The sequence below is a fragment of the Marinomonas arctica genome, assembly GCF_003259225.1.
GTDB lineage: Bacteria > Pseudomonadota > Gammaproteobacteria > Pseudomonadales > Marinomonadaceae > Marinomonas > Marinomonas arctica.
In genome coordinates, this window is the sequence record NZ_QHJF01000039.1 from 1 (window position 1) to 41,045 (window position 41,045).

Here is a 41,045-nt window from a genome sequence, read left to right on the forward strand (position 1 = left end):
GATGGTAGTGTGGGAGATCCCATGTGAGAGTAGGTCGTCGTCAAGCTTTATATTAAGAGAAACCCCACCCTACTCAGTAGGGTGGGGTTTTTTCGTTTCAGGGACGTAACAGGATCCTTGCCACGTGCGTGTGGGGCTCTTTATTGCAGACAAGCATGTGATAATCCCGCAAGGGGATAAGCATCCCGCAAGGGGATAAGCATAGGTCGTCATCAAGCTTTATATTTAAGAAGCCCTGATAGCTAACGCTGTCGGGGCTTTTTTTCGTCTCAAGGAAAGGGGCCGAGGTGCATCACCATCACCTTGGTATTCGCTTCGCTTGCGTCTGTTTCGTAGACTCAAGGCATCAGTGTGAATGAATGGTTGGTGTTCGTCAGACAAGGTAGGATGTATCGTGTGGAGCTTTTGTTGGTGTGCTTTTTTAATAAAAATCGATTTTTTTTCGATTTATACTTGCATGCGACGCCTTACGACGTTAAGGTTATTAACAGACAGAGGGCGATGGACTTGCCTAAAGCCTTCAGGACGAAGGCTCTGTCTCCTTTCAAGGTAGGCTATTGCTGCAAGGATGCAGCGGAAAATCCCTTTTCTACACTCATTCTACTATTTTGTAACTCCCCCTTCTTAAATTCTGTGTTGTTAATTCAAATCGATTTAATCTTGTCTCAATAACTCATATGAAAAAATTTATGACTCCAGAAGTGTTTATTAAACGTCAATGCAAAGCCCATATAGTGCAACGTGAAGAGCGGATTCAGTCTTTGTGGAGTGGTTATGGTGAGTTGGCTCGTTATTCATTAACAGGGAACGAATGCATTTCTTTTGTTGTTGCGAAGCACTGTTTATTGCCTGTAGCGGTGAATCATCCTAGAGGTTGGCATTCGGATCACAGTCATCAACGTAAGGTTCGCTCCTATGAAGTGGAACAAAATTGGTATCGAAACTGGGCCTCTCGTTGCCATAGATCCGCTCGTATCGCGTTTTGTTATGGCGATTTTTATGATGAACATACAGGTCAACGATTGACCTTATTGGAAGATTTAGACGCTGCTGGTTATTCAGATCGATATGATGCCAACAATAGAGAGCATTTACTTTCTTGTATTAATTGGCTTGCAGCGTTTCATGCAGGCTTTGTTTATCAAACACCCCCTCTAGACTGGCCGCCTGATCTTTGGAGCAGAGGGACCTATTGGCATATTGAGACTCGTCATGAAGAGTGGTCTGCCATGGACGATGGTGATTTAAAATCGTCTGCTGCCGCTTTGGCAAATTGTCTTGATCAAGCGAGTTTTAAAACCCTAGTTCATGGGGATGCCAAGGTGGCTAATTTTTGTTTTTCTCCACTTGATAATCAAGTGGCTGCAGTGGATTTCCAATACGTTGGCGGTGGTGTGGGAGTGCAGGATTTAGCGTATCTTTTAGGCAGTGCTTTATCTGAGTTTGAGCTGGCCGAAAATATAGATTACCTATTGGAGTATTATTTTTCAGAGTTGGGACGAGAGTTGATAGCGCAAGGCGAGTCGCAGGCCTTTGCCCAAGCGGTAATTGAAGAATGGCAAAACTTATTTTCTATTGCGTGGGCAGACTTTCATCGCTTTATTATGGGCTGGTCGCCCACTCATCCGAAAAATACGCCCTTCAGTCAGCAATTGACTGAGCAGGCGTTAAGTCAATTAAGACGATCTTAATGCACGGTTGGTTTTTGCCGTAGCTTGAGCGGTCATAGGATCTTCTGGCCAAGGGTGTTTAGGGTATCTGCCGCGCATTTCCTTGCGTACTTCTGGGTACACTTCGCGCCAGAAAAACGCCAAATCTTGTGTTACTGCAAGAGGGCGTTGTCCAGGTGAAAGCAGTTCGATACGTATTATCTGATTCAGTACAGTGGGACTGCTGGTGTAGCCGAACATTTCTTGCAGCTTGACTCTTAGGGTTGGCTGTTGTTCTCCATAATCGATGGCATGACTGGATCCCGATGGCACAGTGATACGCGTGGGGACTTTTTGATTAAGTGATTGCTGTTGTTGCCAATCTAATCGATTGAGCAAAATATCGTTTAATACCAGCTTATTCATAGCTAGTTGATTGGTGACTGTGCCAAGGTAGGGTAATAGCCAATCCTCTAAATCTTTCAATAACGCATCGTCTGAGCAATCTGGCCAGAGGTTTTGTTTGTCATGTGTGAAGGCGAATTGTAGACGTGCTCGCAGTTGCTCGCTGGTATCGTTCCAAGGCAGGACACAAAGACCTTCTTGGCGAATGAAATGGCAAACCGCTTGGCCGATATCGGCTTCAGACGGTTTATTGAGCTTTTGTTTATGCACACACAATTTGCCAATCCAATGTTGTGACTCACTGAGTAGACGTTCCTCTTTTTTTGACCAAGCAAGATGATGTTTAACGGTGAATAAGTCGTCAAAATCTTGTGTCAGCATGGAAAGCTGAATGGGGTAAGCGAGAAAAATACGATCTTCTTCTTGCCCATGATGCCCACCGATATCTAATGCGATGAGCCAGTCACTTTGGGCGCAAGGATCGAGAGACGATAGACTGGCCATGCGACCATTGGCCAGTTTGTATCGTGTCTTGTCATGGTCTTGCCCTGCACGTTGCGCAATACGGTCCGTAAACGCTCGAATCAATAAAAAAGCGATCTCTTTTTGACCATTGTTTGAGGCAGGTTGCGTGCTGATTTGCTGACTGCGCTTTTGCCATTGTTGCTGGGCGTTTAAATAGTGTTGTCTTGGGCGTTTGCTCTGGATCTGACGTGACCCAGATAACCAATGGAGTCGATCCGATAAGTCGCTATGGTGGTTGGACAGAGGATCGCCCTCCGACAAAAGTGTACAGATGGCACTGGCTAAATCGCTTTGATTGTTTTGCTTGCCATCCAGCAGCAATCGGGCCAGTCTAGGTTCGATTCCAAGGCGACTCATTTGCTCACCGAGTTGGCTTAACGTTAAAGAAGGTGGTGATGTTTTAGGTTGCTCAAGTGCTTGCAGGTTGATTAGCAAGTCGATCGCCTGTTGCCAATGGCTGTTCGGTGGCGGTGTCATCCAATCCAATTCCAAACGTTCTTGCACGCCCCATTTTGCTAAATCCATCACCAGGCTACTCAAGTCGCTGATTTCTATTTGTGGTTGAGCCTGTGGAGCAAGCTGATGTTGTTGTGCTTCGCTCCACCAACGATAACAAACGCCTGCTTCGGTTCGCCCAGCTCGACCCATGCGTTGAGTGGTTTCCGCTTGTGTTGCGCGACGTGTATGTAATCGTGTGATCGCTGTATTGGCATCAAAGCGTGCTTCACGGCTAAGACCACTGTCAATGACTACGCGAATGCCATCAATGGTTAAGCTGGTTTGTGCAATGGCCGTCGCCAGTACAATTTTACGATGAGGGGCTGTCGTGGGTTCAATGACCGTTTCTTGTTCTTTTAAGCTGAGCTCGCCATACAAGGGCAAGATGCTTAAATAGGCTTCATGGCCTAAGTGCTGTTGCAATTGGCTGGCAGCTTGTCGGATTTCTTTTTGACCTGGTAGAAAGACTAAAATGCTGCCGGTTTCTTCATAAAAAGCTTGGCAAGTAAGGCGCACGACTTCGTCGGTGACCTGAAAGGTTTTAAGGGATTTATTGCCATAATGTGTCGTGATTGGAAAACTTCGGCCTTGACTGGTCAGGGTTGGGCAACCAAGTCGCGTTTCTAGTGCGTCGGTATCTAGCGTCGCAGACATAACCAAGAGCTTAAGCGGATCTTGGTCACGATACAATTCGCGTGCTTGTAGGCACAAAGCAAAGGCTAAATCCGAATGCAAATTGCGCTCGTGGAACTCGTCGAAAATCACCAAAGCAATGTCATCTAGGCTTGGGTCATCGTGCAACATGCGCGTTAATACACCTTCGGTGACCACCAAAACTTGTGTGAGTGGACTTTCTTTGCCTTCATGGCGAATTCGATAACCAATACGCTGTCCGAGAGCTTCTTGCAAACTGTCCGCAAGGCGTTTTGCGGCGGTTTTCGCTGCTAAACGTCTTGGTTCTAACATGATAATTTTGCGCCCTTTGAGCCAAGCCTCATTCATTAAAGCCAATGGAACCACCGTGGTTTTACCCGCACCGGGAGCGGCTTCTAATATCGCTTCGTGGTGATATTCGAGTTGGTGTTTTAGCTGAGGAATAAGGTGGTAAATAGGCAGTTCATTAGACATAAGATGGCTCGTTAATTTGCTATCAATATGATAACGCTTTTGGCCTGTTAACGCAGTCTCACTTTAGGTCTTCCGATAGCGATGTCAGTTTTGCAGGTGGCGATGCAAGGTAGGAAGTAGCCATTCTGCTTTTCTTTTTCGTTTAAGCCATGTGGTTGTCGATCCGCGTAATCTATTTCACCAGACAGTAACGGTGTTAGACAAACACCGCACACTCCATTGGTGCATGCTTGTTTGATTGGAATATTTGCACAGAGCAAAGCATCCAAGATAGATTCACCTTGATTAACCTGAATGGATTGCTCAGGATCTAAAAAATCGAGCTGTATCTTCTTCTGAGGTATAAGTTTGTGCTGCACGAGTCGCTTTCTCTTTTGTTAGTTTAGTAATAACTTTACCATGAGATGAATAGAGACGGTGCATGATAACGATGCTTGCCAATACTGTGTTAAAAAGGTGTCTAATAGTATGGCTATAATGGTTTTTTTCGCGTGATTAGCAAGGATAATGGATCCCCCAACAATGACAGAACAAAATAAAAAGACCTTATTGGTAGTAGATGATGATCAAGACATTCGTCAGTTACTGTGTGACGCCTTGTCACAAAAAGGTTATCGAGTATTAGAAGCAGAAAATGGCCGTCAGATGTGGTTGCATTTGGATGCGGAACCTGTGGACTTGGTATTGATGGATTTATACCTTAGGGAAGAGGATGGTTTGAATCTTGCCCGTGATATTCGCGAGCGCTTTGTTATGCCAATTATGATGCTAACCGGAAAGGGTGATGAAACCGATCGCATTTTGGGGTTAGAGTTAGCGGCGGATGATTACATGATGAAGCCGTTTAATTTGCGCGAGCTAACTGCGCGAATTCATGCGCTGTTACGCCGTGCCTATCAAGCTCCTCCGACCTTGGGCAGTGCTATTAATCAAGATCATGATTGTTTGATATTTGGGAGCTGGGTGTTGGATTTAACCGCCCGTCTTTTACAAGATAAAGATGGGAAGTTAGTGACTTTGACTCTGGGTGAATTTTCTTTGTTAGAGGTGTTGGCGCGTCATCCAGATCGTATTTTTTCTCGTGAGCAACTAATAGAGCAAAGCCGAGGTTTAGACACCGAGGTGTTTGACCGCACGGTAGACGTGCTGATTTTGCGTCTGCGTCGAAAAATAGAGGCCAATCCGAAAACCCCCGAATTCATCAAGACTCAACGGGGGCTTGGTTATTTTTTTCAAGGCCCAGTGCGGATTCAGTAAATGCGCTTTACGAGTATTCGCCAAAAAGCGTCTTTGTCTATATTTGCCATTAGTTTGGTGGCTTTTTTTATGGTGGGCATTGGCTGGCAATCCATGCGGGTCAGTGAAGCGTCTTTATCCGAGTTTGAGTCTGAAACTTTACCGGAAATTAGTACGTCCTTAACCTTAGCGGAAGGTGTTGCTCAATTGGCTGCTATTGCACCTTATACCGCGGGCTCTGGTCGACCTTTTCAATTGCAAACGGAGTCTGAGCGCATTCATCGGCGTATCTTAGAGTTACGTGGTGTGGCAGACAGTTTGACGGATTCTGTATTTCAGCGTGATATCGACGAGCGGTTAGACGATTTGCAAACCACCTTGGAAGAGCTGGTTGCTTTGGTGCGGGAAGAATTGTATTTACGTGAAGACAGTTTGGCGCAGCAGTTTCGAATTCGTCAGTTACCACTCAATGAAGATAACTCGGCTATGGTAAACAGCCAGCAGGGGTTGGTTTGGCTGCTGCAGTTATTAGAGTCGCCGAGTTTGGTGCCGGAAAGCATGCTGAAAAATTTAAAGCTCTCGGAGCAGAATGAGCAAGTTGCAAGCATCGCCGACGATCTATTAATGGCTCACCGGCGCTTGAACCAGATTCAGGAACGTAAAAATTATTTGTTGATTTCGATTCGCGCGAAATCGGAACAGCTCAGTAAGCAAGTCAGTGACTTTGTTGGTGGCTTGCAAAAGAAGGTAAGTCGTCAGCGACAAGACGTGTCTTCGTTTGTCGACAGAGGTCAAAATTGGATTATCGGTATTTCTGTCTTTCTGTTGTTAGGTTTGACGCGTTTGTATTGGTACAGCCAGCGTATGACCAAAGATTTAGGTGTTGTTACTAATGATATGGAACAGTTGTCATTAGGGCGTGTGGATTCAAAGCACACTGGGATACGTCGAAACGATGAAATTGGTACGTTAGCGGATACCTTTGAGGTCTTTCGTCGTGATGCGCTAAGGCGTTTAGAAGTCACCGCTGAGTTATCAGAGCAAAAACGTTTGCTTGAAACCATCTTTGATAACATGAACGATGGGTTGAGTGTGTTTTCAGCGAAAGGCACTTTGGTAGCTTGGAACTCGGGCTATCAGAAATTGTTTGATTTGTTGGACGATGATTTAAGTGTTGGTATGTCGATTGATGAAGTACAAACCTTGATCAACCGAGGTCAGCATAAAAACTTGAACTTAGAAAATCAACAAGTTCATATGGAAGAGGTAAATGTTTCTCGTCATTTACGTTTTCAACGTTTTGAACGCCACTTCGATTCGGGAAAAATTATCGAGTTTCGCTCTAAACCCATGCCTGAAGGGGGATTTGTTACCCTATATACCGATTTAACCGAACGCAAGAGCGTGGAGAGTCAGTTACGCCAAGCACAAAAAATGGAGATGTTGGGGCAGTTAACGGGGGGCGTGGCGCATGACTTCAACAATCTTCTTGCGGCGATTATGGGCAATTTGCAAATGTTGTCTGACTCTCGTCCGCAGACATCTGATCAAGCGCGATATATAGAGCGTGCGCTGGTCGTCTCTGAGAAAAGCAGCAACCTTGTGCAGCGGCTCTTAGCGTTTAGTCGTCGCCAACAACTGTTCCCCGTCCCCATTGCCATTGATGACTTAATCGAAGGGATGTTGGATTTGGTGGAATACAGTGTGGGTTCGCATATTATCGTTGAAAGTGAGTTGCAGTGTCCTGGTGTGGTGAGTCTGATTGACCCTTCGCAGTTGGAAAATGCCTTGTTAAATCTGTCTTTAAATAGTGCCAGCGCCATGCCTGACGGTGGCCGTTTGGCTTTTTCTACCAAACTTTGTACCTTGCCTGGCAGTGATGTTCCGGCCATACGTATCCGTGTTGAAGATTCCGGAGAAGGGATTTCTGAAGAGGTCATTGGGCGAATTTTCGAACCTTTTTTTACTACCAAGCCTGTCGGTAAGGGTAGTGGATTGGGGCTCAGTATGATCTATGGCTTTGTGAAACAAAGTGGTGGGGAAATAAAGGTGACGTCAGAAAAAGGCAAGTGGACACGAGTTTGTCTCTTTTTACCCCAGCAGATATCGCCGATCGACCTGGTAGAGCGCGACAATGACACCCAACAAGAAACTATTTTATTGCCTGAACACAGTCTTGTTTGGTTGGTAGAAGATGATGAAGAAGTATGTCGGGTCATGCGCGAACAGTTGGAAAAAATGGGCTTTATGGTGCAGAGCTTTGAGTGCGCGGAAGCTGTAATGAGAGGGCTGAATAAAGCGATGGTGCCTGACGCCATTGTATCCGACGTGAATTTATCAGGCGCTATGAGTGGCGTGGAGTTAGCGCATAACATTCGCCTGCAGTCCCATAGTTTTACGGGACCGATATTACTGATGTCTGGTTTGCCAAAAGACGAATTGAAACAAAAATATCAACTAAAAGACGAAGATTTATTTATATCAAAACCTTTTACTATCAAAGAGTTAAGTGGAATATTTCAAGTTAAACACGAGATTGTTACAAATATTACAAAAAAAGATTAAATAATGAAATTATCCATTAGTTTTTTATCTTCATAGTATTTTGTTAGAAGCAGAGTCGGGGCTTGTTCTGTTTCAACAGCGTTTTAATGGCATTGCTGCCAATAATAAAAACAAAAAACTGGAGTTATAAAATAATGAAATTCATTCCTTATAAAAAATTGGCGTGTCTTGTTGCTGCTGGCACTCTTTCAACTGTCGCAATGGCTGAAACCCCAATTATCGGCCTTATCACCAAAACCAACACCAACCCATTCTTCGTTAAAATGAAAGAAGGCGCTCAGCAAAAAGCGGATGAGCTTGGTGTTGAACTACGTACCTTTGCTGGTCGTTATGACGGTGATAATGAAACGCAAGTTCAAGCGGTTGAAAACTTAATTGCTGCCGGTGCAAAAGGCATTCTTATTACCCCAAGTGATACCGCAGGTATCGTTCCGACTATTCAAAAAGCACGCGATGCCGGTTTGCTGGTTATTGCGTTAGACACACCTCTTAGCCCTGCTAGTGCAGCCGACATGACTTTTGCGACAGATAACTTTAAAGCTGGCGAAATGATTGGTATGTGGGCAAAAGAAAAAATGGGTGATAAAGCCAAAGATGCGAAAATCGCCTTGCTTGACTTGAGTACTAGTCAGATCACAGTAGACGTTGCACGTGATCAAGGTTTCTTAAAAGGCTTCGGTATTGATATTAAAGATCCAAACCGTATGGGCGATGAAACCGATCCACGCATCGTGGGCAATGATGTTACACAAGGCTCAGAAGAAGGTGGTCGTCGTGCAATGGAAAACTTATTGCAAAAAGATCCAGGTGTTAATTTAGTTTACACCATCAACGAGCCTGCAGCAGCAGGGGCCTATGAGGCTCTGAAATCATTTGGTCTTGAAAAAGACGTTTTGATTGTTTCTGTTGATGGCGGTTGTCCAGGTGTTCGTAACATCAAAGATGGCGTGATTGGCGCTACTTCCATGCAATTCCCTCTTCAAATGGCTTCTGAAGGCGTAACGGCGATCGTTGAGTTTGCTAAATCAGGTTCGCGTCCTTCTGCCTCTAATGGTCTTGATTTCTTCGACACTGGTGTTCAGTTGATCACGGATGAACCTGTAAAAGGTGTGAAGTCTGTGACGTCTCAAACTGGCTTGAGCATGTGCTGGGGCTAATCAATCTCTTGTGATAGATGGGCGAGAAGGTGCCCTTATTTGCCGTTAGCCGAGTTGTTGGGCTAACGGCCCTTTTCTTGTCTGGAGTAATCTATGAGTTCTACTGACACAAAGCCGTCAACAGCGGTGCTTGATCACGATAAAGTTGCCGATCAAGCCAGTGCGTATGTTGCGCAGTTTGAGCGTAATGAAACACCATTGCAGCGCTTTAAAAAGTTTCTTCATCATTATCCAATCGCTGCACCTTTGATTGTGCTGCTGTTGGCCGTTATCAGTTTTAGCGTCATTGTTGGTGATCGCTTTTTACACCCATTTAACTTGTCTTTGATACTGCAACAAGTGACCATTATCGGTGTGATTGGTGTCGCGCAGACGTTGATTATTTTAACCGCGGGTATTGATCTATCCGTTGGTGCCATCATGGTGCTGACTTCCGTTGTCATGGGACGGATGGCGGTGAACCATGGTATCGATCCTAGTTTATCTATTTTGATTGGTATTGCTGTTGGTGCGTTAGCGGGCTTTATCAATGGTTTATTGATTACACGCTTAAAAATACCGCCTTTCATTGCGACTTTGGGTTCCTGGAACGTGTTCTTTGCCTTGAATCTTTGGTATTCAAAAAGTGAAACGATTCGCTCCCAAGACATCAGTAATATTGCACCGCTGTTGCAGTGGACTGGCCAAACGATTGACTTTTTTGGCGCAAGGCTCACTTACGGTTCTTTGTTAATGCTAGGCATCTTCTTTTTGATTTGGTATGCCTTAAATTGGACCGCGTGGGGACGCCATGTCTATGCGACAGGGGATGACCCTGAAGCGGCAAAACTCGCAGGTATTCGTACCAATCGTATTTTGATGTCTGTCTACGTGTTGGCTGGCGTGGTCTGTGCTATCGGTGCTTGGGTATTGATTGGTCGAATTGGTTCAGTGAGCCCACAAGCGGGCACCATGACTAACCTAGACAGTATTACCGCGGTGGTGATCGGTGGTTGTAGCTTATTTGGTGGACGAGGCTCTATTTACGGCACACTGATAGGTGCCTTGGTCGTCGGTGTATTTCGCAATGGTTTGGCACTGGCTGGTGTCGATGTGTTATGGCAAGAGTTTACGGTCGGTATATTGATTATTTCGGCCGTTGCCATTGATCAGTGGATTCGAAGAGGGACAGCATAATGGTAGCTCAATACGATAAAACACCCGTGTTACAAACAAAGGGTTTAGTGAAACGCTATGGTAGCGTGACAGCGATTGATCATGCTGACTTTGAATTGTATCCAGGCGAAATCTTAGCCGTCATCGGAGACAACGGTGCAGGGAAATCGTCATTAATCAAGGCACTATCTGGTGCTTTGGTTCCCGATGAAGGGGAAATTTTGTTAGATGGTAAGCCAGTTCACTTTGCCTCGCCAATGGAAGCTCGTGCGTTAGGCATCGAAACCGTGTATCAAAATTTAGCGGTATCACCGGCATTAAACATTGCGGACAATTTATACTTAGGCCGTGAACTGCGTAAGCCAGGTATTTTGGGCTCTGTGTTTCGTATGCTTGATAAAAAAGAAATGGAACGTCGTGCTCAAGCTAAAATGACAGAGCTAGGTTTGATGACAATACAAAACATCAGCCAAGCGGTTGAGTCACTGTCTGGTGGTCAACGTCAAGGTGTCGCGGTGGCACGTTCTGCCTTATTTGGCAGCAAAGTGGTGATCATGGATGAGCCAACGGCAGCACTTGGTGTGAAAGAGTCGCGTCGTGTATTGAACTTAATCAAAGAAGTACGCGATCGCGGATTGCCGATTATTTTGATTAGCCACAATATGCCACACGTATTCGAAGTGGCTGATCGCATCCATATCCATCGTTTGGGTAAGCGAGCTGCGATTGTGACGCCTCAATCCCATAGCATGTCGGATGCGGTGGCGATTATGACCGGTGCCATGAACGTGGGCAGCTCAGATCAAGCTGCTTAGATGCAAAATGAGCCGTTGCTTTGTTTCTTCCATTCGGTAGGGCAAAATAGCGGCTCTTTATGCTTTATTCGATGTACTTCATATGGGTATGTCATTATGAGCATGCGACACTGCTGAGGAAGTAAAATGAGCCCAATGAAATCAACCATCTCTAGTCTGAAAGGACGATCGTTTTTGAAGACGAATCGTCTTATCCCCAGCGTACTGGCTGTTTTTATTGTTCTCGTTTTGCTTTTTTCTCCGCTGTCTTCTCAATCCTCAGAACCTCAGCCACTTAAATCCATTGGCATTAGCGTGGCAGATTTAGGCAATCCTTATTTTGTGCAGCTGATTGAGTCTGTTGCCTCTAAAGCGGAAGCGTTAGCCGGTGAGCCCGTGAAAATGCTCATTCGTTCGGATGCTTATGATTGGCAGCGCCAAATCGGTCAAATTAATGAATTCATCGAACAGAAAGTCGATTTAATTGTGCTAACGGCTGCGGATGAATACAAGGTGGCAGCCGTTGTTGCGAAGGCTCAGCGAGCCGGCATTAAAGTGATCGCAGTGGATGTTAATGCCCAAGGGGCCGATGCGACCATTACCACCGATAATGTTCAGGCTGGCGCTATAGCGTGTGAGAAATTAGCTGAAAAAATCGGCTATCAAGGCAACTTTGTCATCATTAACGGGGTGTTAGTGTCGTCTGTTATAGAACGCGTGGCTGGCTGTAAATCGGCTTTGAACAAATACCCTACTATCACTTTGTTGAGTGATCGTATGAATGGCACCGGAAGTGTAGAGGGTGGTATGGAAGCCATGACCTATTTAATGGAAGAATATCCGCATATTGATGCGGTATTTACCATCAATGATCCGACGGCATTTGGTGCGCTTCGTGCGGCTCAGCAGGCCAATCGTAATGAGTTTTTATTGGCCTCCATCGACGGTGCGCCTTTTGCGGTGGATATTATTAAACAAGCGGGCAATCCTTGGATTGCAACGGCCATTCAGCGTCCTGTGCCAATGGCCGAAAAAGCCATTGAAATTGGTATGGATCTGCTAAAAGGTAAAGAGGTCCCCCAACGTTTTATTTTGATCCCTTCCGTATTGGTTGAAAAAAACGAATAGCGCCTTTAAATCAGCATCGAAACTTGGTCTTTTTGCGCAACAGAGTTAAGCTATCGGCCTTCGTGAAAGAGGCCATTAATGGACACATCAACGCTATTCTCGCAAATCTTTAATACCGTTTTCCCTCTGGCCAGTATCGTGCTGGTGGCGTTCTTTTACGCGCGTGTACGACCCACCGACATGACGGTGGCGAATCGTCTTAATATCAGTGTATTTTGTCCAGCGCTGATCTTTTCGGTAATGGCGTCAAAAGAGTTTCATATCGCTCAATATGTTGATTTGATTCTTGCCGCGACGGCCGTTGTGTTAGGGTCTGGGCTCCTTGTTTGGCCTCTTTGTCGGTGGCTAAAAATTTCGCCTCAAACCTTAGTGCCTCCGATGATGTTTAACAACAGCGGTAATTTAGGCATCCCTCTGATTGTTTTGGCTTTCGGTGAGTCAGCCTTACCTATTGCGGTTGTGCTGTTTTTAACGGAAAACCTACTGCATTTTACCGTTGGTATGTATTTGCTTAACCCGAAATCCAATCTTCTCAATGTGTTGAAAATGCCGATGATCATTGCGACGATACTAGGCTTGATCTGGAGCTTACAAGGATGGACTGTCATGCCTGCGGTAAAAGTGTCTGTGGATATGATGGGGCAAATAGCCATTCCTTTAATGCTGTTTGCTCTTGGTGTTCGCATGACGAATGTGGACTTCAGTGAATGGAAATTGGGTGTGCTTAGTGGTTTCTTATGCCCATTGAGTGGTCTGATTATTGCGGTTATTTGGTATTATCTTGTTGGTATGTCAGCGGAAAATTTCGCGTATTTATTGATATTTGCTTGTCTACCACCGGCTATTTTGAATTACATGGTTGCTGAACTTTATCAACAAGAACCTCATAAAGTGGCGTCGATCGTGTTGATCAGTAACTTGATGAGTGTGGGGATTGTTCCTTGCGTGTTGTTTTATGTTTTATAGTCCCGTTTTAGGAGAGAAAGCATGATGGTACAAATTGGCTTAATTGCTTTGTTAGTGGTGGCGTATGTTATTGTTTCTCGGATTTTAAAGTCCAGCGTCACCTTGCTGGGCCAGAAAAAATACGCCAATGAAGTTCGCATCACTTATGTGTCGAAAATGTTAAACCTTGGCTTTACCGCGATTTTTGTGTTGCTGGTTTGTTTGGTGCTTGGCATTGGTTATGGCCAACTGGCGATCTTTTTTTCGTCTGTGTTTGCTGTGGTCGGTGTTGCGTTATTCGCTCAATGGTCGATTTTAAGCAACATTACCGCCAGCTTGATTATCTTCTTTGGCTTTCCCTATCGAGTGGGGGATTGGGTTAAAGTGGTGGACAAAGACGATGAAATATTAGGACAAATTACAGAAATATCGTCCTTTCATGTCATCATTCATCGTTTGTCTGGTGACGTGGTGACTTACCCAAACAGTTTAATTTTACAAAAAGCTGTCGTGCGCTTTGAAAACAGAGAATCTGCTTTGGCAATGAGCCAATTTGTTGCACACGATACATTGCCCGATAAAGTGGAAGAGCAACGCACTACCTCATAGATTTGAGCGAAAAATAATCAATTTTTCTAGATTGCCGATATTTGTGTCATACTAGGAGGCTTTCATCTTTAAGAAAGGAAGTCTCTTGTGAAATCCGATCCTGAGTCTTTGTTAAAAAATAACGATAAACTGATTCATTCCGAAGCACTGAAAGTGAAATCTCACGCGCAACGGCCCCAAGAAGACTGGGTGCTTCACACCTTAATGATTGAAGGCTACGATGTGCCTTTTCGCTTTAAGCGCCAAGGTAAATATCGTACCTTGCGTGGTGCTCGCGTTAACCTAACCTATTACCCGACTCAAGAAATGGTGGCGGGAATTCCAGTGGAAATCATGAAGGTGGTAAGAGTGAAACGTACTTAACACGTGTGTTTTGTGCTCTTTATTCGCTTCTGCTTTTATTCTTGCTGATATGAACTTAATATGGCGGCGCCTGTCTTTGATTCAGGTATTTATTGTCGAGACTTTTGCATATTAGGTGTAGAAACGCATGGAAACGAGTCGTTCTGGAAGTTGGTTTTCTGTGATGAAGCGTGTTGAACGCAGCGCATGGTTCCAAGGTTTTATTATCAGCATCATAGTGGTGGCTGCCTTAACGGTGGGCGCAAAAACTTATTCTTTGCCTTATGGCATTGATACCGCCATTAATTATTTAGACAACTTCATTACTGTGTTCTTTTTGGTTGAGCTTTCCTTGCGTTTTATCGCTTGTGACGATAAACGACGCTTTTTTAGAGACCCTTGGAACGTATTTGATACGGTCATTGTACTGGGTAGTTTGGTGCCAATTTCCGATACAGAAATGATTCTTGTCGCACGTTTGTTACGCGTGTTTCGTGTATTACGTCTGGTATCGATCATTCCAGATCTGCGCTATTTGATTAACGCTTTACTCAAAGCCATTCCCAAAATGGGCTACATTGCCCTGTTGATGTTCATCATCTTTTACATTTTTGCGGCGGTGGGGTCGATCTTTTTTCACCATGTGAACGAAACGCTTTGGGGTGATATTGCGATCTCAATGCTGACATTATTTCGTGTTGCAACGTTCGAAGATTGGACGGATGTCATGTACGAGACAATGGAAGTGTATCCGTTTAGTTGGATCTTCTACATCATCTTCATCTTCTTAACCGCATTTGTGTTTTTAAACATGATGGTCGGTGTGGTACTGGACGTGATGACCCGTGAAACTGCGCAAGAAGAGCATGAAAACCAAGAAAACCATCATCAAGCTTTGGTCACTCAGATTTCAGAGCTACAAGCCCAAGTTGCGCGCCTTGCCGATAAGATAGACGCACAACAAGAGCGAAAAGATTAACCCAGCTCTGATCTCTCTAAACGCTACGCTGGCTAAGCCTTTTTAGCCAGCGACCGCCAAACGTATTGAGCATTAAGCCAAGCAATACGACTAAAATTCCTACCCATTGCATAGCGCTAACCGTTTCGGACAGAAAAATTTCCGCTGAAGTTAATCCCACAACAGGCACGCCCAAAGTGAGCGGAGCGACCGTTGCTGCTGGGTAGCGGGACAACAAATAGCTCCATAAACCGTATCCTGCTAGCGTTGCAAACAAAGATAGATAAGCTAATGTGCCCAAGGTTTTGAGGTTCAAATTGACGATATTGCTCCACATGACGTCTCCGCCATCAATAAAATAAGCGCACAAAAAGAAGGGCACAGGTGGCACCCAGCTAGACCAAACGATCAGGTTGAGGTTAGCGTCGTAGCCTTTTTTACTGATGATCTTGGTGAAAATATTGCCCAACGCCCAGCTTGAGCCCGCGGCTAACGTTAGACCAAACCCCAGTGCTGTCATGGTCGAGTTTTCATTGTCTAATCCAATGACCGCCAAGCCGCCAATGGCTATGCCAATAGCGAGCACTTGATAAGGGCGTACGGTTTCTTTTAATAACAAAATAGCAAAGAATAGTGTGAAAATGGCCTGAGATTGCAATACTAAAGAGGCGAGTCCTGCGGGCATGCCAAATGAGATGGCACTGAATAAAAATGCAAACTGTCCGAAGTTTAACGATAGGGCATAGCCAATACACCAAAGCAGCGGCGTATTCGGCCGAGAGAAAAAGAAGCAACCAATCATGCCAATGACGAGGAAGCGCAATCCACCTAACATCATTGGTGTGAGTTCGTCTAAGCCCCAACGCATGACGATAAAGTTAAAGCCCCACGCGACGATGATAATCAGCGCCAAAAACATATCTTTGCGAATCATGGTAAGTCCTTAACCGTACAATAGAGTGAGGCGAAAATAAGCTAATCACTTTACGTGTTTTGGCGGCCTTTGCCCATGGACAGATAACAAAAGAATCAAGGACACAGATAGCGTGAATTTGGTATAGCTTAAAAATGCGTGGTATTCGTTTTTCACTTTGTCTATTAATAGAAAACATAGCCCATTCTTTCGTACGCTAATATAGGCTAAATTGTTCTCCCAATTGACCATTTATCAATAACAATAAAGCAGACAATAAGAGTCTCAGTAGTATGCGTATTTTAGTCGTGGAAGATGATCGTATTTTAGGCGAAGCCATCAGCCAAAGAATCCGTCGTATGGGGCATGGTCTTGATCTTGCACAAACAGGGCTACAAGCTAATCAAATGTTGGCTTTGCAAGAATACGACTTGATGCTCTTGGATCTTAATTTACCCGATATGTCGGGCAGTCACATTTTACATACGTTGCGTAAAAAACATTCGAATACTCCCGTGATTGTCCTAACGGCGCGAAATGAAATAAAAGACCGCATAGCTTTATTGGACTTAGGCGCAGACGACTACATGACCAAGCCAGTGGACTTTGGTGAATTAGAAGCACGATGCCGAGCCTTGTTACGTCGTAGCCAAGGGCAAGCACAAAACAGCATAGAATACGGTAATGTTTGTTTAGACTTACAAGCTTGCACCGTCACCGTTGCTGGTCAGCTTATCGAGTTAAAGCAACGTGAGTTTCGTTTGCTAGAGGTATTTATTAGTCATACTGGAAGAGTGTTAAGTAAAGAAGTGCTGATTGAGCATATTTACAGCTTTAATGAAAACCCGAATCCAAGTGTGATTGAGATTTATGTGGCGCGTTTGCGCAAATCTTTGCAAGACAGCGATATCTCTATCCGGACTATTCGTGGTTTAGGGTATTTGCTGGAAAAGTATCATGACTAAATCGACTGCATCGATTCGTCGGCAATTGATCCTGATGGTGGCGACGGTATTGATCGTCATTAACGCGGTGGCTCTTTGGAGTGCGCATATTTATGCCAATCGAACCGCAAAAGAGTCCTATGATCGGCTGTTATATGGCTCGGCTTTGCAGATGGCTGAAAATATTACGATTTTGGACTCTCAGGTTTTTATTGATTTGCCCGTTTCTGCGTTTGAGACTTTGGCTTTGTCTACCGCTGATCGTGCGTTTTATGCCATCTTGAATGGGCAATATCAGGTGTTAACAGGCTATAAAGATCTCCCTAATATTCCGTTTACCCAACTCTTGCAGCAGTCCAGAGAAAAAGAAAAATTTCTTCCGATTTATTATGAAGCCATATATCGCGGTGAAAGGGTGCGCTTTGTAGCCTTGGGAAAACGTTTGTTAGAAGCAGACAGCGTGAACGATGTGTTTATTATTGTTGGGCAAACATTGGATGCTCGCCGTGTAAGCGCCACAGAAATCAGCCAAATGGCACTGCAATTTGTGACTTTGTTTTTCTTTATCACCTTGCTCTTATTGTTTTTTGTGATCTGGCGAGTATTGCAACCATTACAAGCAATTAAGCAGGCCATTACAGAGCGTTCACCTCAAGAGTTATCGCCATTAGAAACCAATGTGCCCAGTGAAATTGCGCCTTTGTTAAAAAGTATTAATTACTTTATGGCGCAATTAGACAACACACTCAGTCGTTTAAAGCGTTTTACGGCGGAAGCCGCGCATCAAATACGAACGCCTTTGGCGGGTTTAAATTCACAGGCGCAAAACGCTATAGATGAAACGGATGAGGTGTTACGTCAAAAGCAACTACAGCATATTTTAGAAAGCAGTAACGTGTTGGCTGATACGGTAAACCAGTTACTAAATCGAGCGACACTGACACATCGTTATCAAAGTCACCCCTTTAGTCCTGTGTCGCTGGATCATGTGATTAAAGAAACATGCCGTGAGCTGGTGGTTTGGGCGTTAGAGCGACAAGTTGAAATTGAATATGTGGGGGATATTCAAGTCACGATCAATGGTGATGAATTTGCCCTTAAACAAATGCTGCAAAATATTATTGAGAATGCCATTAAATACAGCCCTAAGGGTGGCACTGTTGAAGTCGCGTTGATGCTCACCAACGAACTGTCTGAAGCGTCCATCCTGTTGCAGATTCGTGATCAAGGTGTGGGGGTGCCGGATCAGGACAAAGAACATATTTTCGAGTATTTTTATCGCAGTCCAGATAACTTTGCTTCAGGTTCTGGGATTGGTTTATCCATTGCTAAGGACGTCGCAGAGCACCATGAAGCCAGGTTCCATTTAAAAGATAACCAGCCAACCGGATTGATTGTGGAAGTTATTTTCCCGCAACGAAAAGGACTTTCTTATGAGCACTAGGGGATGGTTGAGTGGCCTGTTGGCGGTGCTTTTGTGGTTGGTGAACAGCCTAGTGTTTGCGGATGGAACATCACAAAGCACGCATGTTATTTTTCCCAGTGCGAGCTTCCATACCAAACCGCAAGGCGCTGTCTTGTCGGTGTATGGTGCGTTGAATCGTCAGGCCATTACGCCTTTATTCAAAGCGTATCAAAATAAATATCCAGATGTGTCTATTCACTATACTGAAGCCAATACACGCTATCTTTACGAGCAATTTCTTTCTCAGCCAACGTCACGGCCAGATGTCATGCTGAGTCCAGCGATGGATTTGCAATTCAAATTGGCCAATGATGGTTATGCGCTGGCCTATGAATCGCCATCACTTGAAGGCTTGCCGCAGGACTCTCATTGGCGTCATGAATTGTTTGGTTTTACCTATGAACCTATTGTAACAGCGATTAATACCGATATTTTAGCTGCCGAGACGATGCCGCAAAGTCGTGAACAATTATTGAATTTGATTCGTAATAAAAATCATCTCCTAGACGATAAAATTGGTTTATTTGATATTCAGCGGTCGGGTCTAGGGTATCTGGCGTGGGCTTATGATGGACAGCAATCTCGTAGTTATGGACGTCTATTAGAGGCGTTTGGAACGCATCAAGCTCGGCTTTATACGGATACCTCTGCGATGCTCAATGCTTTGTTGAAAGGTCACATTTTTATTGCCTACAATCTTGTTGGCGCCTACTCCTACCAATGGAGTCAACAATATCCGTGGATCAAAACCCTCATGCCAACAGATTATACGACGATCATTAGGCGCACGGCATTTATCTCTCGTGACGCCCAACAGCCGATATTGGCGAAGCGTTTTATCGATCTTCTATTGTCCCCAGAAGGGCAGCATATTTTGGCAAATCAGTCCGGTATTACGCCAATCAGCACTCAGGTAAACGGCCCATACAGTCGTGATGAGCTGAGTAAGTTACCACATGGCATTTTCCGGCCGATTCCCCTTGGCCTTGAGCTATTAATCCAAACAGATGATGCTAAAAAGCGGCTTATTTATCATGAATGGGACAATGCTATGCTGTCTGCACCGAATCCTGTTCCATCCATGCCATAAACAAACATTTATTTAATGGCTTATTCAAGGCCCGTGAAAGGTTCATGAAAGGTTTCCTCGCTAGAGTGTTCTACGAACTTTAAAAAATAGTAATAAAACAAAAATAAAGTGGAGAATACTATGTTTAAAAAACTGCTTATAGCGAGCGCTCTATGCGCAACCCTAGTTAACAATCCTGTGCAAGCGTCAGAGCGTGTGTCTATTGGAACGGGCGGCACCGGAGGTTTGTTTTATGTGATTGGTGCGGGTATTTCTGAAACACTCAATAAACATATGGAAAATACCACGGCGCGAGCTGAAGTCACTGGGGCGTCTGTTGAGAACAATCACCGAGTTGCAGCAGGTCAGATGACACTTGGGCTTTCTTCTTCCTCTACCCTATTTGAAGCTAAAAACGGTGAGGGCCCATTTAAAGTAAGCGGCCCATTGGATGTCGCTGGTATTGCCTATCTATATCCGGCGGTACTGCAAGTTGCGACCATTTCTGGAACCGGAGTGGATTCATTTGAAGCGTTAAAAGGCAAACGTGTCAGCATGGGGCCTCCTGGCAGTAATGCAGCGGTATTAGCGACGCGCTTGTTGCAAGAGTACGGTGTGTTTGAAGACGTTACGCCACGATTCCTTTCTTACACTGAGGGGGTAAAAGCATTAGTGAACGGTCAAGTCGATGCCGCGGTGGTGTTAGCGGGTGCGCCGACCTCATCTTTGATTGATCTTGATTCTCAAACAGACATGACCTTGTTATCCGTCGAGGTTAATAAATTGGATAGTTTGATTCAGAAATACCCCTTCTACCAAGCCTACTCGCTGCCCGCTGGAACCTACCCAGATCAGACTGCGCAAGTGATGATGATTAATGATCCTGCTATTTTGTTTACGAGTGGTAAAGAAGATCAGAGCAAGGTGTACAACATCACCAAAACGATTTTTTCGCATCTCGAAGAGCTAGGGCAGATTCATCCTCAAGCGAAATCGATTTCATTAGAAACGGCTAAACACACGCCTATTGCTTTGCACCCTGGTGCGAAAAAATATTATGACGAAGTAAGCGGCAAATAGGAGTGTCACTATGTTGAACTCAGGTTCCAGCAATGGCTTTCAAAGCTTGCTCCTTGAATCAAAATTTGCGGGTGGCAAAGAACGTCTAGCAGTCTCTTTATTGTTCAGTGTGATCGCCGCTGGAATCGCCGGTCTTGTACTTTACGGCGCGTATTATGGTGGCATTACCGCGTTGCTATTGAGGTCGGCGTTTTTCTCTTTAGTTGCAGCGGCTGCCATGCTGTTTTATGCGCTGAGATACAAAAGTGTCGCGGGTCGTGGCGCGTTTTATCTATTGACTCTATTGGCGTTAATTCCGGGACCTTATTTGTGGCATAACTACATTGATATTGTCATGCGTGGCGCCATGTCGATTGGGCAAGACCGCTGGATCTTTATGGCGCTCATTGCTGTGGTGTTTGTTTTTGTTCGTATTGCAGTAGGTCGGGCGCTCATTATTTTAATGACGCTGGCATTTTTGTATGCGTATTTTGGTGATGCGATACCGGGAAAGTATGGACACAGTGGTTACGATCTTAGCCGTCTAACGTCTACTTTAATGCTTTCTACCGAAGGTGTTTTCGGGGTGCCGATGGGCGTTGCTGTTGAGTATATTTTTCTTTTCGGCTTGTTTGGTGCCATCTTAACCAAGATAGGCACAGGTGAGGTATTTGTTGATATTGCGCGGGGCGTTACAGGGCGTGTTCAAGGGGGACCTGGATTATCAGCGGCTTTATCTAGTGCTTTACTGGGCTCTCTTAATGGCAGCGCTGTCGCCAACGTTGTGACCACAGGAACCTTTACTATCCCATTGATGAAACGGGTCGGTTACAGTGCGAAACTGGCTGGAGCGATTGAAGCGGCGGCGTCATCTGCGGGGCAAATTATGCCGCCAGTTATGGGGGCTGCCGCCTTTTTAATGGCGGAAATGATCGGTATTCCTTATGCCGAAGTAGCGTTAGCGGCTTTGGTGCCCGCGCTTCTTTACATTTTTGCTTTGATGATCGCTGTGCGTCTTGAGGCTGGACGCCTTAATTTAGCAAGAGATACGGGGGCTGGTTTACAGCTGTTGCTGACCACTCTGAAAACAAAAAGTTATCTTTTGCTTCCGTTGGTGGTGTTGATTGGTTTGATGATCTCAGGTAAATCGCCGACACAAGCGGCTGTGATGGGGATTTTAGCGGGGTTAGCGGTTTGCCCATGGAAGAAAGAAACACGTATTAACATGTTTGATCTTATTTCTGCCTGCAAGGAAACCTTAACTTCGACTTTACCTATTGTCGCGGCAGTGGCGGCGGCGGGTGTGATCATTGGGGTTTTGAATCTCACTGGCATGGGCCTGATGCTGTCGGGTTTGATTATTGAACTGGGTGACGGCAATCTGTGGGCGGTACTATTGCTCACAGCACTGGCGTCTTTTGTTTTGGGAATGGGCTTGCCGACATCCGCTGCGTACCTTTTGTTGGCTGTATTGGTGGCTCCCGCCATGACACAGCTTGGTATGGAAGCGTTATCGGCACATATGTTTATTTTCTACTTCGGATTGGTGTCGGCCATAACGCCTCCTGTCGCCTTGGCAGCCTATGCGGCGGCCACGATCTCTGGCGCTGATGCGAATGAAACCGCGGTGGAGTCTATGCGTTTGGGGTTTGTAAAACTGCTCGTGCCATTTTTGTTTGTGACCATGCCGGGTGTGTTGCTGATTGGTACAACAACCAGTGTGATTGCCGCGATTACTTTTGCGACCTTGGCGACAGCGTCCATGAGCATTGGCTTTTCTGGTTGGTTACGTGAGCCTTTATCCTGGCTGACTCGTTTATTGTATGTGGTTGCAGCCGTGTTAATCGCTTGGCCTGCAGCAGCAACGGACACGTCTATCGCTGTATTGGGCGCTCGTATTATCGGTATTGTGCTGTTTGCTGGATTGCTGTTCAAAGCAAGCATTCAAACAAAGCCCAATACCATGAAAGCTGAAGTTTAATGGCTTAGAAAACGAAACAACGGGTACTAAAAAGCGCATATTCCTATAACTGAAATATGCGCTTTTTTAGTCACTATGGCTTGTTAAGGCAACCCCGTCATCAGCAGTTTAATGCCGTAAGACATGGTTAATATAGCAATGAAGCCGATGCCATAGAGGAGCAAAAACCATTGCCACGATTTAAGCTTGGCGGTCTTTTCTTTCAGGCTTTTTAGTGACATTAGTAACCCTCCTGATAATCTTCCACCTTGCCAGCAAAAACGCGATACCCCCACAAGGTATAAGCACAAATTAATGGCACGAAGATGCATATACCGGGAAGCAAGAAGAGCAAGCTGCTGTCTGGCGATGCCGCTTCCATATAGGTGAGTTGCCTTGGTATGAGGTACGGGAACAAACCGACCACAAGACCAGCAAAGCCCAATAAGAATAGCGTTGCAGCATACCAAAATGGTCGACCTTCATGATGAACGACGTCATTCGAATGCCTGTTTAAATCTCGCCATGCCAAAACCGCGACCACCAAGGTGATAATAGGTAAGGGCGATAACCACAGGAAATTCAAACCAGAAAACCAACGTTGACGAATGTCTATCTGGGTTGCCACGGTCCACAAACTCACTATTACCATGGCTAAAATAGTGATCAGCAAGAGTTGTTTACCTAATTTCGCCGCGTGTTCTTGAATGCGTCCGCGACTCTTCATAAACAAATAACAAGCGGCTAACAGCGCATAACCCGCCATGACAGAAAAGCCTGTTAGGATAGAAAAGGGCGTTAGCCAATGCAGACTAGATAAACTGTCGACACCGGCAGGTACGCCTTGAACGATGGAGCCTAGCAGCATGCCTTGGCAAAATGCTGCGATGGCCGATCCCGCGCTAAACGCAAGGTCCCAATAAGGTCGAGACGTGTCGGACTTAAAGCGATACTCGAATGCTACACCACGAAAAATCAAAGCAAACAGCATCAGCATGATGGGCAAATAAAAGGTTGAAGTAATCCCCGCATAAGCGGCAGGAAAAGCGGCAAACAACACTACGCCACCAAAGACCAACCAAGTTTCGTTACCATCCCAAACGTGTGATATAGAGCGCATTAAATGGTCGCGCTCGCCTTCTTGGTTAAACCAAGGGTAAAGAATGCCAATCCCGAGGTCGAAGCCATCAAGTAACACGTACATAAAGATGGCAAAGCCTAAAACAAGGAAGTAGAAAAGCGCCAAGTCCATCATTTATCTCCTTGTACTATGGTTGGTTGATTGTGTAAGTGTGACTCTTTCGATTGTAGTGTTTTTACCCAAGCCAAGGCATAGCCTGGCGCTTTCATACCAATGAGCTGTTGCTCTAAGGCTTCCATAGAGGGCGGTCCTTTTTTAATCAGCTTGCCCATGAAGTAGAGATAAACACCAATTAGTAAGGTGTAAATGATGACAAACATGGTCAAGGTAAAGAGCACGCGTTCTGCAGGCAGTGGCGATACAATCTCGGACGTTCTCACCAAGTTATAGACAATCCAAGGTTGACGACCAATTTCGACCACATACCAACCTGCCAGTACCGCAATGACACCCATAGGGGTAAATAATGTCACGAGAGACAAGAACGCTTTGTTTTCATATAAGCGGCCTTTACGACGTAACAAGAGTGCAAGCGCCGCAATCCCCATCATGCCAAAACCAATGCCAACCATGACACGGAAAGACCAAAACACTAACGGCACGTTGGGTCTGTCTTCAGGCGGTACCGCTTTTAGGCCTTGCACTGCGCCATCCCACGAGTGAGTTAGGATCAGGCTGCCAAGGTTTGGAATGCCGAGTTCATAATCGTTCGATTCCGTTTTCATATTGGGCATGGCAAACAACAGCAGTGGCACGTTTTCTTCTTGTGCTGGCCAAATGCCTTCCATCGCTGCTAATTTAGTTGGCTGATGTTCTTTTACGTTCAAGCCGTGCATATCGCCGATCCAGGCTTGCAGCGGCGTGAGCACCAAGGCGAACCACATACACATGGACAGGCCTTTTTTCGCGAACGGAATGTGTTTCTTTTTCAATAAGTAGTAGGCACAGATGCCGGCTACAACAAAAGTGGCGGTAATGAATGACGCGACCACCATGTGCGTGAAGCGATAGGGCATGGACGGATTGAAGATCACTGCCATCCAGCTTTCCACTTCAAACTTACCATCGACGATTTTGTGCCCTGTGGGGGTTTGCATCCAAGAGTTGGCAACGATGATCCAAAAGGCGGAAATCCACGTCCCTACCATGACGACGATGGTTGAGAAAAAGTGCAGCTTACGACCCACACGCTGCCAGCCAAACAACATGACACCAAGAAAACCCGCTTCCATGAAAAAAGCCGTCAGTACTTCATACGCCATCAATGGCCCAATCACAGCCCCGGTCATTTCGGAGAACTTGGAAAAGTTAGTACCAAACTCGTAGGACAAGACAATACCGGACACCACACCCATACCGAAGGTAATGGCGAAGGGTTTGATCCAAAACTTCGCCAATTGTAAGTAGTAGGGGTTGTGCGTTTTAAGCCACAAACCTTCCCAAATAGCAATCAGCGTCGCCAGACCAATGGTGATGCTGGGGAAAATGATATGAAAGCTCACCGTAAAGGCAAACTGTATGCGAGATAAGATGGCGACGTCGAGGTCCATAATGGCTCCCTTAGCAATAAATAAGCGTTAGGTAGTTAAATGTTGTTTTTAACGCTTAGCGTGCGTATTTGTTGTACAGCCAAAGGCAGTATTGCTAATCCTACAATGCTAAAAAGCGCAATGATTTCGGTCATTAAAAAGCCAGTGTTCATGGTGTTGGTCCTGTTAGTTGATAAATATTTGATGTAAATCAAAGGTTGTCTTAGTCATAGCAAAGGGCAGGCCAACTATTAGTGAAATTTATGCTATTGATTTTAAAGAGAATTTTTATTTTTTTGCTTGCGATGTCAAAAAGGTTTACGATTTTTCCATTTACAGGTGTAAACGAGGTTTACGATTTTGACGCTTTCCTTGATGTTTGAAGTCGCCATGCTGGTGAACAGTGTATGTGGTGTATTGGTCGCCGTTTGGTTATTGTGGCGGGCACGAAAGCAAAGTGACCTACAAGCGTTGGCAGGCTTTGCTATCATGATGGCTATTTGGTGTTTTGGGCATGTGGTTTTATTTCAAGGCTATGAGCAAATTGGTATTCATATCATTCTTGCTAACCCATTAATGCCGACCTTCTTCTTGCACTTTGCGATTCGTTTTGTGAACTCTGGCTCAGTGAAAGAACCGATGCTAGAGCGCTTATATCAAGTGGTGCCTTGGTTTTACCTGACCAGTTTCGTAGTGGTTTTACAGAGCTGGTGGATTGGTGCCGGCGATGCGATTAGCACCTTAGAGACACGTTCATTTTTCATTTTTACCGAAGCGGGGGCTTGGAATCTCGCCTACACCGTGTTGATTGGCATCTTGGCTCATGGTGTACTGCTGTTTGGTTGGTATCGGCATTCTGGTAACAAGAAACGCTCCATTTTGGCCATGTTCGGTGTTGGTGCTTGGGGCTTATTGTTGGCGACCAGTTTTGTGTTTCCCTCCTTTGGTATCAGTTGGTTTCCTTACCCTATGTTGCTGCTGCCAACTTATTTATTGTTGTTGGTTTACGCGGTGGTGCGCTACCAGATTTTATCGGTTAATGCGTTTGCCAATCGAGCCTTGCTTTGGGTGGCCATGATGCTGGTGATTCTCTGTGTCATCGCGGTGATCAGTGTGGTGTCTGGTCGCCTTGGTTTGCAGGCGTTAGCCAATGTGCCAGGTTGGCAGTTGTGGCTGTATTCCTTGTTGATCTTGGTTGTCGCCGCGGTCATTTATCAGCCGTTGAGTCGCTTGGTATCGCGGCTTATTTATCCCGGTGCGTCATTGAACGAAGCGGTATTGGATACCTGGTCAACGCAATTAAAAGAGGCGCATGATTGGCCGCAATTGACCACCATTGGTGAGCGTTTACTTTCTCTGCAGATAAGACGCAGTGTGGCGATTCAGTTGCAACGGACTGCTTACCCAATGAAAGAGCAAGATGATGTTTTAGCAATACGAGTGTCTCGATCCGAGTCGGATTGGCACTTTGTTTTGATCGGTTGGGAGGATGCCAGCCCTGGGATGCGTTTGACAGCGGAGGTGTTTGCCTCTTTATTTTCGACCAGCTGTGGCTTGCTTGAGCGGTCGTTGGCCTTAGCGGTGGCGGAACGAAAACGCATGGATGAACAGCACTTGGTCGAACTGGGCAGTTTATCTGCGGCCATGGCCCACGAGTTACGTAATCCTTTGAACATTATTTCCATGGCGGCCTATGACGCGCCAGCTGAAACGCGTCAGCATATTCAGACTCAGCTAAAACGCGCGGATCGGTTAGTGAGCGATATGTTGGTCTATTCCGGTGGCTTGACGTTGCAAGTCGTTGTCACGCCTTTACGCTCTTTAATAGCGAGTATTCTGGCGCAAGCTCAGCTAGAGGGTATGGCGTTTGAGCTTGATATCGATGAAGCGATTGAGTTGGATGCTGACCCGCAACGACTCCAACAGGTGTTTATTAATCTCATCGATAATGCCGTGTCTTTTTTGCGCAATATGCCAGAGGGCAAGTTATCCATTGAAGCCAAAGAAGAAGATCAGCAGATCGTTATCCAAGTGCATAATAATGGGCCAGCCATCGACCCAAGCCTGCAAGGTGAGGCCTTGTTCCAGCCCTTTGTCACCAAGCGAGCGGGTGGCAGTGGTCTTGGCTTAGCGATTGTGCGTCGTATTGTTGATGCCCATGGAGGAAAAATTAGACACCGTTCTGATTCGGCTTGGCCGGTGACCTTCGAGCTTATTTTGCCTCGCCACTTTTCTGGCGTTGCGATTTCAAACAGAGAATTCCATGACACAAAATAAAATATTACTGATTGACGATGAACCCGCGTTTCGTGAATTGGCGAGCCGTTGGTTGGCGAAGCAAGATTACCATGTTAAAACCGCGGGTAGCTTAGACGACGCCCGAGGTGCATTGGCATCGTTTGATGCGGATTTGGTGCTATTAGACTTGTCTATGCCACCGCATTTTGATCCGCAAGTGACTTTGGATGCGATGGACGATTTTGCGGGTCGTCCGGTGATTATTATTACCGGCCACGCGGATCGGGATTTGGCTCTAAAAGCCATTGAACTTGGCGCATGGGACTTTATTGCCAAGCCCATTGATCCTGATATGTTGGCGGTGGTGGTGCGTCGAGCGATCACCAAAACCACCTTAGAGCGAGAGCTGACTCAGCTCAAGCAAGCCAGTCATTCGCCTCAAGGCGCGTCGGCTTACATTGGCCATTCGGTCAGTTCACAAAAGGTCAGGGCGCTGGTGGAGCGCATTGCACCAACCGACGTGCGGGTGTTGGTCACGGGGCCATCGGGTACGGGGAAAGAAGTGATTTCACGCACCTTACATGACTTGAGTCATCGCGCGGACAAGCCGTTTGTTTCGGTGCATTGCGGCGCGATTCCGGCGGATTTATTAGAAAGCGAACTGTTCGGTTACGTGAAAGGCGCGTTTACTGGGGCGGAAAAAGACAAAATTGGCCTATTGAGTTTGGCTGATGGCGGTACCTTGTTCTTGGATGAAATTGGTGAAATGCCGTTGGCGATGCAAGTGAAATTACTACGAGTGCTGCAAGAAGGTACCTTCTTCCCTGTTGGCGGGCGAGAGCAGAAATACATCGATATTCGTGTGATTTCCGCGACCAACGCTGACTTACTTGAGAAAGTCCGAGAAGGCGGCTTCCGAGAGGACCTGTATTACCGAATCAAAGGCGTCAACATTGAAACTCAAGCGCTAGCGGAGCGGCTAGAAGATGTCCCCGTACTGCTACAGTCATTTTTACAGCGTTTGCAGAACCAGCAATTCAAGTCACTACAACTCAGTCCTGAAGCCGTGCAATGGTTTCGAGATCAGTCATGGCCAGGCAATGTTCGAGAGTTGAAAAACGCCCTAGAAAGCGTCGCGTCTATTTGCTCACAAAATCGCATCACCATGGAAGATATCCAGCTGTTATATCCAAGTAGTGAGTCTGTTCGTCAAACCATGGCAAGCTTACCAACGAGCGACGCCTCATTAGATGAACAAGTCCGCGACCTTGAGATTCGACTGATTAACCAAGCCTTAGAAAAAAGCCAAGGCAACCGCACCCAAGCCGCCAAACAACTGGGTATTTCACGACAAGGGCTGATTAAGAAAATAGAGCGATATGGGTTGTAGAACGAGCTTAATCGTTTTACATAGATTCTTTGATTAAGGTCAGTATTTTTTAATCATTTTGTTACTTTCAGTGTAAAAATTGTTTTGTTTTTGTCATTAACTGCGGTGTAGTATCTGACGATAACTTTACAATAAAAAACATAATAAGGATGTTATTATGAAGTGGCAAAGTCTATCCGTTAGAAGTCGCATGTTCTCTGTTCTTGCAGTGTTGCTGGTTGCCAGTACGGTGGTCTCAGTAAGTACTCAAGCACTTTCCACGCTAGATACAGAGTTAGAACAGTTAAAAAAAGAAGTATTACCCACCCATCTAAGTAATCTAGCCTCACAAATCAGTAATGAAATTACCCCCTTAATTACCGCCTCTCATCTCATGACAAACGACAATTTTGTTGAAGACTGGGTTCGCAAAGGCGCAGCGGATAATCAGATTTCATTTATAGAAGCTAAGCTGAAATCCGTGAAAGACATCGCGGGCAGTGACTCGACCTTTTATGTTTTAAATGGCCCAAATGGTTTGGAATATTTTGGCTATGAGAAAAACTTTTTTAGAACGCTGCTACCAGATTATCCTTATAAAGAGTTCTATCCGAATTTTTTGGCCACAGGCCATGATTATGAGTTGAATTTACAGTATGAAAATCAAATACTGTTTATTAACTATCGTAGCAATGCAGTGGATCTAAATACCAATAAACCCTATTCAGTCGCTGGGCTTGGAATTAAAGCGGACAAGCTGATTAATATGGTTCAGAAGCTCAAGGTAGGTCCGCAGGGACGCGCTATGTTGGTAACAAGCAATGGTGTGATTCAAGCAAAAGGTGATTCTTCCTTTATGGATAGGATCGAGAAAAGTCATATTTCTAGTTTGTTGAATAACAAAAGCGACCTAGTTATTGATGATGTGATGATTAACGAACAGGTTTATTATCTGGGGTCATTATGGGTACCAGTATTAGATAGGTTTATTATGCTCGTGGTGCCGAAACAGCAGATCATGGCACCGATTTATAAACAGCTCCAGAAGGCGTTTCTCTACTCTGTTGTCTTTATTTTGATTTCACTGCTCATTCTTCATTTTGTGATTGGCTCTTTGACTCGTCCTATTGTGGCGATTGGTAAGGACGTTCGTTATGTGTCTGATAATTTAGATCTTAATTATCAGATCAAGAGTTCTGATAAAGCGGAAATTGGTGCTTTGGCTGGCGCAGTTAACTCCTTGTTGCGGACTTTAAAGGGCTCATTAATGGCGGTGAACGATGCTGTTAAAACGACAGATGGTGCAATTGAAGGTTTGAACCAGCAAGTTGATGAGCTTTCTAAAGCGTCGGAAGCAGAGAAACAGTCTATAGGACAAATTGCTTCTGCGACTCAGGATATTACTGAGCAGAGCGCTCAGGTCAAAGATTTGGCAACAAGAGCGGGAGAGTTGTCTGATCAAAGTAATGCGGAGCTTCAGCAGGCTAACAAAGAAGTTCAGAGTAGCTTGGTGTTTTTGCAAGCTTTAGAAGTCGATATGACGCAAAGTAAAACCAGCCTGACTGAGCTGAATGAAAATATAGAAAAGATTGTTTCCGTGTTGAACGTTATTAGTTCTATTTCTGAGCAGACTAATTTGCTTGCTCTAAATGCGGCCATAGAAGCGGCTCGTGCTGGCGAACATGGTCGAGGATTCGCTGTTGTGTCGGATGAAGTTCGCATGCTGTCTCAACGCACGAGCGAATCGACCAATGAGATACAGAGTATTATTTCACAGTTGCGAGCCGCATCGACTCAAGTTACCTCACAAATGGACGTGGCGTGTGAAAAAAGCATTCAGACGCTGGGCAGTCAAAAGCTGGTCTCCGAAAAAGTTATGGCCCTTGATGCTTTCTTGCAGCAATTGTTTGAGATGAATGAACAGGTGGCTGAGCGGGCCGGCATCCAAAATGCGTCGGTTGCAGACATTAATCAGCATTTATCCATGTTGGCCGCGCAAAGTGAACAGACCGTCGAATTATTTCATCAAAGCCGAGCGGCAACCAATGCCATTGGCGAAGAGATGAGACACCTAAAAGACAAAGTCGAGCTGTTCAAAGTGACTTGATGCAAGCTAATGATCGGAATCAAGCCTAGTTGATTATTAGGCTTGATTTTATGGGCTTTAATAAGAGCAGATTAATATCAGTTGTCTGTTACCTCACACGAAATAATTCCATCCTGAACTCTTACCGAAATAGCGTCGCCTTTTTCAACGTCCTTAATGGAGCGAATCACTTGCTTGTCTTTGGAGGCAATGGCGTAGCCTCTAGCTAAGGTATTCAGTGGGCTGACGAGGTTTAACTTGTCGATGATACGAGCAAAGGCGGTTTGCTTGTTGGTCAAGGTGTTATTGAGCGCACGAGCAAGGCGAGCGTCGATGTCTTTGAGCTTTTGTCTGTCCTGATCGATACGGCGAGTCGGGCTGTTTCTTTCAAGTCGATGGGCCAAATTCGCGGTTTGGGCTTGTTTCTCCAACACCTTGCGCTGCATGCTTTGTTGCAAACGGCGTTTGAGTTGTTCAAGTTGATTCTGTTGTTGCTCTATTCGCTCTTTTGGGTGGCGAATACGTTTGGTCATGAAGTCGAGCTGTTGTTGGCATTGTTCGAGAATGCGTGACATACGTCGAACCAGTTGTTTCTCTTGTTGCTCTATTTGTCGAATTAATTGATGGCGATCGGGGCTTAATAATTCCGCTGCCGCCGTTGGTGTGGCAGCGCGGACATCAGCGACAAAATCCGCAATGGTGAAGTCTGTCTCATGACCCACAGCCGACACAATCGGCGTGTTGGCGGCAAAGATAGCACGCGCCAATGTTTCGTCATTGAAGCTCCATAAATCTTCCAATGAACCGCCACCGCGACCGAGAATAATGGCGTCAAAGTGGCCGCTGCCATCGGCTCGCTGTAATTGTCTTAGAATGTTTTTGGCGGCATCTTGGCCTTGTACTAAAGAGGGCAGGATGGTTAGCTCAGTTAACGGAAAACGACGACGAAAGGCGATAATCATATCGCGAACCGCAGCGCCAACCGGTGAGGTGATAATGGCAACACGCTCAGGCTTGGTGGGCAGTGGTTTTTTGTGTTCAGGTGCGAACAGGCCTTCGGCTTGTAAGCTGTTTTTTAATCGCTCAAACGCTTGTTGTAATGCGCCTTCACCCGCAGACTCCATGCCTTCAACACTGAGCTGACAGTCACCTCGTGGGCCATAAAAGGTGACGCGCGCGCGTAAGCGAACCATGTCGCCATCTTTGGGCTTGAAGCGTACCGCGGCATTTTTGCCTTTGAACATGGCGCAGCGAATTTGCGCTTTGTCATCCTTGAGGGAAAAGTACCAATGACCCGAGCTTGGTTTGGCGAGATTGGAAATTTCTCCTTCTACCAGAATCCACGGTAAGCTTGCTTCAAGTAACTGTTGTATCTGTCTATTTAGCTGTGAGACGGTAAAAGCCGTTTCTTGTGAAGCCGAAGTTGTAAAATTTTTCATCAATCTCTCGTGGTTTTGATTTACCGAGTGCAACTATTGGAGTAGAATTACTTGCCATCTTAACACCCTTGTTGGCATTGGAAACTCCCCATTATGTTACGAATCGTGCAAGAAGCTTTAACGTTTGACGACGTATTGCTCATCCCCGGCTATTCCGAAGTTCTTCCTAAGGATGTTAGCCTCAAAACGAAAATCACTAAAGACATTGAGCTGAATATTCCGCTTATTTCTTCGGCGATGGATACTGTTACTGAACATCGCATGGCGATTGCTCTGGCTCAAGAAGGTGGCATAGGCATTGTGCACAAAAACTTGACCATTGAAGAGCAAGCTCGTGAAGTGCGTCGTGTGAAAAAATTCGAAAGCGGCATCGTCCGTGATCTTGTTACCATCAATCCAGAAGCGAGCGTTAAAGAGCTAATGGAATTGACAGCAGCGAATAGCATCTCAAGTGTACCTGTTGTTCAAGGTTCAGACTTGGTTGGTATCGTAACGAGTCGTGATGTGCGCTTTGTCAAAGATTACGACAAAAAAGTCGCTGACATTATGACACCAAAAGATCGCCTTGTTACTGCGCTTGAAGGGGCATCTTCTGGCTCCATCCGCAAATTGTTGCATGAAAATCGCATTGAAAAAGTGTTGATTGTGAATGAGCAATTTGAATTACGTGGTATGGTAACGGTAACGGATTTCAACAAAGCCACCACCTTCCCGAACGCTTGTAAAGATGATCAAGGTCGTTTGCGTGTTGGTGCTGCTGTTGGTACGGGTGCGGATACTGCGGATCGCGTAAAAGCCTTGTCTGATGCGGGTGTCGACATTATCGTGGTTGATACAGCTCATGGTCATTCTAAAGGGGTTATTGATCGCGTTCGTTGGGTAAAAGAAAACTTCCCTCATATTCAAGTGATCGGTGGCAACATTGCGACAGCCGAAGCGGCAATCGCCCTTGCTGACGCTGGTGCGGATGGCGTGAAAGTCGGTATCGGTCCAGGCTCTATCTGTACCACTCGTATTGTTACAGGTGTGGGTGTTCCGCAAATTAGTGCGGTGGCGAATGTGGCTGAGGTGATGAACCCACGTGGTATTCCTGTTATCGCCGATGGCGGTGTGCGTTTTTCTGGCGACATTAGTAAAGCCATTGCAGCAGGCGCCAGTGTTATTATGGTTGGCGGTATTCTTGCTGGTACGGACGAGGCTCCAGGTGAGGTTGTTTTGTTCCAAGGTCGTTCTTTTAAGGCGTACCGTGGTATGGGCTCGCTTGGTGCGATGTCTCAATCTCAGGGTTCAAGCGATCGCTATTTCCAAGATTCAAGCAGCGTTGAGAAGCTTGTACCGGAAGGGATTGAAGGTCGCGTTCCTTCTAAAGGTCCGATGGCTGCGGTTGTTCATCAGTTGATGGGCGGAGTTCGCTCTTCAATGGGCTACACCGGCTCACCAGATATTGAGACAATGCGTACTAAAGCGCAGTTCTCAAAAATTACAGGCGCAGGTATTCGTGAAAGTCATGTTCATGATGTAACGATTACAAAAGAAGCGCCAAATTATCACGTGGGTTAATCGCGAGATAATTTGACACTGAGATGGGGCGTACAACACGCCCCATCTTTATTTATCGCTCCAATTACTTATTAATTACGTCTGTCGCGAAGTATTTGATTCTTTATTGGCAGAGTGAAAGGAATGGCTAACAATGTCGCAAGATATCCACGCTCATAAAATTCTTATTCTTGATTTCGGTTCTCAGTACACTCAGCTGATTGCGCGTCGCGTTCGTGAAATCGGTGTTTACTGTGAAGTTCGTGCTTTTGATATGGAAGATCAAGAGGTTATCGACTTCAACCCAAAAGGTATCATTCTTGCTGGTGGTCCTGAATCGGTTCCGGAACCGGGTTCTCCACGAGCTCCAGAAGCTGTGTTTACCATGGGCGTACCGGTATTTGGGATTTGTTACGGTATGCAAACCATGGCTGAGCAGTTGGGCGGTAAAGTTCAAGGTTCAGACATTCGTGAGTTTGGTTACGCGCAAATTCGTAAGCACGCAGGTCCAGCGTTGTTTGATGGCATTCAAGACCACATTGCCAATAACGGTGTGGCTTTGTTGGATGTTTGGATGAGCCATGGTGACAAAGTGGTCACTATGCCTAAAGATTTCTCTTTGATGGCATCGACTGATAGTTGTCCTATTGCCGCCATGGCGAACGAAGCGAAGAAATTTTACGGTGTACAATTTCACCCAGAAGTAACGCATACGTTACAAGGTGGCCGCATTTTGTCTCGCTTTATCGTAGATATTTGTGGTTGTGACACCTTGTGGACACCTGCCAACATTGCTCAAGACGCTATTGAGCGTATGCAAGAGCAAGTTGGTGATCGTAAAGTGTTATTGGCACTTTCTGGTGGCGTGGATTCGTCTGTGGTTGCTGCGCTGTTGCATAAAGCGATTGGCGATCAATTGACATGTGTATTTGTAGACAATGGCTTGCTTCGTCTGAACGAAGGCGATCAAGTGATGAAGATGTTCGCCGACAACATGGGTGTGAAAGTTATCCGTGTTGATGCGGAAGACTTGTTCCTTGGTAAGCTGGCTGGTGAGTCGGACCCAGAGAAGAAGCGTAAGATTATTGGTAATACCTTTATCGACGTCTTTGATACAGAAGCTACTAAATTAACGGATGTAGACTTCCTTGCACAAGGAACTATCTACCCAGACGTGATCGAATCTGCAGCGTCTAAAACAGGTAAAGCGCACGTTATCAAATCTCACCACAACGTGGGTGGTCTTCCTGAAGACATGCAATTTCAGTTGGTAGAGCCACTTCGCGAATTGTTTAAAGACGAAGTGCGTAAGCTAGGTCTAGAGCTAGGTCTTCCTTACGACATGGTTTACCGTCATCCGTTCCCAGGACCCGGTCTTGGTGTGCGTATCTTGGGTGAAGTGAAAAAAGAATACGCTGACATTCTTCGTCGTGCGGATGCTATCTTCATCGAAGAGTTGCGTAAATCTGGTTGGTATGACAAAACAAGCCAAGCTTTTGCCGTTTTCTTGCCGGTTAAATCGGTTGGCGTAGTGGGTGATGGCCGTCGTTACGAATACGTCGTTGCACTTCGTGCCGTTGAAACCATCGATTTCATGACAGCGCGTTGGGCTCACCTTCCTTACGAATTGCTAGAAACCGTATCTGGTCGCATCATCAACGAAATCGAACACATTTCTCGTGTGACTTACGATGTATCGTCTAAGCCACCGGCGACGATTGAGTGGGAATGATTCAGCTAATTACGCTTTAACTGGATAAATAGAAACACTTAAAAACCCGCTTCATTTGAAGCGGGTTTTTTGTTGTCTAACGGCCAAATCATTTGGCATTGTCTAGCCGCTTCAAGCACGGTTTGACCGTAGTATTTAGGTATGACAGTTAACGAGCCTGAGTAAAAGGTTTAGCTCTCATTAGAGCAGTGCGTTATGTCGCTGATTTGGTCAATAACGCCCATTTCTATCATAAAGAGCGTCTTTTCGTCTTAGGAATTACCAGTTAGTATGATTGGTCTAAGTAAATATCAAGGTTTTTAATATATTCTTCAGCTCTTCTGTGGCTGAAGTTGTGAGCAGGGAGTTCCGTAAGTCGCAATGAGTCAAATTACATTCAAAAACAAACAAACAGGGAAGAGTGTTACACTTGATTTTAACCTTAAAATACTGAAATCCGCTGGGCGCGAAGTGTTTATCCAGGATAGCGCAGTATATAGTCTCCTCCATCGGCTTTTCACGCTTCAAGCAACTTTGTTGAGCTATAGCGATATTGGATGTATTGTCAAAGATCAGAAATCATCTTTCCACATGGAAGACAGTCCAGACAGCATTATCGCTAACAAATACGTGTTCAAAGCACGGACAGTGTTGAAGAATGTCATGATCGAGGATTTTATCATGACAGTACGTGGACTGGGTTATAAAGTCTCCCCAAAATGGTTGTTTTTCGTCGAAGAACAAGTGGACGAAGAAAGTAAAAATGCTTTTATCGAGGAAATCACCGCTATAATTGAAGACTGCATTACCTATAGCGAGTCGGCAGATATCACGCAAGATAAAAGTGGGTTGTCGTTCATCAAACCAGATCAAGATGTAGTGATGAGGCATTTCCGAAGAATGAACGATTGCTATCACGCTTTTCTTAGTCGTTATTCCTCTCCGGGTAACAGTATAGAATTGTTCGAGCTCAGAGAGAAAATCACGAAAGTCCTGCTCTATGCGCTTTACTGGCGCGTGGGAGATAGTCTGACCGACGATAAATTCCGGTCAGACTACAAAAATGAACTAAAACTCATCCTCAGGCAAATTAATCAAGCGGTCGCCCTGCTCAGTTAACTTATTTTGTTAATCTGGTGCATAAATCACAGGTTTAAACTGACTCATGTTAACGAAAGCTTGGTCGATGAGAGATTTGTTTTGGCTTGAACACGTCACGTAAGCACAGGAGTCAAGGTTCGAATAACAACCCTCATGGCGATCTCCAATTGATGATTCCTTAAGTGAATCAATAATGCGCGTTATCTCTTGCTCATCGTACTCGATGACGACCCCATCATTGGCTGTAATAGCTATAGGAAATTGGTGTATAAAAACATCAGCAACAGTTTGGGGGAGCTTTTCTAGTTCTCGTCCTGAAGCAATAACAATTAGGTCATAGTCATTGAAAAGCGGTATTGAGAAATGCATCTGGGTTAACTGCCTCGTTGAGAGAAATACCATGGCTTTGGTCATTTGATTTATTCCTTTCATTCATGCGTTTTCATATTGGCTTGATAAAGCATTACCAGTGCTATCAACAGTGTTAGGCTAATCTCCAGTGCTGAAAAATGCTGATTTTCTATCAATACCATAAACAGCAAACAGAGGATTGGTGTGAGTGGAGTGAACTTGGCTGTCATTTTTGCGCCAAGTGTCTTTATTGATTTTTGCATCAAAAACAAAGGTATGATGCTTCCCATAACAGCAATTAAACACAATAAGGCGAAGTCGTTAATGTTAATGTCGTGCTGAGGAATGGCAAACAGGCTGTAGATACCACATAGAATGATGACAAGGAAAAAGCGAATCGAGAGTATCTGTGAAGCAGAGATCCCCGTTTCTTTATGTAGGTTGGCGCTTTCTCTCATGTAGAATGCACCAAACAGCGTAGAAATGAGAGTGAGTACCAGACCAATGATTGTGTTATAGGTGCCAGCATCTGAAATCAAAAACGACACGGCGACGGCCAGAATAGTGGCAGTGATATTCGTAGACATCTCAAGACGGCCGACTTCCCTTCGGTTGAGAAGCTCATTGAAAAACGAAAGACCTGAGAAAAACACCATGATGTAGGCGATAGGGCTGATGTAGATGACAACATAAAACGCTAAGAGCGTGTTGACGAGCGTAGATAGATTGATTTTGAAAACCAGCTTCTTTTGGCTGGTCAGAATATCCCAAATTTCCTTCCTGCTTCTTACATTGATGATGAAAAAGAATGCGGCCGCCAGCCCATAGGTAATAAAAGTGGACACGATGGGGTCGACGCTTTTCGCTACCTTTGACATAAAGACAAAAGAGAGAGAAAAGAAGACGCAGAATGCGATGACTTCCTTGTATTTAAGTATGGTGATTCAACAATCCTATCTTGGTTTGGTAGGCAAACTTAGTGATATCAGAGACGATTTTACGTGCCTGAGTAACGGAAGAGCGAACGTAATTAGTGATTGGTATTTCACCTGTGGCTGGGCCGCCAATCACGTATATAGGTACGTGACAATCATATACAGCCCCATCATCAGCATCAGTGCACCTAAAATACGATCGATAAGATAAATATTGTTGTCAAATTTTTCCCGAATACTTGGAATGGTGACTATGAATATAAATGTCAGGTACCATGCCATTTGAACGGCAATTATAGAGATAATTACCAGCAACAATTTTTCTGTGCCCATTGATGGGGAAATGATGATTGAAAACAGAGATATGAAATAAATCGCCGCCTTGGGATTAAAAATATTCACGATCAATCCACTCCAGAACGCTGATGTTGGGACTGAGGCATTTTCTTTCGCACCTGAAGGGGTTGTCTCCTGAGAAAAAGATCCTTTTATGGACTTGTACCCAAGGAAAATCAGATAGCTACCACCAAAAATCCCAATGCCTTGGGTTAACCAAGCCGCATGTTTAAACGCGGCAGTTAAACCTGCGACGGAATAACTGATGTGGAACAATAGGCCGATACAAACTCCCATTCCGCAAACAATGCCAGCTTTTCGGCCTTGAAGCAGCGTTTTTTGAGTTACCACAACGAAGTCAGGACCCGGTGAAATAGAGGCCATCAAATGAATGGTCAGGATAGAGATCAAAGCAGTAGCGAAATCCATAATTAACCTCTGTGAATTGAGTAGCTGACTTTAATGCGATCTTTTTTGCGTTTTATACGAGTGACCTGAAGGCCCTCTAACTCAGAGGTGCTGGCCACATGAGTACCACCACAAGGAACCGGCGTAAATCCGTCGATGGCGATCATTCTGACTCTTGTACTTTGTGGAATGAAATGGCTTAGCAAGGGTCGGAGTGATTGCACTTCAGCCAAATCCAGCTCGATAGATTGAATTGGCCTTGGCGCTTGAGTAACCAGCTTATTAACTTGCTCATTAATCTGTGCCGTTGATAAGAGGTCGTTGGTTCGCTCGCTCTCAATTAATTCGATATATGAATCGCCAGGATAGTGATGACCTTTCGCAGGCGACAGGTTACTATTCATTTTCTCAATGATGTGGGAAATTAAATGTCCCGCAGTGTGTGATTTGGCATTAACCAAGCGACGTTGCATGTCGATTTTTTGCTTACACTGCATGCCGTTACACTCGAGAAGTGAAGGGTGTGATTCCAGCACATGGGCAATACCATCTTCTGTCGTTTCTACATGGTGAACAGGGTAAGCGATGCCGTTGATTATAAGGCTGCCAAGATCACAAGGTTGACCTCCTCCCTGAGGGTAGAAGACAGAGCTGTCACAATAAATGGCAAGAGAGTCATCCATTTCCACCATCTTGATGATAGTTGCCGTGTTTTCTTTTTGATATGTGTCAGAAAGGTACATAGGTGTAGTCATAGCATTAGCTCCAAATTTGAAGTGCTTTATTTTGATTCTCCAAACCAATAAAGCATGACCATGTTAGTCTGGAGCCCTGATTAATTTTCTCGACAGAGTGAATACGGGTAGGGTTGAATAAAATGAGCTCGCCTGCTTCTGGCGTGATTTTTAGGTAGCTACCGCTCAGCAATTCTTCCTTGACGCCATAACTGCCTTCAATACGTATCGCGTTGTATGCTTCTTTCGTCCTTGGCCATTCATGCCACAGGCGCAGCTCCCCACCTGGTTCAGAAGTAGTAACCTGGAACGCGAACTACATCGATGGTTCGGTCAAACAGACCATCTAAGTGCCACTTCTCAAGTTCATTGGTGATAATGGTGTTCTCTGACTGTTGGTAAGTGAGTACTGCTTCGAGATTGGATTGAGACATTTTATTACCTATCATTGCGTCATTGTTTTATTTGATTTGCATGTTAAGTAATAATTGGAAATGAATAAAATACAGATAAATCCAGAATAAATGGATAAAGTAGAAATATTCCGCGGTTGTCCTGAAAGATATTAAGAGTATAAAAATACTCAAGACTGATGATGGTATCTAATTGATATTCGGGTGGGAGTAACCCTATCTTATTAATAGTCTAATGAAACGGCTCTCTTTATAGTAAAGAGGGTCGTTTTTGTCTGTGTTGAATGTAGAAAAGTCTTGGAGCATTGTTGTGGAATTTCCAACCCCTTTAATAGAAGGAAGATTGCTAAAGCGTTATAAGCGCTTCTTGGCTGATATCGAATTGCCGAGCGGTGAGGTGGTCGTTGCCCATTGCCCGAATACCGGGTCAATGAAACGATGCCAGCAGGATGGGGCTCGTGTCTGGCTGTCTAAAAGTGATAATCTAAAACGTAAGCTAGCGTATACATGGGAGCTGGTGGAAGTCGATGAGCAATATCTGGCGTGTATCAATACTGGCTATCCGAACAAATTAGTTGGTGAGGCAATTGCCAATGGCGTAGTAAAAGAGCTTTCGGATTACACCGAACAAAAGGCCGAGGTGAAGTATGGCGAAAAAAGTCGTATCGATTGGTTGCTTACTGGTAGCGATAGTCGTAAGTGCTATGTGGAAGTCAAAAACGTTACCTTATTAGAAGACGATGGTTTGGGGTACTTTCCTGATGCGGTGACGGATCGAGGTCGCAAACATTTATATGAGCTGGTGAAGATGGTCGAAGAAGGGCATCGAGCCGTAATGTTCTTTTGTGTGAGCCATACTGGAATAAGTTCTGTTACGCCTGCTGCTCACATTGATAAAAAGTATGCGCAGGCTTTTGTTGAGGTGGTCGGGAAAGGGGTTGAGGTAATTGCCTATCAGGTTGAAATTGATTCTCAAGAGATGAAGGTAGTGCGCTCAGTTCCTGTGGTTCTGCCTGAATTAATAGATTCATGACCTTTAAGTTATCTCTATTTGGTTGCTTTATAACCAAAAAGAACGATTTTTGACGGTTTTATGAACGATTACGCTTTTATTTAAAATAAATTAAAAGAAAGTACGAAAAAGGGTTGCACAAAATCTGTAGATCCTTAATATACGCCCTCGCTGACACGGACAAGGCTTCAGAGCAACG

At 45.1% G+C, this 41,045-nt stretch carries 35 protein-coding genes; 23 read left to right on the forward strand and 12 right to left on the reverse strand.

Going from position 1 to position 41,045, the window contains the following annotated elements; genetic code table 11:
- Positions 1–689 precede the first annotated feature (689 nt).
- On the forward strand, positions 690–1,691 hold the full coding sequence (locus tag DK187_RS19150) for a phosphotransferase (RefSeq protein ID WP_111608917.1): 1,002 nt from the start codon (positions 690–692) through the stop codon (positions 1,689–1,691).
- On the opposite strand, the gene hrpB is transcribed toward DK187_RS19150, so the two are convergent.
- Both hrpB and DK187_RS19160 read right to left on the reverse strand, forming a co-directional pair.
- Complete coding sequence (hrpB, locus tag DK187_RS19155) at positions 1,677–4,205, reverse strand: ATP-dependent helicase HrpB (RefSeq protein WP_111608918.1); 2,529 nt, start codon at positions 4,203–4,205, stop codon at positions 1,677–1,679. The two genes, DK187_RS19150 and hrpB, sit on opposite strands and share 15 nt — an antisense overlap.
- A 47-nt stretch (positions 4,206–4,252) precedes the next feature.
- Entirely contained in the window at positions 4,253–4,564 is a 312-nt protein-coding gene (locus DK187_RS19160) for a 2Fe-2S iron-sulfur cluster-binding protein (RefSeq protein WP_223232257.1), read from the reverse strand.
- Between the two features lie 163 nt (positions 4,565–4,727).
- On the opposite strand from DK187_RS19160, the gene DK187_RS19165 reads away from it, so the two are divergent.
- The 10 genes from DK187_RS19165 to DK187_RS19210 all read left to right on the forward strand — a co-directional run bounded on the left by DK187_RS19165 (position 4,728) and on the right by DK187_RS19210 (position 15,115).
- Positions 4,728–5,462 carry a response regulator gene (locus DK187_RS19165; protein ID WP_111608919.1) on the forward strand — a complete coding sequence of 245 codons (735 nt, stop codon included), beginning with the start codon at positions 4,728–4,730 and terminating at the stop codon, positions 5,460–5,462.
- On the forward strand, positions 5,463–8,006 hold the full coding sequence (locus tag DK187_RS19170; RefSeq protein ID WP_111608920.1) for a PAS-domain containing protein: 2,544 nt from the start codon (positions 5,463–5,465) through the stop codon (positions 8,004–8,006).
- A 134-nt stretch (positions 8,007–8,140) separates the two neighbouring features.
- On the forward strand, positions 8,141–9,163 hold the full coding sequence (locus tag DK187_RS19175; RefSeq protein WP_111608921.1) for a sugar ABC transporter substrate-binding protein: 1,023 nt from the start codon (positions 8,141–8,143) through the stop codon (positions 9,161–9,163).
- Between the two features lie 93 nt (positions 9,164–9,256).
- Complete coding sequence (locus DK187_RS19180; protein WP_111608922.1) at positions 9,257–10,339, forward strand: ABC transporter permease; 1,083 nt, start codon at positions 9,257–9,259, stop codon at positions 10,337–10,339.
- Complete coding sequence (locus DK187_RS19185) at positions 10,339–11,133, forward strand: ATP-binding cassette domain-containing protein (protein WP_111608923.1); 795 nt, start codon at positions 10,339–10,341, stop codon at positions 11,131–11,133. The genes DK187_RS19180 and DK187_RS19185 overlap by 1 nt, the downstream gene beginning before the upstream one ends.
- A gap of 126 nt (positions 11,134–11,259) precedes the next feature.
- Positions 11,260–12,240, forward strand: a complete 981-nt coding sequence (locus tag DK187_RS19190; RefSeq protein WP_223232256.1) for a substrate-binding domain-containing protein — start codon at positions 11,260–11,262, stop codon at positions 12,238–12,240.
- 78 nt (positions 12,241–12,318) lie between these two features.
- Positions 12,319–13,206 carry an AEC family transporter gene (locus tag DK187_RS19195; RefSeq protein ID WP_111608924.1) on the forward strand — a complete coding sequence of 296 codons (888 nt, stop codon included), beginning with the start codon at positions 12,319–12,321 and terminating at the stop codon, positions 13,204–13,206.
- Positions 13,207–13,227: 21 nt separating this feature from the next.
- Positions 13,228–13,794 (forward strand): mechanosensitive ion channel domain-containing protein, encoded by a 567-nt coding sequence (locus tag DK187_RS19200; RefSeq protein WP_111608925.1) that lies wholly within the window; start codon positions 13,228–13,230, stop codon positions 13,792–13,794.
- A gap of 87 nt (positions 13,795–13,881) precedes the next feature.
- Positions 13,882–14,157: a hypothetical protein gene (locus DK187_RS19205; protein ID WP_111608926.1), complete on the forward strand. Its 276-nt coding sequence runs from the start codon at positions 13,882–13,884 to the stop codon at positions 14,155–14,157.
- A 127-nt stretch (positions 14,158–14,284) separates the two neighbouring features.
- On the forward strand, positions 14,285–15,115 hold the full coding sequence (locus DK187_RS19210) for an ion transporter (protein WP_111608927.1): 831 nt from the start codon (positions 14,285–14,287) through the stop codon (positions 15,113–15,115).
- 16 nt (positions 15,116–15,131) lie between these two features.
- Here DK187_RS19210 and DK187_RS19215 read toward each other — a convergent pair whose 3' ends face one another.
- Positions 15,132–16,028, reverse strand: a complete 897-nt coding sequence (locus DK187_RS19215) for an EamA family transporter (protein WP_111608928.1) — start codon at positions 16,026–16,028, stop codon at positions 15,132–15,134.
- A gap of 272 nt (positions 16,029–16,300) precedes the next feature.
- Here DK187_RS19215 and DK187_RS19220 point away from each other — a divergent pair, with 272 nt between their 5' ends.
- The 5 genes from DK187_RS19220 to DK187_RS19240 all read left to right on the forward strand — a co-directional run bounded on the left by DK187_RS19220 (position 16,301) and on the right by DK187_RS19240 (position 22,525).
- Positions 16,301–16,972, forward strand: a complete 672-nt coding sequence (locus DK187_RS19220) for a response regulator transcription factor (protein WP_111608929.1) — start codon at positions 16,301–16,303, stop codon at positions 16,970–16,972.
- A complete protein-coding gene (locus DK187_RS19225) occupies positions 16,965–18,395 on the forward strand; it encodes a sensor histidine kinase (protein ID WP_111608930.1) in 1,431 nt (476 codons plus the stop codon). Before DK187_RS19220 ends, DK187_RS19225 begins: the two co-directional genes overlap by 8 nt.
- Positions 18,385–19,506, forward strand: a complete 1,122-nt coding sequence (locus DK187_RS19230; protein ID WP_111608931.1) for an ABC transporter substrate-binding protein — start codon at positions 18,385–18,387, stop codon at positions 19,504–19,506. Before DK187_RS19225 ends, DK187_RS19230 begins: the two co-directional genes overlap by 11 nt.
- A gap of 120 nt (positions 19,507–19,626) precedes the next feature.
- Positions 19,627–20,565: a TAXI family TRAP transporter solute-binding subunit gene (locus DK187_RS19235; RefSeq protein WP_111608932.1), complete on the forward strand. Its 939-nt coding sequence runs from the start codon at positions 19,627–19,629 to the stop codon at positions 20,563–20,565.
- A 10-nt stretch (positions 20,566–20,575) separates the two neighbouring features.
- Positions 20,576–22,525, forward strand: a complete 1,950-nt coding sequence (locus tag DK187_RS19240; RefSeq protein WP_111608933.1) for a TRAP transporter permease — start codon at positions 20,576–20,578, stop codon at positions 22,523–22,525.
- Between the two features lie 83 nt (positions 22,526–22,608).
- On the opposite strand, the gene DK187_RS21160 is transcribed toward DK187_RS19240, so the two are convergent.
- The 3 genes from DK187_RS21160 to DK187_RS19250 are packed head-to-tail and all read right to left on the reverse strand — an operon-like array spanning position 22,609 to position 25,195.
- Positions 22,609–22,746, reverse strand: coding sequence for a hypothetical protein (locus DK187_RS21160; protein ID WP_162623562.1), 138 nt, complete (start codon positions 22,744–22,746; stop codon positions 22,609–22,611).
- Positions 22,746–23,756, reverse strand: coding sequence for a cytochrome d ubiquinol oxidase subunit II (cydB, locus tag DK187_RS19245; RefSeq protein WP_111608934.1), 1,011 nt, complete (start codon positions 23,754–23,756; stop codon positions 22,746–22,748). Before cydB ends, DK187_RS21160 begins: the two co-directional genes overlap by 1 nt.
- Positions 23,756–25,195 carry a cytochrome ubiquinol oxidase subunit I gene (locus DK187_RS19250; protein WP_111608935.1) on the reverse strand — a complete coding sequence of 480 codons (1,440 nt, stop codon included), beginning with the start codon at positions 25,193–25,195 and terminating at the stop codon, positions 23,756–23,758. The genes cydB and DK187_RS19250 overlap by 1 nt, the downstream gene beginning before the upstream one ends.
- Positions 25,196–25,534: 339 nt before the next feature.
- Between DK187_RS19250 and DK187_RS19255 the strand changes: the two genes are divergently transcribed.
- The 3 genes from DK187_RS19255 to DK187_RS19265 all read left to right on the forward strand — a co-directional run bounded on the left by DK187_RS19255 (position 25,535) and on the right by DK187_RS19265 (position 30,888).
- Positions 25,535–27,451, forward strand: coding sequence for a sensor histidine kinase (locus DK187_RS19255; RefSeq protein WP_223232254.1), 1,917 nt, complete (start codon positions 25,535–25,537; stop codon positions 27,449–27,451).
- A complete protein-coding gene (locus tag DK187_RS19260) occupies positions 27,438–28,802 on the forward strand; it encodes a sigma-54-dependent transcriptional regulator (protein ID WP_111608937.1) in 1,365 nt (454 codons plus the stop codon). The genes DK187_RS19255 and DK187_RS19260 overlap by 14 nt, the downstream gene beginning before the upstream one ends.
- Positions 28,803–28,959: 157 nt before the next feature.
- Positions 28,960–30,888, forward strand: a complete 1,929-nt coding sequence (locus DK187_RS19265; RefSeq protein WP_111608938.1) for a methyl-accepting chemotaxis protein — start codon at positions 28,960–28,962, stop codon at positions 30,886–30,888.
- A gap of 77 nt (positions 30,889–30,965) precedes the next feature.
- Here the strand turns inward: DK187_RS19265 and xseA are convergent, their stop codons facing one another.
- Positions 30,966–32,306 carry an exodeoxyribonuclease VII large subunit gene (gene xseA / locus DK187_RS19270; protein ID WP_111608939.1) on the reverse strand — a complete coding sequence of 447 codons (1,341 nt, stop codon included), beginning with the start codon at positions 32,304–32,306 and terminating at the stop codon, positions 30,966–30,968.
- 93 nt (positions 32,307–32,399) lie between these two features.
- Between xseA and guaB the strand changes: the two genes are divergently transcribed.
- From guaB to DK187_RS19285, 3 genes are all read left to right on the forward strand, one after another.
- Positions 32,400–33,866, forward strand: coding sequence for an IMP dehydrogenase (guaB, locus tag DK187_RS19275; protein ID WP_111608940.1), 1,467 nt, complete (start codon positions 32,400–32,402; stop codon positions 33,864–33,866).
- Positions 33,867–33,999: 133 nt separating this feature from the next.
- Positions 34,000–35,577: a glutamine-hydrolyzing GMP synthase gene (gene guaA, locus DK187_RS19280; protein WP_111608941.1), complete on the forward strand. Its 1,578-nt coding sequence runs from the start codon at positions 34,000–34,002 to the stop codon at positions 35,575–35,577.
- Between the two features lie 360 nt (positions 35,578–35,937).
- A complete protein-coding gene (locus DK187_RS19285; RefSeq protein WP_111608942.1) occupies positions 35,938–36,675 on the forward strand; it encodes a hypothetical protein in 738 nt (245 codons plus the stop codon).
- A gap of 9 nt (positions 36,676–36,684) precedes the next feature.
- Here DK187_RS19285 and DK187_RS21275 read toward each other — a convergent pair whose 3' ends face one another.
- The 5 genes from DK187_RS21275 to DK187_RS21285 all read right to left on the reverse strand — a co-directional run bounded on the left by DK187_RS21275 (position 36,685) and on the right by DK187_RS21285 (position 39,855).
- Positions 36,685–37,071 carry a hypothetical protein gene (locus DK187_RS21275; protein WP_188322933.1) on the reverse strand — a complete coding sequence of 129 codons (387 nt, stop codon included), beginning with the start codon at positions 37,069–37,071 and terminating at the stop codon, positions 36,685–36,687.
- Between the two features lie 14 nt (positions 37,072–37,085).
- On the reverse strand, positions 37,086–37,853 hold the full coding sequence (locus tag DK187_RS19295; RefSeq protein ID WP_204355666.1) for a DMT family transporter: 768 nt from the start codon (positions 37,851–37,853) through the stop codon (positions 37,086–37,088).
- A gap of 222 nt (positions 37,854–38,075) precedes the next feature.
- Positions 38,076–38,708 (reverse strand): LysE family translocator, encoded by a 633-nt coding sequence (locus DK187_RS19300; RefSeq protein WP_111608944.1) that lies wholly within the window; start codon positions 38,706–38,708, stop codon positions 38,076–38,078.
- 2 nt (positions 38,709–38,710) lie between these two features.
- Entirely contained in the window at positions 38,711–39,442 is a 732-nt protein-coding gene (locus tag DK187_RS19305) for an alanyl-tRNA editing protein (RefSeq protein WP_111608945.1), read from the reverse strand.
- Positions 39,443–39,711: 269 nt separating this feature from the next.
- Positions 39,712–39,855 (reverse strand): hypothetical protein, encoded by a 144-nt coding sequence (locus DK187_RS21285; RefSeq protein WP_204355667.1) that lies wholly within the window; start codon positions 39,853–39,855, stop codon positions 39,712–39,714.
- Positions 39,856–40,144: 289 nt separating this feature from the next.
- On the opposite strand from DK187_RS21285, the gene sfsA reads away from it, so the two are divergent.
- Positions 40,145–40,867, forward strand: a complete 723-nt coding sequence (sfsA, locus tag DK187_RS19315; RefSeq protein WP_111608948.1) for a DNA/RNA nuclease SfsA — start codon at positions 40,145–40,147, stop codon at positions 40,865–40,867.
- Positions 40,868–41,045: the final 178 nt, after the last annotated feature.

Bases quoted from the DNA above. Each gene is read 5' to 3' on its own strand.
- DK187_RS19150 (WP_111608917.1), top strand. From the start codon at position 690: ATGACTCCAGAAGTGTTTATTAAACGTCAATGCAAAGCCCATATAGTG.
- hrpB (WP_111608918.1), bottom strand. From the start codon at position 4,205: ATGTCTAATGAACTGCCTATTTACCACCTTATTCCTCAGCTAAAACAC.
- DK187_RS19165 (WP_111608919.1), top strand. From the start codon at position 4,728: ATGACAGAACAAAATAAAAAGACCTTATTGGTAGTAGATGATGATCAA.
- DK187_RS19170 (WP_111608920.1), top strand. From the start codon at position 5,463: ATGCGCTTTACGAGTATTCGCCAAAAAGCGTCTTTGTCTATATTTGCC.
- DK187_RS19175 (WP_111608921.1), top strand. From the start codon at position 8,141: ATGAAATTCATTCCTTATAAAAAATTGGCGTGTCTTGTTGCTGCTGGC.
- DK187_RS19180 (WP_111608922.1), top strand. From the start codon at position 9,257: ATGAGTTCTACTGACACAAAGCCGTCAACAGCGGTGCTTGATCACGAT.
- DK187_RS19185 (WP_111608923.1), top strand. From the start codon at position 10,339: ATGGTAGCTCAATACGATAAAACACCCGTGTTACAAACAAAGGGTTTA.
- DK187_RS19190 (WP_223232256.1), top strand. From the start codon at position 11,260: ATGAGCCCAATGAAATCAACCATCTCTAGTCTGAAAGGACGATCGTTT.
- DK187_RS19195 (WP_111608924.1), top strand. From the start codon at position 12,319: ATGGACACATCAACGCTATTCTCGCAAATCTTTAATACCGTTTTCCCT.
- DK187_RS19200 (WP_111608925.1), top strand. From the start codon at position 13,228: ATGATGGTACAAATTGGCTTAATTGCTTTGTTAGTGGTGGCGTATGTT.
- DK187_RS19210 (WP_111608927.1), top strand. From the start codon at position 14,285: ATGGAAACGAGTCGTTCTGGAAGTTGGTTTTCTGTGATGAAGCGTGTT.
- DK187_RS19215 (WP_111608928.1), bottom strand. From the start codon at position 16,028: ATGATTCGCAAAGATATGTTTTTGGCGCTGATTATCATCGTCGCGTGG.
- DK187_RS19220 (WP_111608929.1), top strand. From the start codon at position 16,301: ATGCGTATTTTAGTCGTGGAAGATGATCGTATTTTAGGCGAAGCCATC.
- DK187_RS19225 (WP_111608930.1), top strand. From the start codon at position 16,965: ATGACTAAATCGACTGCATCGATTCGTCGGCAATTGATCCTGATGGTG.
- DK187_RS19230 (WP_111608931.1), top strand. From the start codon at position 18,385: ATGAGCACTAGGGGATGGTTGAGTGGCCTGTTGGCGGTGCTTTTGTGG.
- DK187_RS19235 (WP_111608932.1), top strand. From the start codon at position 19,627: ATGTTTAAAAAACTGCTTATAGCGAGCGCTCTATGCGCAACCCTAGTT.
- DK187_RS19240 (WP_111608933.1), top strand. From the start codon at position 20,576: ATGTTGAACTCAGGTTCCAGCAATGGCTTTCAAAGCTTGCTCCTTGAA.
- DK187_RS21160 (WP_162623562.1), bottom strand. From the start codon at position 22,746: ATGTCACTAAAAAGCCTGAAAGAAAAGACCGCCAAGCTTAAATCGTGG.
- cydB (WP_111608934.1), bottom strand. From the start codon at position 23,756: ATGGACTTGGCGCTTTTCTACTTCCTTGTTTTAGGCTTTGCCATCTTT.
- DK187_RS19250 (WP_111608935.1), bottom strand. From the start codon at position 25,195: ATGGACCTCGACGTCGCCATCTTATCTCGCATACAGTTTGCCTTTACG.
- DK187_RS19260 (WP_111608937.1), top strand. From the start codon at position 27,438: ATGACACAAAATAAAATATTACTGATTGACGATGAACCCGCGTTTCGT.
- DK187_RS19265 (WP_111608938.1), top strand. From the start codon at position 28,960: ATGAAGTGGCAAAGTCTATCCGTTAGAAGTCGCATGTTCTCTGTTCTT.
- xseA (WP_111608939.1), bottom strand. From the start codon at position 32,306: ATGAAAAATTTTACAACTTCGGCTTCACAAGAAACGGCTTTTACCGTC.
- guaB (WP_111608940.1), top strand. From the start codon at position 32,400: ATGTTACGAATCGTGCAAGAAGCTTTAACGTTTGACGACGTATTGCTC.
- guaA (WP_111608941.1), top strand. From the start codon at position 34,000: ATGTCGCAAGATATCCACGCTCATAAAATTCTTATTCTTGATTTCGGT.
- DK187_RS19285 (WP_111608942.1), top strand. From the start codon at position 35,938: ATGAGTCAAATTACATTCAAAAACAAACAAACAGGGAAGAGTGTTACA.
- DK187_RS21275 (WP_188322933.1), bottom strand. From the start codon at position 37,071: ATGACCAAAGCCATGGTATTTCTCTCAACGAGGCAGTTAACCCAGATG.
- DK187_RS19300 (WP_111608944.1), bottom strand. From the start codon at position 38,708: ATGGATTTCGCTACTGCTTTGATCTCTATCCTGACCATTCATTTGATG.
- DK187_RS19305 (WP_111608945.1), bottom strand. From the start codon at position 39,442: ATGACTACACCTATGTACCTTTCTGACACATATCAAAAAGAAAACACG.
- DK187_RS21285 (WP_204355667.1), bottom strand. From the start codon at position 39,855: ATGTCTCAATCCAATCTCGAAGCAGTACTCACTTACCAACAGTCAGAG.